Below are 55,150 nucleotides of genomic sequence, written 5' to 3'. Positions count from 1 at the left end.
CCGTCCGTCGGCACCTCACCGGACCGGCGCGGCGCCCTCCGTCGCCGGGCTCGCCGGCGCGGCCACCGGATCGCCCGACGGTGTGGGCTGCCAGCCCGGTGAGCGGAACAGGTGCCCGACGCGGTGCCGCCAGGTCGCCGCGGCCCGCAGGTCACGGGCGATCGAGACGTACTCGTGGAACGCCACCCGCACCGGGTTGTAGGTGCCGATGTTCTTCGTGAGGCCGTAGACGCAGCGCTCGCCCTCCGGAGCGAACGTGCCGAACAGTCGGTCCCAGACGATCAGGATGCCGCCGAAGTTGCGGTCCAGATAGCCGCCCTGTGAGGCGTGGTGGACGCGGTGGTGCGACGGGGTGTTGAACACGGCCTCGTACCAGCGGGGCAGCTTGTCGATCCGCTCGGTGTGGATCCAGAACTGGTAGAGCAGGTTCACCGAGCCGGCGAACGCGACCACGGCCGGGTGCACCCCGACCAGGATCAGCGGGATGTAGAAGACCCAGCTGGTCAGGCCGGTCCACGGCTGGCGCAGCGCGGTCGAGAGGTTGAACCGCTCGGAGGAGTGGTGGACCACGTGCGACGCCCAGAGGATCCGGATGACGTGGTGGCCGCGGTGTGACCAGTAGTAGCAGAAGTCCTGGGCGAGCAGGATCAGCGGCCAGCTCCACCACAGCTCGGCGACCCGCAGCGGGGTGAGGGCGTAGAGCAGCGCGTACGCGGCCGCGACCGGCACCTTCCAGAGCAGGTCGGTGAAGACACTGCCGAGCCCCATCGCCAGGCTGGTCGCCGTGTCCGCGCCGCCGTAGCCCATCTCGTCGTCGTCGCGGTGCAGCAGGTACGAGATCCGTTCCAGCACGATCAGCAGCAGGAAGGCCGGGATCGACCAGGCGATGATGTCCGGGAACTCCTTCATGGGCCGCCTCCCGCGGTCGGTGCCGGGGCACGACTCCGTCCATCGACGGCCATGCCCCTACCGGTCGGTAACCAGCACCATAGGCACCCTTCGACGCCCGAGGCAATGGGGGCGTCGGAGGTGTGGCCTAGCGTGGACGCCGTGAGTGACCTGGTGATCGGCGCCGACGGGCTGCCGCGTTGCGCGTGGGGGGCGAGCACCCCCGACTACGCCGTCTATCACGACACCGAGTGGGGCCGGCCGTTGCACGGCGACGACGCGCTCTACGAGCGGATGACGCTGGAGGCGTTCCAGTCCGGGCTGTCGTGGTTGACGATCCTGCGCAAGCGGCCCGCGTTCCGGCTGGCCTTCGACGAGTTCCGCATCCCGACCGTGGCCGGCTACGGCGACGCTGACGTGACCCGGCTGCTCGCCGACGCCGGCATCGTGCGCAACCGGGCCAAGATCGAGGCGGCGATCGCCAACGCTCGGGCCGCCGCCGAGCTGCCCGAGGGCCTCTCCGCGCTGCTCTGGTCGTTCGCCCCGGCGCCCCGGCCGAGCCGACCGACCTCGTTCGCGCAGGTGCCGGCCATCACCCCGGAGTCCACGGCGATGGCCAAGTCGCTCAAGAAGCGCGGCTTCCGGTTCGTCGGCCCGACCACGGCCTACGCGCTGATGCAGGCCACCGGAATGGTCGACGACCATCTTGACGGCTGCCACGTCGAGCCGACCGGCACGGCGTGATGGGATGGTGGGCATGACGACCGACACCGCACACCGGGCGAACGGGACGAGCCGACCGGCCGGCACCGCCGCCTGGGCCGTCCTGCTGCCCCCCGGCCGCTACGACGCCGAGCGGCTCGTCCACCACGACACCCTGGAGCTGACCGGGCTCGGTGAGACCGGCCGTCCCCGTGCCGGCGACGAGGTGGCGGTGCTGGTCGACGAACCGCTGCGGCTGGTCGCGCTGGGGCGGGTCACCACGTCGAGCGGCGCGCATCCGGACGACCCGGAGGACCCGCAGTCCGACCGGGAGGCGGCGCTGGTCGTGGCGTACACCCGGCGGTCCTTCGACGAGCCGGTGCCGGCCGACCAGCTCGACCTCGACGGGCCGGTCACCGCGCTCGACCCGGCCGCCTACCGGGCGCTGGCCGACCGCCTCGGCCCGCCGCCGCCGCGTCGCACCTGGCTGGTCAGCCTCGACCTGCCGATCGAGGCCGACTCGCCGGCCGAGGCGGTCCGCCTGTTCTGGGCCTACGTGCAGGAGCTCGGCCCCCGCGAGCTGCCCGCGTTCGTCTCGCCCGCCGGCGACGAGTTGGCGATGCAGGCGTTCGTGCTCGGCGCCGAGGCCAACCAGGATCCGGAGGAGGACGACTGACCCCGCCCGGCCGGCCGCCGGGTCAGCGGCCCTCGAAGACGGGCCTCTGCTTGCCGACGAACGCCATCGTCGCGGCCCGGTGGTCGGTCGTGGCACCGCAGATCGCCTGCGCCTGCGCCTCGGCGGCCAGCGCGTCCGCGAGGGTGCCGGCGTCGGCGATGGAGAGCTGCCGCTTGATCGCCCCGTACGCGACGGTGGGACCGGCGGCGAGGCGGGCGGCCAGCTCCTGCGCGGCCGGCAGCACCTGCTCGTCGTCGTCCGTCAGGCGGTTCAGGAGCCCGAGCCGGCACGCCTCCTCCGCGCCCACCGGCTCGGCCAGCATGAGCAGCTCCACCGCCTTGGCGTGACCGACCAGCCGGGGCAGGGTCCACGAGGCGGCCGTGTCGGCGGCCAACCCGACCTTGGCGAACGCCATCAGGAAGCTCGTGCTCGGTCCACCGATGCGGATGTCGGCGAGGAAGGCCAGCGAGGCACCGGCGCCGGCGGCCATCCCGCGTACGGCGGCGACCACCGGCTTCGGCAGGTTGGCCAGCCGGGCGGCGATCGGGTTGTAGTGCGCCCGGACGGTCGCCAGTGGGTCGTCGGAGGCCGACTCCAGGGTCGCCACGTGCTCGCGAAGGTCCTGCCCGGCGCTGAACGACCCGCCCGCGCCGGCGAGCACCACGGCCCGGCACGTCCGGTCGCTCTCCAGCTCGGCCAGGGTGTCCCGGAGCGCCTCCTTGAGGGCCACGTCGAGCGCGTTCATCGCCTTCGGGCGGTTCAGCGTGAGCGTGACGACGGCGTCGGTCCGGTCGACGAGCAGCGGCTCGGTCACTTGTTCAACGACCCTTCTGTCGGGCGAGACGGTTGCCGGCGTCGAGGCACTGCTCGACGTACCGGTCGGCGGCCGGCCGCAGCCGCGCCGCGTGCCGGTCGAAGAAACTGGCGGCGGCGGTGCCGGGCCACCGCTCGGGGAGGAGCGCCGGGGGGAGTTGCGGATCCCGGAACAGGAACGTACGCCACGCGTGCACCAGTCGGAACCGGGCGGCGTACGCCTCCTCGTCCCCGCTGCGCACGGTCACGGCGCTCAGCAACGGGCGCTGCTCGGCGACGAAGCGTTCGTACGCCCGGCCGATCTCGGCCAGGTCCCAGGCCCGCCGCACGACGCCCATCGCCCCCGGCGTGCCGGCGGCGTGCGCGGCGGTGAACCGCTCGTAGCGCACGCCCGCCTCGGCGAGCAGCAGATCCACGTCCTCACCGGGGCGGGTGGCCACCCAGGTGCACTCGTCGAGGGTGCCGTAACCCAGGAAGCTCAGGTTGGCGGAGAGGCGCTGGCGCTCCCGGCGGGAGGTGGGGGCCTCCAGCACCAGGAGGTCGAACCGGCCGTCCCAGCTGACCCGGCCGGTGCGGTAGATCCGGGCGGCGGCCTCGTCCAGACGCCGTGCCGCCTTGGGTGTGATCGAATATCCCGGGCCTGACGCCAGCCGCAGCGGGTCGAGCCAGCCCTGGCGGACCATCCGGGAGACCGCGGTGCGCACGGCCGGCGGGGCGATGCCGAGCGGTGCCAGGAGTTTGACCAGGGCGGCGACCGGTGCGCGGCCACCCCGGGGTCGGAGGTGGTCGCCGTACAGGTCGAAGAGTGCCGACCGTGCCTGCATGACCGCACATTGTGACAGGCCTTCTCAAGATAAGCTAGATGCTGTTACATCAATGGTGCTTCGGTTTGGGTCCGGCGGTGTTCATCAGGGAAAATCGTTGGTCGACACCCCGCGGCGGTTGCGGGTGGTCGTGACGAAGTGGCTGTGGGGCAACCCACCGACCCTGGTGTAGGTCTGAGGGGAGACAACATGGCGGCGATGAAGCCGCGGACGGGCGACGGTCCGCTGGAAGTCACCAAGGAGGGCCGGGGCATCGTCATGCGAGTCCCGCTGGAGGGCGGTGGCCGGCTCGTCGTCGAGATGACTCCGGACGAGGCCAACGCGCTCGGTGACGCGCTGAAGGCGGCCGCCGGCTGATCTGGACCGGTGCGGGCGGCACGGGCCGCCCCGACGGTTCGTCATACCCTGAGCCACCGGCCGCTGCCGGTGGCTCAGGGCTTCACCGGCGCGGAGCACCGGGAGCGTCCCGGCTCCGCGAAACCCTTTCCTGGAGGTACGGTCCCGCGTGCTCGCGATCCGGCTGGTAACCGAGCCCGAGCGGCTCGACACGCTCGTCCTGCCCGTCCGACCGGCCGCGACGGAGGCGGGCGACGACGCCCCGGCCGTGCCGTTGGCCGCCGCGGTGACGCTCCCCGACGGGGTCGCCGACGAGGCCACCGCGCTGGCCCCGGCGGCCCGGCTCACCGGCCGCGCCGGCGAGACCCGCACCCATCTGCGCCCGGGTCGTACGCCGGGTGTCCTGGTCCTGGCCGGGATCGGCGCCGGCGCCGAAGCGGACTGGCGGCGGGCCGGTGCCGCGTTGGCGCGTACCGCCGCCGATGAGACGCACATCACCATCGCGCTCCCGGTGGACGTGTCCACGGCGGCCGTCCGAGGGCTCACCGAAGGGCTGCTGCTCGCCTCCTACCGCTTCCGGCTGACCGAGGCCGGCCCGGCGCCCGCGCTCACCGGTGTCGACCTGCTCGTGGCCGACCCGGGCGCCCACCACGGCGTGGTCGAGACGGCGCGGACCACCGCCCGGTTGACGCGTTGGGCCCGCGACCTGACCAACACGCCCTCCTCGGTCAAGAACCCGGAGTGGTTCGCCGAGCAGGTGGCCGAGCAGGCCGCCGGCGTGCCCGACCTGCACCTGCGCGTACGCGAGCCCGCCGCCCTGGCCGCCGAGGGCTTCGGCGGGATCCTCGCCGTCGGCGGCGGATCGGCCAGCGGCCCCCGCCTGGTCGAGCTCGACTGGCACCCGGCCGGCGCGACCACGCACGTGGTGCTGGTCGGCAAGGGCATCACCTTCGACACCGGCGGCATCTCGATCAAGCCGGTGCCGGCGATGAAGCTCATGCGCAAGGACATGGCGGGCGCCGCGGCAGTGGTCGGCGCCGCCCTCGGCGCGGCGGCTCTGCGGCTGCCGGTCCGCGTCACCACGCTCGCCCCGCTCGCCGAGAACATGGTCAGCGGGTCGGCGTTCCGCCCCGGCGACATCGTCCGGCACTACGGCGGGGTGACCAGCGAGACCACCAACTCCGACGCCGAGGGGCGGCTGGTGCTGGCCGACGCCCTCGCCTACGCCGCGCAGGAACTCCAGCCGGACCTGCTGGTCGACCTGGCGACGCTGACCGGCGCGAACGCGGTGGCCCTCGGCAAGCGCACGGGCGCCCTCTACAGCGAGAACGACCAACTCGCCGCCGACCTGCTGGCGGCCGTCGAGGCAGCCGGCGAGTCGGCCTGGCGGATGCCGCTGCCCGCGGACTACGTCGAGCACCTGGGCAGCGACCTGGCCGACCTCTACAGCGCCCCGGCCCAGGGCGCCGGGTCCGTGGTCGCCGCGCTCTACCTGCGCGAGTTCACCGGCGAGCTGCGGGACCGCTGGGTCCACGTGGACATGTCCGCGCCGTCGTGGGCCGAGGGCGACGACGCCGAGCTCACCAGGGGCGCGACCGGCTGGGGCGTACGGTCCCTGCTGCGCTGGCTGGCCACCCTGGGCTGAACGGCCGACGGTGCCCGACCCCGGCGGACCCGTGGTCCGCCGGGGCGGCTCAGCACTTGACGGCGGCGAGCAGCCCCTGCCCGACCGGGAGCAGCGCCGGGATCCAGTGCTCCGACTCCCGGATAGCCTTGATCGTCTCCCGGACGGTCACCGTCTCCGCGTCCCGGGCCGCCGGGTCGCCGATCCGGCCGCCGGCCAGCGCGCCGTTGAGCACGAGCACCCCGCCGGGGCGCAGCAGCCGCAGCGCGGCTTCCACGCAGGCGTGGAAGCCGGTCGCCTCGGCGTCGACGAAGACCAGGTCGTACGCTCCGTCGGCGAGCCGCGGAAGCACGTCGAGCGCCCGGCCGGTGATGATCCGGGTCCGGCCCGCCGCGAAGCCCGCCTCGGCGAAGATCCGTCGGGCGATCCGCTGGTGCTCCACCTCGACGTCGATGGTGGTGAGTACGCCGTCGGCGCGCATGCCGCGCAGCAGCCACACCCCGCTGACGCCGGTGCCGGTGCCGATCTCCACGACGGCACGGGCGTTGCCGGCGGCGGCGAGCAGCCGCAGCGCGGCACCCGAGCCCGGCGTCACCGCGTCGAGGCCCACCTCGCGGGCCAGACTGCGGGCGGTGCGCAGGACGAGGTCCTCGGCGGCGTACTGCTCGGCGAAGTGCAGGGCCGGGCTCGTCGAACTGCCGGAACCGGCGACCGTGGCGATGGGGCACCTCCGGGCGGCGCGTGGTGCGAGGGGTGGGTTGGCGCTATGAGCCTAGAGGCGGCGTGTCGGCGGCGCAGCCGCGCGTCCGTCCACTGGATCACGCGGGCGGCAACCGCTGACCCGAACCCGGACATCCGTGCAATCCTGGAAGCGGTGTCCCGCCAGTCGCGGCCCGGGCGGAGCTGTCGCCGGGCCGTGCGGCGCGGGATCCGGGGGACGGACTGGGAGGCACCGACGTGACCGACGGCTGGGACTGGCGCCGGCCCGGTGATGCCGCGACTCCGGCGGGCACGCCGGGGCCGGGCACGGCACCGGTAACGGGCGCGCCGGGCAGCGCCGGGGGCGGTGCCGTCTCGCCCTGGTGGTCCGACGCGTTGGCCGACCCGTGGCGGGACCCGGCGGCGCCGGCCGCTGTCGTCGTACCCGCGGCGGTCGACGCCGGCACGCAGCCCGAGCCGGTCAGCGACCCGGACGCACCCGGCCGGCCGGTACTCCGACACCTGGTGCTGATACCGCTGGTCACGGCGTTGCTCGCGGGCGCGCTGGGCGGGGCGCTCGGCTACGCGTTCGCCGTCCGCGGCGGCGTCGGTTCCACCACCGTGCTGGGCGCCGACCCCGGCCAGGCGCCCGGGCTGGCCCAACGCAAGCCGGAGTCGTTGGCCGGTGTCGCCGAACGGGTCCTGCCCAGCGTGGTGACGGTCCGGGTCAGCAGCCTCGGCGGCACGAGCGAGGGCTCCGGTTTCATCGTCAGCTCCGACGGGCATGTGATCACGAACGACCACGTGGTGGCCGGCGGCACCGGCAAGGCGTCGGTGATCTTCAACGACGGCACCTCCGCGCCCGCCACCCTGGTCGGCCAGGACCCGGAGTCCGACATCGCCGTGATCAAGGTCGACCGGACCGGGCTGCGGCCGGTGGAGTTCGGCGACTCCGACGCGCTCGCCGTCGGCGACCCGGTCCTGGCGATCGGCTCGCCGCTGTCGCTGGCCAACACGGTCACCGCCGGCATCGTGAGCGCCCTGGACCGGACGATGCAGGCCGGTGAGCCCGGCGGCCCGGTCCGCTACTACGCGGCGATCCAGACCGACGCGGCGGTCAACCACGGCAACTCCGGCGGGCCACTGGTCGACGGTGCCGGCCGCGTGGTCGGGGTGAACTCGACGATCAAGTCGCTGGTGTCGGAGGGGCAGGAGGCGGGCAACATCGGCTTGGCCTTCGCCATCCCGATCAACCAGGCCAAGCGGGTGACCCAGGACATCATCGGCACCGGCAAGGCCCGGCGTACGGTCATCGGCGCGCAGGTCGGCGGCCCGGGGGCGGGCGTGGCCGGCGGCGGCGTACGCCTCGCGGCGGTCGAGCCGTCCGGGCCGGCCGCCGACGCGGGGCTGCGGGCCGGCGACGTGATCCTGCGGCTGAACGGCCGGCCGATGAGCGAACCGAGCGACCTCATCGCCCTCGTCCGCAAGTTCGCGCCCGGCTCGGTGGTCACCGTCGAGTACCGCAGGGGATCGAGCCGACAGAATGCCTCGGTGACCCTCGCGGCCGATGCGAAGTGACGACCTCGTCACCCCCTCCCCGGCGCGCCCTCCTCGTGCGTAGTCTTGCCACGGATGCCGAGAGGAGGCCCGCCGGATGTTCGAGAACCTGAACTGGTGGGAGATCGGTGCGCTGCTGCTCCTGGCGCTGCTGATCTTCGGTGACCGGCTGCCCGCGGTCATCAACGACGGACTGCGCCTGGTGCGCAACCTGCGCAACATGGCCCGCAACGCCACCGGCGACCTGAGTCGTGAGCTCGGCACCGACATCCAGCTGGAAGACCTGCACCCCAAGGCGTTCATCCGCAAGCACCTGCTCAGCGAGGAGGACGAGCAGGCGATCCGGAAGCCCTTGCAGGGCGTCTACGACAACCTCCGCGCGGACGTCACCGGCGTGCACAACGACCTGAAGGACGTGGCCGCGGCGGCCGACCTGCGGTCGGGAAGCCGCTCCACGACCGCCACCGGGGGCGCTCCCGCGCCCGCGCCCCGCACCAGCTACGACGACGCCACCTGACCGCGCGCCCGGTCCGGCCGCGCCGGGGCGGCGCGGCCGGGGTTGGCGGGGGTCAGCGACCGGCGGGCTTGAGACCGAGGGGCTTGCCGAGCAGCGACTCGCGCCGGACGGCGAGACGGTCCGCGATCCCACCCAGCGCCTGCGCGGCCGGCGACTCGGGCTCGGCCAGCACGATCGGGCTCCCGGCGTCGCCGGCCTCGCGTACCCGGGTGTCGAGCGGGATCTGACCGAGCAGCGGCACCTGGGCGCCGATGGTCCGGCTCAGCGACTCGGCCACCGTCTCGCCACCGCCGGCACCGAAGATCTCCATGCGGGAGCCGTCGGGCAGTTCGAGCCAGGACATGTTCTCGATCACACCGACCACGCGCTGGTGGGTCTGCAGCGCGATGGCGCCGGCCCGCTCGGCCACCTCGGCCGCGGCGGCCTGCGGGGTGGTCACCACCAGGATCTCCGAGTTGGGCAGCAGCTGCGCCAGCGAGATGGCCACGTCACCGGTGCCCGGGGGCAGGTCGAGCAGGAGCACGTCCAGGTCGCCCCAGTAGACGTCGGCGAGGAACTGCTGCAGCGCCCGGTGCAGCATCGGCCCGCGCCACACCACGGCGGCGTTGCCGGCGGTGAACATGCCGATCGAGATGACCTTCACGCCGTGCGACTGCGGCGGCATGATCATGTCCTCGACCCGGGTCGGCCGACCGTCGGCGCCGAGCATCCGGGGCACCGAGTGGCCGTAGATGTCTGCGTCGACCACGCCGACGGAGAGCCCCCGGGCGGCCAGGGCCGCGGCCAGGTTGACCGTCACGCTGGACTTGCCGACGCCGCCCTTGCCGCTGGCCACCGCGTACACGCGGGTGCGGGAGCCGGGCTGGGCGAACGGGATGACCGGCTCGGCGGAGGCGGTGCCGCCGCGCAGCGTCGCCTGCAGCGACTGGCGCTGCTCAGGGCTCATCACCCCGAACTCGATCTCCACACCGGTGACGCCGGGAACCGCGCCGACGGCTGCGGTGATGTCCGCCCGCAGCTTGTCCTTCAGCGGGCAGCCCGCGACGGTGAGCAGCAGCTCGACCCGTACCACGCCGTCCGCGCCGACCACGGCGGACCGGACCATGCCCAGCTCGGTGATGGGCCGGCGGATCTCCGGGTCGTTGACGGTGGCCAGGGCGGCCTGGATCGCGTCCTCGACGGTGCTGACGGGTGCTGACATGACGGCAATGCTACGTCGGCGGTGATCCGCCTCCTCGTTCACCGGGGGTGGTGTGAGCGAATCGATGGCCGCGGGTGGCCCGTTCAGCGAGGGCTGGACGGCCACCCGACGAAGTGGGACGATCGAGACGAACGCCGCTCGCCTGGCCCCTTGAGGCGCGCGGCGTTCACAGCGTTCCGGCTTCCCGGCCGAGGTCGCTGTCCACCTCGTCCCGGGGCTCGTCCAGGCCCTCGCCGCCTGACCGCGTCGGGCGGTCCTGCTTGTCCTGCTGGCGCCGTTCGAGCCGCTGCCGGCGCTGGCCCGCCTCGTCCAACTCCTCGGCCAGCCGGGCCAGCTCGGTGCGGAGGAAGTCCCGGGTGGCGACCTCGCCCATCGCGATCCGCAGCGCGGCGATCTCCCGCGCCAGGTACTCGGTGTCCGCCTTCTGCGCGGTCGCCCGTCGCCGGTCTTCCTCCAGCGCCACCCGGTCTCGGTCGGCCTGCCGGTTCTGTGCCAGCAGGATCAGCGGCGCGGCGTAGCTGGCCTGCAACGACAGCACCAGCGTGAGGAAGGTGAAGGTGTACGGGTCGAAGCGCAGCGACGGCGGCGCGAGCGTGTTCCAGCCGAACCAGATCCCGATCACCAGCGTCATGTAGACGATGAAGTTCGCGGTGCCCATGCTCCGCGCGATCCCCTCCGACCAGCGGCCGAAGGCCTCCGGGTCGAAGCGGGGCAGCTTGACGCCCCGGGCGTCCCGTGGCTGGTCCAGCCGCTGCGCCCGCCGCTGCTCAGCCATCGGTGCCGTCCAACGTCTCCTCGACGACCTCCGGGGCGGCGACCGCGTCCCGGTCCCGCCAGTCCCGGGGCAGCGAGTGGTCCAGCACGTCGTCCACGGTCACCGCGCCGACCAGGCGGTTGTTCCGGTCGATCACGGGCATGGCGACCAGGTCGTACGTGGCCATCCGGCGGGTGATCTCGGGCAGCGGGGTGGTCGGCCGGAGGGGGTCGATGTCGTTGACCACGACACCGCCGAGCAGGTCGGCCGGCGGCTCCCGCAGCAGCCGTTGGAAGTGGACCATCCCCAGGTAGCGGCCGGTGGGTGTGGTCATCGGTGCCCTGGCGACGAAGACCTGCGCGGCCACCGCCGGCGAGAGCTGCGGCTCGCGGATGCGGGCGAGCGCCTCGGCGACGGTCGCGTCCGGCGGCAGGATCACCGGTTCGGAGGTCATGACGCTGCCCGCCGTTCCCGGCGTGTACTTGAGCAGCTGCCGCACCGGGTCGGCCTCGTCCGGCTGCATCAGGTCGAGCAGCACGTCCTGCTCCGGCGGGGGAAGCTCGCTGAGCAGGTCGGCGGCGTCGTCCGGGTCCATCTCCTCCAGGATGTCGGCGGCCCGCTCCCGGTCCAGCGCGGCGAGGATCTCCACCTGGTCGTGCTCGGGCAGCTCGCTGAGCACGTCCGCCAGCCGCTCGTCGTCCAGCGCCGCGGCGAGCTCGTTGCGCCGGGCGTCCGGCAGGTCCTGCAACGCGTTGGCCAGGTCGGCGGGGCGCATGTCCTCCAGCACCGCGAGAAGGTTGGCGGTGCCCCGGTCGGCGGCGATGCCGCTCAGCCCGCGTACCCGATCCCAGTCGACCTCGTGCAGGTGGCCACGGCGGGTGAGTCGGCCGGTCTGCTCGCGGACCGCGACCCGCGTCAGCGACCACTCGCCGCCCCGGCTGCACTCCATCGCCACGTCCACCACCGTGCCGGCCCGGCCGGTCGCGTCGACCTGCACCCGCCGGTCGAGCAGTTCCTGGAGCACTAGCAGCTCGTTGGGGCGCTTCTCGAAGCGGCGCAGGTTGAGCGTGCCGGTGCCGAGCACGACCGCGTCGGCGTCGATCGAGGTGATCCGGTTGATCGAGAGAAAGATGCGCCGGCGCGGCGGCATCTCCGCGACCAGCCCGACCACCTCGGGCGGGCGTTGCGTCGGACGCTGCCGCGCCACGGCGTCGCGGACCCGGCCCACCTGGTCGCCGTTCGGGTCGAAGACAGCGACTCCGGCGAGACGGGCGATGTAGACCCGGGTCGGGGTACTCACGGCCACCAGCCTAAGCGCCTAGTGTTTATCAGCATGTCGACCTTGGCCTACGAGATCGTGGACGTCTTCACCGATCGCCCGTTCGCCGGCAACCCGCTGGCGGTGGTCTTCGGGGCGGAAGCAGTGGCCACCGATCAGATGCAGGCGCTCGCGCTGGAGTTCAACCTCTCCGAGACGGTGTTCGTGCTGTCGCCCACCCAGGTCGGCGCCACCTACCGGGCCCGGATCTTCACCCCGGTGACGGAGTTGCCGTTCGCCGGCCATCCCAGCGTCGGGGCCGCGGTCACCGCGAGCCGCCGGGGCCTGTTCGCGGCGGGACGGGTCCTGCAGGAGTGCGGTGCGGGGGTGCTGCCCGTCGAGGTCACCCCGACCGGGGCCACGCTGACCGGCGGCGGCCCGACGCTCGGCCCCGAGCTGGACCCGGAGCCGCTGCTGGAGATCGCGGGTCTCACCTCGGCCGACCACGTCGGCCCGGCGCCGCGGGTGGCCGGGTGCGGGCTGGAGTTCCCGTACCTACCGGTCCGTCCCGACGCGGTGGCCCGGGCACGGCCGAACGCGGCGGCGGCACAGCGGTACGGGGTGGAGCACGTCAGCGTCTTCTCCTGGAACGCCGAGACGCAAACCGCGCACGCCCGGGTCTTCGTCCCGGGGCTCGGCATACCGGAGGACCCGGCGACCGGCTCCGCGGCGCTGGGTCTCGGCGTCTGGCTGGTGGCGAGCGGCCTGCTGCCCGGTGACGCCCGATCCACGTACACCGTGCGGCAGGGCATCGAGATCAACCGACCGTCCTCGCTGGCCTGCACGGTGACGGCGGCGAGCGGTGCGGCGGTGGGCGCAACCGTGTCCGGGCAGGTCGTCCCGGTGGCCCGGGGCGAGATCATGGTCCCGCCGTTCCTCGGCTGACCGGGACCGGTCGGGACGCACCGCAGACGGGACCGGGCCCGGTGGGAGAGGATGCCGTCGTGACGGACGAGGACGGGCGGGCCAGCACGCCCCTGGTCGACGAGGTGATCAAGAAGGCCGCGGTGGCCTGGGTGAGCGCGTCGGGCGGCCCCGCGGTCGCGCTGTGGTGCGCGACCCTGGACGGGACGGTGCTCGTGGTCAGCGGCCCGGGGGAGCAGGCCGCCCCGGGGCTCGCCGACGCGACCCGGGCCGAGGTCACCATGCGCGGCGACCACGGCGGGGCGATCGTGACCTGGCCGGCGCAGGTCAGCCGGGTGCTACCGGGCACCGAGGAGTGGGACACGTTGGCGCCGCTGGTCGCGGCGAAGCGGCTGAACGCGCCCGGGCCGAGCGCCGACCTGGTGCGGCGGTGGGCCGACGAGGGCTGCGCGCTGAACCGGCTCACCCCGGCTGGCGAGCCGCTCGCCGGCGACGCCCTGCCGTCCGACTCGCGAGCCGAGCCGCCGCGGGAGACACCGGCGGTGCGGGCGGCGCGCAAACCGTTCCGGTTGCACCGGGTGCGCCGTCGCTGACCGGCAGCGCGTCGACGGTCGGGCCGGCGTCGACCAGGTCGAGCACCTCGTGCAGCGAGCCGAGCACCGGGCCGGTCCAGTCCAGGTCGGCGTTGAAGACCATGTGCTCGGCCAGGTCGGGCGCGGCCAGCCGGGCGGCGCCCAACCCGGCCCGCTCCGCCCCGGTCAGCTCCTGGCTGCCGCCGTCGCCGACGTAGAGGCAGTCCTGTGGGGCGAGCCCGAGTCGGCGGCACGCCGCCAGGTAGAGCTCCGGGTCCGGCTTGCAGCGGCCCACCTGCACCGAGAAGACCCGGACGTCCAGCAGCGGCGCGACCGGCAGCCGCGGCAGGAAGGCCGGAAGCTCGTACGTGCAGTCGCTGATCACCCCCGTACGCAGACCGCGGCGATGCAGCGCCGCCAACGTCGACACCGCGTCGGGGCGCAGCCGGGTGTCCGCGCGTACGGCCCGGTGGCGGGACGCCACGGCCGCGCGCACCACGTCGTCCGACGGGTGTACGCCGGCCCGCGCGCACACCCAGCGCATCGTCGCCTCGTCGTTGCCGAGTTGGCCGGTGGCGCGTTCGTAGAACGTCCGGTCGAGCACGTCGGTGAGCGTCTCGGGGGAGCAGCCCAGCAGGTCGGCGACGTCGGCGTGGGCCGCCCCGCGCTGGACGGAGCGGGTCAGCGTGCCGAAGAAGTCGAAGAGCACGGCCTGGTAGCTGGGCATGGGGGAGCGCCTCCGGGCGTGGGGGTGTCGCCGGCGCGGACCGCATGATCGTAACGAAGTGCTGACGGTCAGTGGCGGTCCGGGTCGTGTGAGGATTGCTCTCCGTGTCCGCAGTTCAGCATCGCCCGCCCATCGACCCGGTGACCACCGGTGCGCTGGCCCTGGCCGTCGTCGCCGTCTCGTCGTCCGCGCCGCTGGTCGCGTACGCGGCCGCGCCCGCCCTGGCCGTCGCGTTCTGGCGCAACCTGCTCGCGGTCGGCGTGCTCGGCCCGATCTCGGCGACCCGGCGGCGGGCCGAACTCCGGGCGCTGACCGTGGGCGCCGGGCGGCGGGAGGGCTGGTACTGCGTGCTCGCCGGCGTCGCGCTCGCCGCCCACTTCGCCACCTGGATGCCGAGCGCCCAGCTCACCTCGGTGGCCGCCGCGACCGCGCTCGGCGCCACCCAGCCGGTCTGGCAGGGGCTGATCGCCCGGGGGCAGGGTCGCCGCCTCCCGCCGGTGGTGTGGCTCGGCATCGGGGTGGCGGTCGCCGGGGCGGTGGTCGCCACCGGAGCCGACTTCGCGGTCTCCGGCCGGGCGTTCGCCGGTGACCTGCTCGCGGTGACCGGTGGACTCTTCGCCGCGATCTACACCGCGTTCGGGGAGCGGGCCCGCGTCAGCATCAGCACCACCACGTACACCACGATCTGCTACGGCGTCTGCTCGCTGATCCTGCTGGTCGTCTGCCTGGTGGGCGGGGTGCCGCTGGCCGGCTTCGACGACCGGACGTGGTTGGCCATCCTGGCCCTGGTGGTGGGCGCCCAGCTGCTGGGGCACTCCATGTTCAACTACGCGCTGCGCCGGGTCTCGGCCACCACGGTCAGCGTGCTGATCCTGCTGGAGGCGCCGGGCGCCGCCCTGATCGGCTGGGTCTGGCTCGGCCAGCTGCCCCGCACCCTCGCCCTGCCGGGGCTCGCGCTGCTGCTCGTCGGCGTGGCCGTGGTGGTGCTCGGCGGCGCCCGCGCCGGCCGTCGCACCGAGCCGGTCCCCGCCGACGCCGCCGCGGCCCCGGACTGACCCGCCGGGTCGACCGTCGGTGGCGGAGGCGCCGACCGCTGACCGGTCGCGCAGCCACCGGCCGGGCCACCCCACCTCGGTAGGGGCACTTTCCCGCGCAAGAGTCGCCATTCCGCCACCCATCGGGACGCTTTCGGTGACAGTGCGGAGGAGGCAGCGCGAGAAAGGTCGGAGATGGGGCGGCGCGACGGCGAGGCGGACGGGGATGGTGAGGCGGGGCCCGTCGTCACCCCGTCGGCCGAGTTCCCGCCGCTGGCCGAGCGGGAGCTGGCGGCGCTGCGCCGGATCGGCGAGCAGTGGTACGCGGCCTCGCCGCCCCGGCCCGACGGCGAGTTACCGGTCGACCCCACGCTCGGGCGGTACCCGGGCCGGACCGTTCCCGGCCGGTTCGGTCGGCTCGCCCCGATCGCGATGTTCCAGGTCGGTGACCCCGGCGAACTGGTCGCGGCCGAACCGGCCACCGCGCCCCGCACCCGGCCCGGGCGGGGACTGAACCGGATCCGGCGGGTGGTCCTCGGGCCGCCGCTACGCAGCAGCGCCGTCGTCTACGAGCGGATGCGCAAGCTGGTCGCCCTCCCGGTGCTCTCCTCCGACCTGCTCAGCTCCGTCGCGTACGGGCCGGAGGCGATGCTGGCCGTGCTGGTGCTCGCCGGCAGCGGCGCGCTGGGGCTGTCCCTTCCGCTGGCCGCCGTCCTGGCGGTGCTGATGGTGGCCGTCGGTGTCTCGTACCGGCAGACGGTGGTCGCCTACCCGCACGGCGCCGGCTCGTACGTGGTGGCGACCGACAACCTCGGCGTCCGACCCGGGCTCGCCGCGGCCGCCGGCCTGATGGTGGACTACGTGCTCACGGTGGCGGTGTCGGTGGCGGCCGGGGTCCACGCGGTCACCTCCGCGATACCGAGCCTGTCCGGCTACGCCGTGCCGCTCGGCGTGCTGACGATCGCCCTGCTGCTCGCCGGTAACCTGCGGGGCGTACGCGCGGCGGGCAACCTGTTCGTCTGGCCCACGTACGCCTTCGTGTTCGCGCTGCTCGCCGTGCTCGTCGTCGGATACGTGCGGGCCGGCGCCCGGGGCTTCGCGCCGGTCGGCCCGCCGCCCGTTCCGGTCACCGAGGGTCTGGGCCTGGTGCTGGTGCTGCGGGCCTTCGCCTCGGGCGCGGTGTCGATGACCGGCATCGAGGCCGTGTCGAACGCGGTGCCCGCCTTCCGGCGACCGGAGTGGCGCAACGCCCGCACCACCCTCGGTTGGATGGTCGGCATGCTGGTGGTGCTCTTCGTCGGGCTCACTCTGCTGATCCACCTCAACGGCCTGGTGCCCGCGCGGGAGGTGACGCTGCTGTCCCAACTCGCCCGGGCCACCTTCCCCACCGGCCCGTGGTACGGCCTGGTGCAGGCGGCGACCGCGCTGATCCTGCTGCTGGCGGCCAACACCGCGTTCGCCGGCTTCCCCCGGCTGCTGTTCTTCATGGCCCGGGCCGGCCACGCGCCACGGCGGTTCCTGCACATGGGGGATCGGCTGGCCTTCAGCGACGGGCTGATCGCGCTGGCGCTCGCGGCGGGGCTGGTGTTCGTGACCTTCGGTGGCCATACCCAGGCGCTGATCCCGCTCTACGCGGTCGGGGTGTTCCTCGCGTTCACCCTCTCCCAGGCCGGCATGGTGGTGCACTGGCGTCGACGGCGCGGATCGGGCTGGCGCCGCCGCGCCAGCGTCAACGCCCTCGGCGCGACCCTCTCCGGCCTGGTGCTGGTGACCGCCGCCTTCACCAAGTTCCACGAGGGCGCCTGGGTGGTGGTGGTCGCCGTACCGCTGCTGGTGCTGTTGGCGCTGGGCATCCACCGGCACTACCGGCTGGTGGACGAGTCGCTGTCGCTGCATCCGTCGCCGAACGGCGGCCGACCGCCCATGGCGCTCGCGCCGCTGCCCGGCGCCGCCGAGCCGGGCGCGCCGGCCGAGGCCCAGGAGCTGCCCCAGCAGGTCCGGCACCTGGTGGTGGTGCCGGTCGCCCGGCTGAACCGGGCCGAGCTGCGGGCCCTCGCGTACGCGGTGTCGCTGGGCCAGCCGACCCTCGCCGTGCACATCGCGCCGGAGGACGCCGAGGCGGACCGGTTCCGTGAGCAGTGGACAGCGTGGGGGGACCACGTCCGGCTGGAGGCGATCGTGTCGCCGTACCGGGCGGTGATCGGGCCGCTGGCCCACTACCTGGAGGCGCTGCACGCCTCCCGGCCGGACGTGCTGCTCACCGTGGTCGTGCCGGAGGTGGTGGTACGCGGCCGGCGGTACCGGCCGCTGCACAGCCGGACCGAGCAGCGGCTGCGGCGGGCGCTGCGACCGCTGCCGGGCGTCGTGGTGACCAATCTGCCGGTCCACCTGGACGACTGACCGGGCGGTGCCGGTGCGGGTCTCACTCCGCCAGGCCGACCGCCTTGGCGCTGGCCGACCAGAGTCGGGCGGCGAGCCGGGGATCGCTCGCCTTGCGCAGCGGTCGCCGCAGCCGCCGGTTGTAGTAGTAGCCGCCGTCGACCAGCCGCGCCGGGTCGGTGTTGGCGAGCCAGATCAGCGTCTCGGCCCCCCGCTCGGGGCTGCGGAACGGCATGACCCGCATGCCGAGGGCGACCAGCCGGCTGTCGTTGCCGAACCGGGTCCGGACCACTCCGGGGTGGAAGGAGTGCGCGGGCACCGTCGGCCAGCGCCGGGCCGCCTCGGCGGCGAACAGGATGTTCGCCTGCTTGCTCGTGCCGTACGCGGACAGTGGCCGGTACCGGCGCAGCGCCGCGTTCAGGTCGTCCGGGTCCAACGCGCCACTGCGGTGCGCGCCGGACGCGGTCACCAGCAGGCGGCCGACCCGGTCCCGCAGCAGGTTGCTGAGCAGGAACGGGGCGAGATGGTTGGCCTGGATGGTGAGTTCGAACCCGTCCACGGTGGTCGCCGGCCGCAGCACGATCGCTCCGGCGTTGTTGATGAGCACGTCGACCCGGTCGTACGCGGCCCGCAGCTTCTCGGCCAGCCGGCGCACGTCGTCCAGCACGGCGAAGTCGGCCCGGAACAGCTCGGGCCGCTCACCGGACGCGTCGCGCACCCGATCACCGGCAGCCTGCAACCGGGCCGGGTCCCGCCCGACGAGTACCACCTGGTCACCGCGCCGGGCAAGGTCGACGGCCGTGGCCAGGCCGATGCCCGAACTGGCGCCGGTCACCACCACGAGCCGCCGGCCAGTGAGATCTTCCACAGCTCCATTCACCCCGGTCATGGCGCGAGGTTACCGTGGCGTAACCACCTTGGGGATCGTTGAGTTCCAGGTCTTCGTCGGCTGGCGTCGGCGCGTGCGCCGGACGTCGGAAGGAGCGCATCCATGACCGCAGTCGGTCGCCCCCGCCGGTCCTGCCTCGCGGTACCGGGTTCCAGCGTCAAGATGCTCGGCAAGGCCCAGGGCCTCCCCGCCGATCAGGTCTTCCTCGACTTGGAGGACGCGGTCGCCCCGCTGGCGAAGCCGGACGCGCGCAAGAACATCGTGGCGGCGCTCAACGAGGGTGACTGGGCCGGCAAGACCCGCGTGGTCCGGGTCAACGACCTGACCACCCCGTGGACCTACCGGGACGTCATCGAGGTCGTCGAGGGCGCCGGCGCCAACCTCGACTGTGTGATGCTGCCGAAGGTGCAGAACGCCGCCCAGGTGCAGTGGCTGGACCTCACCCTCACCCAGCTGGAGAAGACGCTCGGCCTGGAGGTCGGCCGGATCGGCATCGAGGCGCAGATCGAGAACGCCGCCGGTCTGGTCAACGTGGACGAGATCGCCGCAGCCTCACCCCGGGTGGAGACCATCATCTTCGGCCCGGCCGACTTCATGGCCTCGATCAACATGAAGTCGCTGGTGGTCGGCGCGCTCATCCCCGACTACCCGGGCGACCCCTACCACTACATCCTGATGCGGATCCTGATGGCCGCCCGGATGCACGACAAGCAGGCCATCGACGGCCCGTTCCTCCAGATCCGCGACGTGGACGCGTTCCGCGAGGTGGCCAGGCGTTCGGCCGCGCTCGGCTTCGACGGCAAGTGGGTGCTGCACCCGGGTCAGATCGACGCGGCGAACGAGGTCTACTCGCCGGCGCAGGCCGACTACGACCACGCCGAGCTGATCCTCGACGCGTACGAGCACTACACCTCCGAGGCCGGCGGCAAGCTGGGCGCCGTGATGCTCGGCGATGAGATGATCGACGAGGCCTCCCGCAAGATGGCCCTGGTGATCGCCGCGAAGGGCCGCGCCGCCGGGATGCGGCGGACCTCCACCTTCACCCCGCCGGCGGAGTGACCCCGCCGGCGGGGGATTCGCCGGTCAGTAGCCGGTGCTGTCGCCCTCCGTGATCGCCCACGCGATCAGCGCGCCGTAGAAGATGATCAGCAGGATCAGCAGTGCGGTGAGGATCCAACCGACGATGATGGCGGCCTTGGCCATCCCCGCGCCGCCCTCACCGGTCTGCCGGATCTGCTTCTGCGCGACGTGGCCGAGGATCGCGCCCACCGGCGCGGTGACGCAGGACGTCAGTCCGATCAGCGACAGGATCAGGGCGGCGACCGCCAGCCCGTTGGTCTTCGGCTGCGCCGGGGGGTAGCCGTAACCCGGGTAACCCGCGACCGGGGCCACCGCCGGATAGCCCGGCAGGGCGTACGGGGCGGTGGTCGGCGGCTGTTGGGCGGTGGCGTACGGGTCGACCGGCTGTTGGGCGGTGGCGTACGGGTCGACCGGCGCGTACGGGTCGACCGGGCCGGGCTGGGTGGGCACCGGCTGTCCGCTGACCGACAGCGTCGGGTCGACCGGCGGGCTCGACTGCTGGCCCGACCACGCCGGGTCGTTCCAGCCGCCGGGCGGCGGGGGATATGTCATGCGCTTCTCTCCGTCGGAAGGGGATGCGCCGTCAGGGTAGCCAGCGGCGGGTAAACCGGATGTCCCTGCTCCCGGGTGCCGCGTTGCCCGGACCCGTTGAAACGGGCAGGATCCTGGCATGGCAATCGACGCGCGAGCCGCCGACCGCTCCGGCAGCCGACCGAGACGGGACGTCAGCCGCCCCGGCCTGGCCCGGCGCAGCCGGACCGGCGCCCCGGCCGGCGCGAACGGGCAGGAGACCGCCGCCCTGCCCGAGCCGGTCACCATGCGACTCGACGGTCGGGTCGCGCTGGTCACCGGCGCGGGCAGCCCCGACGGGATCGGCTACGCGACGGCCCGCCGGCTCGCCGACCTCGGCGCGCGGGTGGCCATCGTCTCGACCACGCGGCGGATCCACGAGCGCGCCAGCGAGCTCGGCGTCACCGGCTTCGTCGCCGACCTGACCGACGAGTCCGAGGTCGGCGCGCTGGCCGACGCGGTCGCCGACCAGCTCGGCGACGTCGAGGTGCTGGTCAACAACGCCGGTCTCGCCAGCCGCGCCAGCCCCGAGGTGCTGCGCCCGGTGTCCCAGCTCAGCTACGACGAGTGGCGCGGCGAGATCGACCGCAATCTGACCACCGCGTTCCTGTGCAGCCGGGCGTTCATCGGTGGGATGGCCGAGCGCGGCTGGGGGCGCATCGTCAACCTGGCCGCCACCGCCGGGCCGGTCAACGCCCTGCCCACCGAGGCCGCGTACGCGGCGGCGAAGGCCGGCGTGGTCGGGCTGACCCGGGCGCTCGCCATGGAGATGATCGCGGACGGAGTGACCGTGAACGCGGTCGCGCCGGGCACCATCCACACTGCCGCCTCCACGGTGGCCGAGATCAAGCAGGGCCTCGGCACCCCGGTCGGCCGCCCCGGCACGCCTGACGAGGTGGCCGCGGCGATCGTCTTTCTCTGCTCACCGGCCGCGTCCTACATCACCGGTCAGATGCTGGTGGTCGACGGCGGCAACAGCGTCCGCGAGGCGCAGTACCGCTGAGCCGGCTCAGTAGCCGCTGCCGGTGCCGTCGTTTCCGGCGAACGCCAACAGGGCGATCCAGCCGCAGCAGATCAGCAGCCCCAGGCCGGTGAAGACGTAGCCGAGGATGAGCCCCCAGGTGGCGAGCTGGTCGCCGGACTCGCCGCTGGTCTTGAGCTGCCGCTTGGCCAGGTGACCCAGCACCGCGCCGGCGGGCGGGAAGACGAACGCGAAGATCAACGACAGGATGGCCAGCACGTTCGTCGGGCTGCCGGGCCCGACGGGCGGCGGCGGGCCGTACTGCCCGTAGGGCCCCTGCGGGGCATACGGCGGCTGCTGCCCCCACTGCGGGCCCGACGGGTAGCCGCCCGGCTGGCCGAACGGCGAACCACCCGGTGGGGGCGCGTTGGGGGACCACTCACCGGGCGGCTCGTACGGCGAGGGAGGTGCCTCCGCACCCGAGGGCCCGTACGGTGACGGCGGCTCGGCACGCGGCGGCTCGTACGGCGACGGCGGCTGGTCGCCGCGCGGCGGTTCGTACGGCGACGGCGGCGGTTCGGCGCCGGACGGGTCGGGTGGTCCGGACGGCGGCGGGTTGGTCACGGTCTCCTCCTCCTGCCGACGCCGGCCATGGCCCTCTTGCCGGACGCTACCCGCAGCGGTGAACCTTTTCACAGCGGTTGTGTGGACTGGTCACCTTGGCCTCGCCGGCCCGGAGGCCGATACTGACCGAGCGTTCAGCTACCCATGAGTAATGTGTCGATCCCCGGAGGCTGAGATGGCCCGACTCGCGCAGACGCCCGGCCTGACCGATGTGCAGCGGTCGATCCTGGAGACCGTCCGGGAGTTCGCCGACAAGGAGATCATCCCGCACGCGCAGCGGCTGGAGCACGCCGACGATTACCCCACCGACATCCTCGACGGGATGCGCGAGATGGGGCTGTTCGGCCTCACCATCGACGAGGAGTACGGCGGCCTCGGCGAGTCCCTGCTCACCTACGCCCTCGTGGTCGAGGAGCTGTCTCGGGGCTGGATGTCGATCTCCGGCATCGTCAACACGCACTTCATCGTGGCGTACCTGATCTCCCAGCACGGCTCCGCCGAGCAGAAGAGCCGGCTGTTGCCGCGGATGGCCACCGGCGAGGTGCGGGGCGCGTTCTCCATGTCCGAGCCCGAGTGCGGGTCCGACGTCTCGGCGATCAAGTCCAAGGCCGTCCGCGACGGCGACACCTACGTGCTCAACGGCCAGAAGATGTGGCTGACCAACGGGGCGTACTCGTCGGTGGTGGCCACGCTGGTCAAGACCGACACGGGCGCCGACTCGGTCTACGGCAACATGAGCACCTTCCTGCTCGAGAAGGAGCCCGGCTTCGGCGAGACCGCGCCCGGCCTCACCATCCCCGGCAAGATCGACAAGATGGGCTACAAGGGCGTCGAGACCACCGAGATGGTGCTCGACGGGGTCACCGTCCCGGACACGGCGGTCCTCGGCGGGCCCGAGAAGGTCGGCCGGGGCTTCTACCAGATGATGGACGGCATCGAGGTCGGCCGCGTCAACGTCGCCGCCCGCGCCTGCGGCATCTCCCTCCGGGCCTTCGAACTCGCCGTCGCGTACGCCCAGCAGCGCCGCACCTTCGGTCAGCCCCTCGCGCGCCACCAGGCCATCGCGTTCAAGCTCGCCGAGATGGGTACGAAGATCGAGGCCGCGCACGCCCTCATGGTGAACGCCGCCCGGCTGAAGGACGCCGGCCAGCGCAACGACGTCGAGGCCGGAATGGCCAAGCTGCTCGCGTCGGAGTACTGCGCCGAGGTGGTGCAGGAGGCGTTCCGCATCCACGGCGGCTACGGCTACTCCAAGGAGTACGAGATCGAGCGCCTGATGCGCGAGGCGCCGTTCCTGCTGATCGGCGAGGGCACCTCGGAGATCCAGAAGACCATCATCTCGCGCGGCCTGCTCAGGGAGTACAAGCTCTGATCCGGCTCCGCCCGCCCGCCGACTCCCCGGAGCGGGCGGCTCCCGCGCCCGAGGAGCGGTGCCCGACCCCGCGGGCGCGACCAGCTCCGGTGAACGTCGCTGGTCGGGGCCCGGCCGCGACCGGGCGCTTCAGATCAGCCGGGTCAGACCGGCGGCGGCCCGCTCCACGCTGAGGCAGCGGTCCTCGACGTAGTCGAGGCCCGCCTCCGTGGCGATCCGCCGGGCCTCCGGCGAGACGATGCCGAGCTGGAGCCACACCGCCGGGGCGCCGATCTCCACCGCCTGCCGGACCGCGTCGACCGCGTCCTCGGCCGGCCGGAACACGTCGACCAGGTCGACCGGGTGCGGGATGTCGGCCAGGGACGGGTAGGCGGGCTCGCCGAAGAGCTCGTCGACCATCGGGTTGACCGGGATGATCCGCCAGCCGTGCCGCTGCATCTGCAACGGCACACGGTGCGCGGCCTTCAGCGGGTCGCGGGACGCGCCCACGACCGCGATCACGGCGGCGTCGGCGAGGATCTGATGAGCGGTACGCACCCGGCGACTGTAACTCCGGTGCGGCCCACCCGCCGCGAGCCGGCGGATCGGGCCGGCCCGGTCACAGCAGGGTCAGCTGCTCGCCGGCCGGCCGTGGCGGCGGCTCCGGCCGGTTCCGGTTGTCGCCGCGCTCGCCACCGAGCAGGCCGTGCCGGCGGGCGGCGATCCGCACCCGGGCGGTGAGCTCCCGCTGGTAGGTCTGCGGCGCGTAGGAGCCGGCCCCGTAGAGCTCGCGGTAACGGGGCACGAGGTGCGGGAACTCGCGGTCGAGCCAGCGCGCGTACCACTCCCGGGCGCCGGGGCGCAGGTGCAGGGCGAGCGGCGTCACGCTGGTCGCGCCCGCTGCGGCGATCGCGGCGACCGTGGCGTCGATCGATTCGTCGTTGTCGGTGAGGCCGGGCAGGATCGGCGCCAGCAACACCCCGACCGGGAAGCCCGCGTCGCTGAGCGCCCGGACGGCGTCGAGCCGTCGGCGCGGGCTCGGGGTGCCGGGCTCGACGGCGCGCCAGAGCCGCTCGTCGACGAAGCCCACCGAGTAGGAGACACCGACCCGGGTGACCTCGGCGGCCTGTCGCAGCAGCGGCAGATCGCGCAGGATCAGCGTGCCCTTGGTGAGGATCGAGAAGGGGTTGGCGAAGTCGCGCAGCGCCGCGATGATCTGCGGCATCAGCTGGTAGCGCCCCTCGGCGCGCTGGTAGCAGTCGACGTTGGTGCCCATCGCCACGTGTGCGCCGCGCCAGCGCGGCGCGGCCAGCTCCCGGCGCACCAGCTCGCCCGCGTTGACCTTGACGATCACCTTCCGGTCGAAGTCCGCCCCGGCGTCGAGATCGAGATAGGTGTGGGTGTTCCGGGCGAAGCAGTTGTGGCTGACCACGCCATTCGCGATGAAGTCGCCGGTGCCGGTGGTGATGTCCCACAGCGGCATCTCCAGACCCAACGGCTCGATCGCTGTCACCTGTAGCCGTGACTGGTGTTTCAGCGCCGCGCCTTCGAGGGAGCGCTTTCGGGTGATGGCCGGGTCGGTCAGGTGGAAGAAGCGCAGGCGCTCGGCGAGGCCGCCGGTGAGCCGAACGTTCTGCACGCCGGACGTGGGTCGCGGACTCTCCAGGACCGACCGGAAACCGAAGTGCGTCAGCGACCGCCGTACGTGATCGAGGATCTCGGCGTCGCTGTTGCTGATCCGGAAAACCCCTCGGCTGCAGCTACCCTCCGCGTCGAAGATGCCCGCCAGGAAACCACGCCGCCAGTCCTCCGTCGGGTCCGCGGGCCAGCAGATCAGCTCGGTGATCGCCTCGACGTGCGCCAGCCGGGAGGTGCGGATCGCCGAGATGGCGCGGCGGTGGGCGCTGGCCGGCGTGAAGTCGAAACGCGTGGTGTGAATGCCGGCCTCGGCCAGATAGCGCTCGCTGCGACTGAGCGCTTCCTCGTCGGCGAGTGCGAGCCGGAATCGGTGCACCGAGCCGGTGGCGTAGTGGTAGCTCGCCAGGTTCGCGTCGCCTCGAACCATGCCGCACAGGTAGCCCTTACGGTAGTCGGGCGAGTCCTTCGGGCCGTCGACGAAGCGGCCGGTGCCGATCAGTCGATTGTTGGTGGTCAGGTAGGGGCGTTGCTCGCGGCCCTGCATGGCGCCGGTGACGTACTTCCAGCCCCGGTCGGAGAGGAAGCGGTGGTCGCCGCTTGCCACCAGTGTGGTGCCGTCGGCGAGCCTGACGCGGTAGGCGGGCTTGACCGTCGACCACTTGGCCAGCACCGTCGTGACGACATAGCGGCGGTAGGCGCCCCGACGCTCCGTGCCGTAGATGCGGTCGCCGATGTCGAGATCCTGGATCTGTCTGGTCCGTCCGTCGGCCATCAGGATCGGAGTGTCACCGCCCAGGCAGTAGACGCAGGCATGAGTGCAGCCTCGGTAGGGATTGATCGTCCACTCGAACGGGACGCGCGAGGCACCGGGCACCCGGTTGATGATCGACTTGGCCCGCACCTCGTAGAACGTCATGCCCGCGAAGTCGGGGGTGTCGAAGGTGCGGACGGTGGCGCCGGGCAGCGCCAGCGGCAGGGGTGGCGTCGCTGGCGCTGCCCGCTCGGGAACTCCCTCGACCGGGGGAGCGGTGAGGTTGTCCCAGCGCATGGCCATTATTCGAACACATGTACGAGCGCTGCGCAAGCGACCCGCGCCACCTCGGCTGACCCTTTCCCGACCGCCGGGTGGAGGATGGGGGCATGGAGAGGTCGACGTTCGTCTACGACGGGGACTGCGCGTTCTGCACCCGCTGCGCCGAGTTCATCGAGCGGCACATCCCCACCTCGGCGCGGGTGGTGCCGTGGCAGTTCGCCGACCTGGCCGCCCTGGGGCTGACCGAGGACGAGTGCGAGCAGGCCGTGCAGTGGGTGGGCGCCGACGGCGTACGGGCGGCCGGCCCCGACGCCATCGCTCGCCTGCTGGGCGCCAGCGGGCCACTCTGGCGGGTCGCCGGGGCGGGGCTGCGGTTCCCGCCGGTGCGCGCGGCCGCCTGGCCGGCGTACCGCTGGGTGGCCCGCAACCGCCACCGGCTCCCCGGTGGCACCGCCGCCTGTGCCGTGCCGTCGGCCCGGCGGGACTGACCGGCGCCGCCGGGTGTGCGGTGCCCCGGCGGGACTGCCCGGGCGGCCGGTGGGACGAGCACCGGCCGTCGCCCCCGGGGTTGGTCAGTCGGCCAGGCCGGCGCAGGTGGCGCCGTCGATGGTGCAGCCGGTGGGAGCGGCGCTGATCGGTGCGCCCGCGACGCGGAACGTCACCCGGACCGACCCCTGGCCGGGCACCCGGCCGGACGCGCCGTCGGGCACGAAGGTCCAGGTCGCGCCGTCGCGGGTGGCCCGCGCGCCGGTCACCGAGGTGACCTCCAGCGATTTCCGGGGCAGGGTGATGACCAGCTTCCAGTCCGCCGCCGGGGCCGGACCGGGATTGCCGATGGTGACCGCGGCGCCGTAGCTGAGCAGCGCGCTGTCGGCGATGGCGAAGTCGGCCCGCAGCGGCACCGTGGCCGGCGCGGACGAGGTGGCCGGTCCGCCGCTGGTGGGCGGTGGCGCGCCGGTCGGCGCGGTCGTGCTGGGGTGCGGGTCCGGGGTGGGCCGGGCGGACCGGGCCGGCTGGGCCTGGGCGCCCGGGGTGCCCAGCTCGGGCGCGGCCGGCACGGCGGGGCCGGGCGGCGGGTCGAGGGCCACCGGGGCGAGCCGCTCCGGCGTCCGCAGGACCACGACGACGGGGATCGCGGTGGCGACCAGCATCGCCAGGGACGCGAGGGCGGCGACCCGGAAGACCGTCGAGCCGTCCCCCCGGCCGGTGAGCGCGCGTCGAGCCGACTCGCCCAGGGCCACGACCCGGTCGAGCAGGATGATCACCGCGGTCCTTCGCGGCCGCGGCGGTGATGCCGGCACTACCTTTCCCCCTTGCAGATCGTCACCGACGCGCCACCGCGGTCGGACGCGCGGTCACAGCGCGCGCAGCCCGGCGAGCAGTTCCTGGAGCAGGTCCTCGGATGGCAGCTCGGAGAGCGTCGGCGGCTCGTGCGTCTCGATCAACCCGGCGTCGAGCAGGTCACCGAGGAGCACCCGGACGGTGCCGACGGGCAGGTCCAGCTCCGCGCCGATCTCCGCCACCGAGAGCGGACGGCGGCACATGTCGACGATCGCCGCCTGCTCCGGGAAGAGGTGCGTCGTCGCGGGCACCGCCCCCCGGGTCACGATGAGGGTGATCAGGTCGAACCGTCCGCGGTCGGGTGCGCTGCGCCCGCCCGTCACCGCGTACGGGCGGACGACCGGCCCGGCCTCGTCGTCGTACCACGCCTCGTCAGCCGCGCCGGTGGGCTGCACCGATGCCCCCGCTCGTCGCCGCGGCCGGTTCCAGGTACACCGGCAGGTGTCGTTCCGCCTGGCCCACGAAGAGCGCCACCTCGTACGCCATGTCGCCGACCTCGGCGTCGCCGCTGATGCGGACGGTGAGGATCGCGCCGTTGCGGGTGGTGGCGACGAAGAGGAAAGCCTTGGCCATCTGCACGACGACCTGGCGCAGCGCGCCGCCGACGCAGACGCGGGTGGCGGCCAGCCCGAGCGATTCGAGACCGGCGACGAGGCTGGCGAGTTGGTCGCCCAGTTCGTCGTCCACGTTGCGGCTGGCGCCGAGCAGCAGCCCGTCGGGGGACAGCACCACCGCGAACTCCGCGCCGTGCACCCGGTCGACCAGGTCGTTCAGGGCGTCGGTCAGGCCGTCGGCGGTGACCGCTGAATGCGTCATCTGTGTCCTCTCGCTGCTCTCGAGATCGGTATCTCGACCGTGTCCGACCCCGTCGTGGCGGGCCCGGGCCGCACCGACCCGGGGTGTCGGGGCCGTACCGGAAGGTCGCCGGCGCCGGTCGTCCGTCGCGCCGACGGGCCGGGTCGGTGGCCGTCCCGCCCGGCCGCCGCACCGTCGGGCCCGGTCGGCACGACCAGGGTCGTCGGGAGCAGCACCACGGCCGCCGTCCCACCCCGGGGCCCGGGGTGCAGCGAGATCCGGGCGCCGCAGCGGGCGGCGAGCAGGGCAGCAGCGTACAGCCCGGCGCGCCCGGCGGGTGGCCCTGCCGGTGGCGGATCGGCCAGGAGGTGGTTCAGCTCGTCGAGCGCGGCGGGGTCGAGCCCGGGGCCGTCGTCGGCGACCACGACGACGCAGCCGTCCGGTCGGGGCTCGCCGGCCAGTCGCACCGTCGTGCTGGCCGGCGAGCAGTCCAGCGCGTTCTCGACGAGTTCGGCCAGCAGGTGGGTGACGTCGGTGACCGCCGGACCGGCGAGTGACCACGGCCAGTGCGGGGCGACGAGCACCCGTTGGTAGTCGGCGACCTCCGCGACGGCGCCGCGCGCCACGTCGAGCAGCGGCACGGGTCGCCGCCAGCGGCGGGCCGGCCGGGCGCCGGCGAGGCTGATCAGCTTCTCGACGTTGCGCCGGAGGCGGGTGGCGAGGTGGTCGAGCTGGAACAGGTCGGCGGTCTCCTCCGCGCTGTGTTCCCGCCGCTCCATGCCGTCGAGCAGGGTGAGCTGCTCGCGGAGCAGGGACTGGTTGCGCTGGGTGAGGCGGAGGAAGAGATCGTGGACGCCCGGGGTGCTGGCCGGGCGTCGGTCCGGCTCGGGCGGTGCCGTCGACGGTGCGGGGTGGACGGCCGGTGGGAGGACCGCGGTGGGCGTCTGGTCCGGGTGCGTCGGGGCGTACGCGTCGACGGTGGTGAGGCGGCGAAGGGTGCCGGCCCCGGCGACCAGCAGGCCGATGACCGCGATCAGGCCGAGCCCGAGCACGGCGCCGGTGCGCGCGACCACCAGGGCGGCGCCGGGGGTGGCCCGTTCCACGCTGCCGCGGGCGGTGGACCGGACGAGGTCGTGCAGCGCCGCCAGGGCCGGGTCCACCGCCGCCCGCCAGTCCTCCACGCCGAAAGCCGGTCGGTCGTCCTCGCCGCGCAGCACCTGGTCCTCCACGGACAGCAGGGCCACGAACCGGGGCCCCTCCAGGAGCGCGCGGTAGCTGTCCCGGTCGGCGGTGGGCAGCGCGGCGACGGCCTCGGCGGCCGCGTACCGCTGGATGCTGACGATCTCGGTGAGCCGGCGCCGGTCGTCGGCGCTGATGCTGCCGTTGGTGAGGGCGGTGGTGAGCAGGGTGTCCTCGCGGGCGAGCAGTTCCCGGGCGCGGGCCAGGGCCACGACGGCCCGGGTCTCGGCGGCGAGGGTGCTCTCCCGGGCACCCCACTCCGGACCGTAGACCGCGAAGGCGGCGTCGATGAGCCGGTCGTACCCGGCGACGGCCTCGACTTTGGCGTCGTCCGCCTCGGTGCGCAGGGCGGGCAGCCCGTTGAGCGCGCGCAGCAGGGCGTCGGCCCGGTCGCGTACCGCCCCGGCGGTGAGCAGCCGCAGGTCGGTGCCCGCGGCGGTCTCCCGCAGCGCGGCGACGGACCGGTCGGTGCCGGCCCGCGCGCCACCCAGGGCGGCTCGCGCGCGGGGTCCGCCGGCGATGGTCCCGGCGGTGAGTTGTCGCTCGGCCTGGAGGTCGAGGATCAGCCGGTCGGTGGGCTGGCCGAGGGTCTCGGCGAGGGCCCGGATCCGCAGCAGGTCGGCGGCGTCGCGTCCGGTCAGGTAGGAGGCGTACGACCAGAGGACGACCAGGATGACGGCGGCGGCGACGAACTGCCGCCGCAGGCGTGGCCCGTTCATCGCGCCGACCGTTCCGGCCAGGGCTGCCCGGCGGCCGTGCCGGACCGGTCGGCCACGATGGTGCGCAGCAGTGCCAGCAGCTCGGCACGGTTGGCGCAGTTGAGCCGGGAGCGCATGCGGGCGACGTGGTGTTCGACGGTCTTCGCCGAGATGAAGAGTCGGTCGCCGATCTCGCGGTAGGTCAGGCCGCCGAGGACCAACTCGGCCACCTCGCGCTCCCGGTCGCTGAGCCGGTGCGCGGGCGGGGCGGTGAGAGCGTCCGCGACCTGACCCTCGGGGCCGGTGGCGGGGTGCTGCCCGCCGCGCGTCCCGCCGGTGCGGCCCTGAAGCGTCCGGGCGCAGTCCAGCAGGGCGGTCATCGCGCGCCGGTCGGCGGTGCGGATCGCGGCCTGTCCGGCGAGTCGGGCGCCGTCCCAGCAGAGCCCGGCGTCGTACAGGCCGCGGGCGGCGGTCTCGACCCGGCCGGCGTCGACCACGCCCCGGAGGACGTCGACCCAGCTGGCGGCGGCGGTGGCGACGACGGCCGCGTACCGGCTGTGCGGTGCCGCGGCGAGCAGCGCGGCCACGTGTTCGTCGGCGACCGCCGGCTCCTCGGTGAGGATCGCCGCGTGCAGGCCGCTCCAGTGCAGTGGTGCGCTCCACAGTGGTGGATCGCCGAGCCGGGCCAGCAGGGACCGGGCCTGCGCCAGGTAGGGCGCGAGCCGGTCCAGGTCGCCGAGCCGGGCGCCGGTGACGGCCAGCTCGCCGAGCGGCAGCAGGGTGAACAGGTCCACCGGGTGGCGGACCACCGCCTCCAGGGCGTGCCCCCAGCCACGCTGGAGGGCGCCCAGGTCGCTGTTGCGTCGGGCGATGCCCAGCTCCAACGCGGTGGCGAAGAGCAGGTCCCGCGATTCGAGCGGTCGGCCGACGCCGACGACGCGGGCGAGCCGTTCGGCCGCGACCGCGGTGTGGCCGCGCACCATGAGGATCCAGGCCTGGAGGAGCCGGTGCCGGCGGGCCATCAGCGGACCGCCGATGCCGCTGGCCACGGCCCGGTCGAGCACCCGGTCGGCGATGTCGAGCTCGCCGCAGTGGACGGCGGTCAGCGCGGCGAGCGCGGCGGGGCTGTCCGGCAGGAGCACGGCCCGCCCGGCCGGTTCGAGGAGGGCGGTGGCCTGCACCAGGGTGGACAGGGCGGCGGTGGGTGACCCGGTGACGGTGTCGTGTACGCCGTCGGCCATCAGCTGGGCGGCGCTGGCGTGCAGCGTGGGCGGGCCGCCGCGGTCGTCGCCGGGGGTGCCCGCCGCGGCCGACGGGTCACCGCCGGCGAGCGCGCCGACGACGGCGAACGCGGCGGCCGGGGCGGCACCCGACCACCGGTACAGCTCGATGCTGCGGCCGAGCTGCCCGCGGTGGGCGAGCGCGGTGGCGGCCACCATGGCCGCCTCCGTGCGCTCGGTCGGCGCGGCGGAGGCGAGCAGCCGGTCGGCGAGGCGCAGGGCGGCGTCGAGGTCACCGGCGAGGGCGGCCGCGAGCGCCTGGCGGGCGGCGACCGGCCGTCCGGTGGCCGCCGCGGCGGCGAAGAGGTCCACCGCGAGGGCGGGGTCGCTGCCGAGCGCCTCCTCGGCGGCGGCTTCCAGCGTCCCGGCCGGGGCGTCGCCGGCCACTCCGGCCGCGCGCAGCGCGCGGACCAGCGGCAGCACCGGGCCGCCGCGGGCCAGCTGCACCTCGCTGAGGCGCCGCCACACCGTGGTGCGTTCGGTGGCCGGGCTGAGCGCGGTCACGGCCCGGCGGACCAGCGGCGCGAGCCGACCGTCCGCGCCGAGCAGGCCGGCCGAGCGGGTCGCCGCGACGAGGGCGTCGACCTCGGCGGGGTCGCGGCCGAGCAGCGTGCCGAGCAGGTCCACCGGCAGCGGTACGCCGGCGGCGACGGCGAGCAGCAGCCGCCGTACGTCGGGGGCGAGGTCCTCCAGGTCGGGTCCGAACTCCAGGACGACCTGCCGGGGCGGTTCGGCCGGGACGCCGGGGCGGGCCGGGACGCCGCGCAGCGCGCGGACCAGACGTTCGACGTCGCGGGGCACGCCAGCGGTCTGTCCGTGTACGAAGTCGACCAGCTCGCCGCGTCGGCCGAGCTCGGGCACGGCGGCGAGGTAGGCGGCGGTCTGCTCCCGGGCGAACGGGGTCAGCAGGACGACGTGACCGTCCCGCCGCACCGCGTCGGCCAGCTCCACCAGCCCGGCGGAGCGCGGCCACGGCCGGTAGGCGACGGCGAGACGCTGCCGTCGTCCGGCGGCCAGGTGGCGCAGGGCGGCGAGGCTGGCGTCGTCGAGCCGGTGGGCGTCGTCGACCAGCAGCACCGCGTCCGGGTCGGCCCGGTCGGGCAGGTCGGCCGGGTTCTCCAGGACCGGGACGCCGGCCCGGCGGTAGACCCGGGCCAGCTCCTGGAGGTACGCGCTGCGTCCGTGCCCGCCCGGACCGGTCACGGCGAGGAGCAGTGGTGCGGACGGGTCGGCGGCGACCGTGTCGAGGAGGGCCTGTGGGGCGCGGTCCAGCACCAGCCGGTCACCGGCGACAGTGCTCATGATCATCGTCGTCATCCTTCGCGTCCCCGGCCCCGGGTCAGCGCGAGGCGGGACGCCTTCGGCAGCTCCAGCGGGGTGATCCGGACCGGGGGACGGGGTGGGGGTTCACTGTGGACCATTCGGTCGTGGTCGGGACGGCGGGGCGCCGGGACGGCTGGACCGGCGCGACGCGGGCCGGCGGCGGGTCGGGGCGCGTGCTCGGGGGCGGCCGGCCGGGGGCGCGGTGACACCACCTCGCAGGCCGCCAGCGCCGCGCCCGTGGCGGCGGTGAGCTGCGGCTCGGGCTCCACCTCCACCGGCACCGGGAAGGCGGCGGCGAGCAGCTCGGCGACCAGCGGGATCCGGGTGGAGCCCCCGGTCAGCAGGACGGCGTCGAGCTCGTCGGGCCGCAGCCCGGCGGAGCGGACGGTGCGAACCAGCAGGTCGACGGTCGCCTGCACCGCGGGGCGGATCATCTCCTCGAACTGCACCCGGCTCACCGGCACCCGGGTCGGCCCGGCGGGCAGGGTGAGCAGCACGTCGGTTCCGGTGTCGACGGTCAGCGCGCGCTTGGCCCGGTCGCACTCCGGACGCAGGGCGCGCAGGGTGATGTACGTCTCGCGGCGGCCGATCGCGGCCAGCTCGCGGGCGAGCACGGTGCGTACGTGTTCGGCGAGCGCCTCGTCGAAGTCGGCGCCGCCGATCCGGTCCAGCCCCTGCGGGAAGCCGAGCGTCTCGTAGCGACCGTGGGCGTTGCGCCGCACCAGCGCCGCCTCGAAGCTGTCGCCGCCCAGGGCGTAGACGGCGGCGGTGCTGCCGGCGAAGCCCCGGGCCGCGTGACTCTCCGCCACCGTGACCGTGCGGGGCAGCAGCGTCACGTGGTTCAGCCCCTGCTCCCAGAGTGCCGCGTGCAGCAGGTCCCGCCGGTGCCGCCCCCACCCGGCGGGATGGCTCAGCACGACCGCCTCGGCCGGCTCGCCCTCCCGGCCGTGCACGCGTTCCACCACCCAGGCCGCCAGCACGGCGGTGAGCAACTGCGGCGGGCACGCCTCGCCGGCGAGGAGCATCGGCACGTCGTCACCGATCCGGCCGACGAAGCCGCGGGCGGTGCGGCTGCCGTCGTCGGTGCCGGACTCGCCGACCACCAGCGTGCCGTCCGCGCCGAGGTGCAGCACCGAGGGCAGGGTGGCCGAGTCGCCGTCGAGCGCGACCACCTCGGGGCGGGCCCAACTCGGCCCACGCCGCCGCGCCATGGTGGCCACGGTGGTGGTGCTCCCGATGTCTATCCCCAGGACGTACGGCATGTGCTTTCTTCCTCGACCGCGAGTCGGGCGGCCGCATGGCACGGGTTTCCCACCGTGCGAGCGGCCCACCCCCGGTGAATCCCCGCGGGCTCCTACGTTCGTACCAGAGATCTCTCCGGCATCGAGACCCTAAATCTGACCGCCCCGGTTCCCCCAGTCCCCCTATCGGACGATGCGGGTGACACCCTAACCGCGCGGCGCTTTCTGCGGGACGTTCCCCGATGACCGGCGCCGGCCCCCGGTCATAGCGTCGTTGTCGACGAGCGGCGGTCGACGACGCCCACATCCGAGGAGATACCGGCACATGGACCAGACCCTGCACGACTTCGTGCTCAACCTGCTCACCGACCCCGACGCCCGGTCGGCCTTCGACCTCGACCCGGAGGGCGCGCTGCAGGCGGCGGGGCTCACCGACATCACCGCCACCGACGTGCAGGACGTCGTGCCGCTGGTGGTCGACTACGCGCCGGTGAACGGGCTGGCGCCGGTCGCTCCGGTGGTCGGTCAGCTGGGCGCCGACCCGCTGGTCACCGACGTGACCGACGTGGTCGGCCAGCTGCAGAGCGTGGCGCAGCAGATCACGGTCAGCAGCGGCTACTCCGGTGTCGACGTCAAGGCCGGCGTGCTGGGCGCGATCGCGGTCGACCCGACGGCCGTCGCCGCCGGCGCGACCGTCCTGCCGGGCATCGGGCTGGGTGTCGGGCCGGGCGGGATCGGCACCGACCTGACCGGGGTGAACGACGTCGCGCACACCCTCGACGCGGACGTGATCGGCGTCGTGGACACCGTGGCCGACCCGGTGGTCGGCGACGTGACCGGTGCGGTCGGCGCCCCGACCGGCGTGCTGGACGCGACCGACAACGGTCTGCTCGGCACGCCGGACGGCCTGCTCGGCGGCACCCTCTCCGGCACCACCGGCCAGGTGGGTGGCCTGGTCGACTCGCTCGGCGTCAACGACACCCTGGGCGGGCTCGGCGTCAACGACACGCTCGGCGGGCTGGGCCTGGGTGGCAGCGGCCACGGGGGTGCCCTCCCCGTCGACGTGCCGTCCACGGTGGGCGGTGTGACGCACCAGGTTGATGGCGTCCTTTCCGGAGTCACCGGCACGGTGGGCAGCGTGACCGGTGGCCTGACCGGCGGTGTGACCGGCGACGCCGGGGTCCACGGGGACGCTTCCGCGTCCCACGGCGGCGGCCTGCTGGGCATCACCGACGGTCTGCTCTGACCGACGTCCGGTCGGAGCGGGGAGGCCGGGTCGCCCTACGTGGCGACCCGGCCCCTCCCCGTAGTCAGAAGATCCCGCCTCTTGATAATTGCGCTGAAATCAGCACACTTGGTGCGGTGATGGCGGGGATCTGGCTGGACGTCCTCGACGAGATCGCCCGGACGTGCCGCGAGCACGGGCGCGGGGATCTGCTCCAGGCGGTCCGGCAGAAGCGAGCCCAGCTGCTCGATCCGACCCTGCGCGTCCTCGTGGTCGGCGAACCGCACCAGGGCAAGAGTCAGCTCGTCAACGCGATCGTCAACGCGCCGGTCTGCCCGGTCGGGGACGCTCGGGTCACCGTGCTGCCGACCGTGGTGCGGCACGCCGAGACCGCCACCGCGGTGGTGGTCCAGGCCCCGCCGCCGACCCCTGACCGGTCCGCGGGCGCGGCCCTGCCGGCCACGGCCGAGCGCACCGCGGTTCCGCTGGACCGGATCGCGGCCGGCGTCGCCGGCGCGCTCGGCCGCCGCGCGGGCGGCGGACCGGCGTACGTCGAGATCGGACTTCCGCGCGCGCTGCTCGCCGGCGGACTGGTGTTCGTGGACACCCCGGGCGCCGACGAGGTGGGAGCGCTCGGCGGCGGCGCCTCCGTCGCCGCGTTGAGCCGGGCGGACCTGGTGCTGCTGGTCTCCGACTCGACCCGTGAACTCTCGGTGGCCGAGCTGAACGTGCTGCTGCACGTCAGCCGCGCGCACCCGAACGTCGTGGTGGTGCAGACCAAGATCGATCTTGTGCCGGACTGGCGGGTGGTCGCCGAGCGCAACCGCCGGCACCTCGCCGAAGCGGGCGTACCGGCGACGTTGATCCCCGTCTCGGCGGCGTTGCGGCTGCGTGCCGCCGCGGGCGACGACCGCGCGCTCAACGCCGAGTCGGGCTTCCCCGCGCTCATCGCCCGTCTACAGGGCGACCTCACCGGCAAGGGTGACGTGCTGGCCCGGGCCACCGTCGGGTTGACTGCCCGGACCGTGGTGGAGCAGCTGGCCGCGCCGCTGCGCGCCGAGCTGGAGAGTCAGCGGGTCGAGGAGCAGTCCGGACCGATGAGCCGGCTGCACGCCGCCCAGCGCGAGGTGGACGAGCTACGCCGGTGCTCCACCCGATGGCAGAACACCCTGAACGACGAGATGGCCGACCTGCTCTCCGACATCGAGTACGACCTGCGGGACCGGACACGCCAGATCCTGCGGATGGTGGACGACGCGTTCGACTCCGCCGACCCGCTCACCGCCTGGGACGCCTTCCAGGAGTGGCTGGACCGCAGCCTCGTCGAGGCGGCGGAGGCCAACCACGAGTGGCTGGCCCAGCGGTGCGACCACGCCGCCCGCCGCGTCGCCGCCAACTTCGCCCGGTACGGCTACGACGTGTTGCCGCCCTGGTCGATGCACGTGCCGGACGACCTGGCGGACCGGCTGCCGGAGCTGGAGCGGCCGACCGTCGACCGGTTCACCGCCACCCAGAAGGTGATCACCGGCATGAAGGGCTCGTACGGCGGCCTGCTGATGTTCGGCCTCGCCATGACACTCGCCGGCATGCCGATGATCAACCCGATCTCGATCGGCGCCGGCGCGCTCTTCGGCGGCAAGAGCATCCGCGACGAGAGCAAGCAGTTGCTGCGCCGCCGGCAGGCCACGGTCAAGACGGCGATCCAGCGGCACGTCGACGACTTCTTCGTCCGGACGACGAAGGACTGCCGGGACACCGCCCGCCAGGTGCAGCGGCTGCTGCGGGACCACTTCAGCGTGCTGACCGACGAGTTGCAGGAGGGGATCGTCCAGTCGCTGCGCACCGCCAAGCAGGCCGCCGACACCGACGCGGCCGCCCGGGAGAAGCGCCAGCGGGAGATCACGGTGAAGATGACCCGGCTGGCCGGCCTGTACGAGCAGGCCCAGCAGTTGACCGCGGCGCGGCCGGTGGCGGTGCCGCTGGAGCCTCGGGCATGACCGTCGGCCTGCGCCTGGACGAGGCGGTGTGGAGTCTGCTGCACCAGGCGCTCCAGCTCTACCGCGACGATCCCCGGGCCACCGGTCACCTGCGGCGCCACCTGGCCCGGCTGGAGCAGCCGCTGCGGATCGCCGTCACCGGGCCGTGGCGGGCCGGCAAGTCGACGCTGCTCAACGCCCTGATGGGTGAGGAGGTCGCCCCGGTCGCCGGGTCCGACGGCAGCGCCGTCTTCACCTGGTACGAGGACGGCCCGCAGCCCCGGGCGACCGCGTACGGGGCCAGCCACCCGCCGCAGGAGTTGGCGATGGTGCGCTCGGCGACCGGGATGCGGGTGGACCTCGTCGGCTGGCGGGCCGGGGAGCTGTCCGACATCGTCGTACGCTGGCCGACCCGGGCGCTGCGTCAGGTGACGCTGATCGACACACCCGCCGTCGGCGTGCCCGACGAGCAGGGCCGCTCACCGGTCATGGACCGGGTGCTGCGCGAGGCGGACGCGGTGCTCTACCTGACCCGCGACGGCCGCGACACCGACCTGCGGGTGCTGGAGTCCGCCCGGGAGAGCGCGGTCGGTCAGGCGGCGCCGGTCAACGTGATCATGGTCCGTTCTCGGGTCGACGAGACCGGCGGCGGGAAGATCGACGCGCTGCTCACCGCCCGCCAGCTCGCCCGGCGACAGCACCGCGACCCCCGCGCCAACGCCCTCTGCGTCGGCGTGGTGTCGTGCAGCGGCCTCGTCGGTCTGGCCGGCCGGGTGCTCAGCGAGTCCGACTTCGCCGCGCTCGCCCAGCTCGCCGCGGTGCCCCGCTCCGAGTTGGAGGCGTACCTCCTCTCGGCCGACCGGTTCCTCCGCGGTGAGCTGCCGGTGCCGGTGGACGCCGAGGTGCGCGCCGGCCTGCTGGACCGGCTCGGCCTGTTCGGGGTGCGGCTGGCGACCACGCTCGTCCGGACGGGCAACGACAGCCGAGCCGCCCTCTCCGCCGAGCTGATCCGCCGCAGCGGCCTCGCCGAGCTGCGCGAGACCGTCAACCGGTTCTTCGTCGACCGGCGGGACACCCTCAAGTCCCGCTCGGCGCTGGCCGCCGTCGAGGACCTGTTGCGGGCCGAGCCCGGCCCCGGCACCGCCGAACTGCTCGCGGCGGTCGAGCAGATCCTCGCCGGCGCGCACGAGTTCCAGGAGCTGCGCCTGCTGGCGGCGTTACGCGACACCCGGCTCGGGTTCGACACCGAGCTCGCCGCGGAGGCGCGGCGGCTGGTCGGTGGGGACGGCGTCGGGCTGGCCACCCGGCTCGGCGTCGAGCACGACGCCGGCGTGCAGCGGCTCTGGCAGGTCGCCGCCGAGGCGCAGTGGCGCTGGCGGGACCGCGCCGAGGACCCCCTGCTCCGGCTCGCCCAGCGCCGGGGCGCGCAGGTGGTCGTCCGTAGCTGCGAGGGGATGCTCGCTGAGCTCGCCGAGGGCGGGCGGTGACCCGCGCCGGCGGAGCCGGCGCAGCCACACCACCGGGCGTACCCGCTCCAGCGGCAGAAAGCTGGTCATCGCCGCCAGGTGCGGGGCGAACGAGATGGTGATGGTCGCGATGGTGACCAGGTGGAACGAGTAGAAGAAGCCCACCATCGCCAGCCGCCACCGCTCGGGCAGCAGGAAGACCAGCGGGCTGGCCAGCTCGAAGGCAACGATGCCGAACTGGGCGACGATCAGCAGGTACGGCACCTGCGCGATCAGGTCGGCCAGCTCGGTGCCGCGCCGGATGATCGCCCGGGCCAGCACCGAGCCGGTCAACCAGTCCAGGCCGCCGAAGCGCAGCTTGGCCCAGGCCGCCAGGAAGTACGTGCAGATCACCGCGATCTGGGTGACCCGCAGCGCCCAGCCGCCCGCCTCCGTCCGGGTCGCGTCACCGTGTCGCGCGCGACCGGCGGTGGGGAGCACGGCCAGGGCGACGAGCAGGCCGAACCGGTCGTGGTCGACCTTGCCGTAGCTCATCGCGATGATCATCCACTCGAGGTAGAGCGCGCAGACCGCCCAGCCGAGCAGTCGTGGCGCCCGCCCGGTGGCGGCGAGCAGGGCGAGCGCCAGCAGCGCCCAGAAGATCACCGCGACCAGCGCCGGGGTCGGCGTGGGCAGCGGCAGCAGTCGGCCGATCAGCAGCGGCTGGTAGAGCTCGCCGGGCACGCTCACCCGGGTACGTACCCACGGGGTGAAGACGACCAGGTCGGCCGCGACGAAGAGATAGATCAGCGTACGGAACGCGGCCACCCGCCCGCGCGGCACCGGTTCGGTCAACCAGCGGATCATCGGGTCGCCTCCCACCGGACCACGGTCTCGTCGGTGTACCGCCCGGTGGGTCGCCCGCCCTGGATCCCGTGCCACCGGATCACGATGCGGACCTCGACCAGGTCGGGGGCGTCCGGGTGTCGCTCGGTGTACGCGTCGGCGACCTCGGCGAGCCGCGGGGGATCGGCGACGTACCGGCTCTGCTGGCCCTCGATCTCGGCCCGTCGGATGCCGGTCGCGTCCTGGTCGAGGCTCACGACCGCCCCGGTGGCGTCCACGCCCTCCACCCGGGTGTCGGGCGCGGGCGCGTTCGGCGGGTTGGAGGTGGAGTACATCCGGAACGGCCCGAACGGGAAGTCGTCGTCGGTGCCCACGACGGTGCCGGCGAGCAGCAGCGCGAGGCCGAGCGCGGTGGCACCGAGCCGGGCCGCCCGTCCGTGGCTGGTCAAGGTCTCCATCGGGTGGTGACGATACGGGAAAGGCGGGGAGGTCAGGGTGCGAGCGCCGGTAGGACCTGCTCGCGTGTGCGGCGGTGCGTGGGGACGACGAAGGCCGGGCCCCACGGTGGGGGCCCGGCCTCCGGTTGCCGGGGTGGCGGCGACTCAGTGCTTGTGCTCGGCCAGCTGCCGGCGTACGTCGTCCATGTCGAGGGCCTCGACCTGCTCGATCAGGTTCTCCAGGGCGGACTCGGGGAGCGCGCCCGGCTGCGCGAAGACGATCACGCCGTCACGGATCGCCATGATCGTGGGGATGGACCGGATGTCGAACTTGGCACCCAGCTCCTGCTGCGCCTCGGTGTCCACCTTGCCGAAGACGATGTTCTGGTGCTTCTCCGAGGAGCGCTCGTAGACCGGGGCGAACCGCTTGCACGGGCCACACCAGTCGGCCCAGAAGTCCACCAGCACGATCCCGTCGTTGCCGGTCACCTCGTCGAAGTTCGCCGTGGTCAGCTCAACGGTTGCCATTGCACTCTCTCCGATCACCGCGGTTTACCTACGACCCGTAGAACCAGGGCTGACCTCTTCGCATTCCCACCCGGTTCGCCGTGAAACGTCTCACCCGTCGGCCCGGGACGGCGCGGAGACCATCGACCCGTCTCGTTGCGATCCGGTCCTGCGGCACGCACATGCACGTCGCACTTGCGTGACGAAAAGTGATGGGAGCGTTTCCAAGCGGATTGACCGGATCTTGCGCGGTGTATCGATGAATCCGCGCGTGACAAGGGGGTATCGGGCCTGCGGAGATCGCTCCCGCAATCACCCTCAGTCACGCAGGGTAGTGTTACGAAACGGTAAATGTGAGCTGGATCTCTGTTCGAGCCGGACGCGCGTACGGCAGAATCTTCCGCATCAGAGCGTGGGCGGCGGGTGCCGGGGAGGGCCCCGCCGCTCATTGCGTCTCCCCCCAGGTGTGGCCGGTGTGACATTTCCGCGCGGCCCGCGCCCCGGCGGTCACCTTAACCCTCGATAAGGCATGCTGTGCCGAACTTCATCGCCGTCCGTCGAAGGGGGCAAGGATGCAGTTCGGCCGCTACTACGAGGAGTTCGAGGTCGGCGCGGTCTACCGGCACTGGCCGGGCAAGACGGTCACCGAGTACGACGACCACCTCTTCTGCCTGCTCACCATGAACCACCACCCGCTCCACATGGACGCCCACTACGCGGAGTCGGCGAGCCAGTTCAAGCGCAACGTCGTGGTCGGCAACTACATCTACTCCCTGCTGCTCGGCATGTCCGTCCCCGACGTGAGCGGCAAGGCGATCGCCAACCTGGAGGTCGAGTCGCTCCGGCACGTCGCCCCCACCTTTCACGGCGACACCATCTACGGCGAGACGACCGTGCTGGACAAGCGGGAGTCGGCCTCCAAGCCCGACCGCGGCGTGGTGGCTGTCGAGACCCGCGGCTACAACCAGGACGGGACGATGGTCTGCGTGTTCCGCCGTCGGGTCATGGTCCCCAAGCGCGAGTACGCCGCCGCCGCCGTTCCCGCGGGCGTGGACCCGGAACGGCCCAGCTTCCCCGAGCCGCGCCGACCCGACCCGCGCTGACCGGTCCGGGCCGACCCGACCCGGGCTGACCCGATCCGCCGGCCCTCGGGACGAACCCGGGGCCGGCGGCCGGCGACGAGATGCCGCGGCTCGGCCCGCCGTGTTCCGGTCGGATGGGGCTCTCTTCGCGATCCGGGGCATATGCTGGCGCCGGAGGTTCCCATGAGCCACTCCGTCGCCGGAGAGCCGTCCTCTGCCGGCCGCCGCGCCGCACCGTTGACCACCGCCGTCTACTCGGCCGCCGAGTGGGATCTGCTCACCAGCCTGCCCGGCCAGGTCATCGTGGTCGCCGCCGCGCCGGGCCCGGGCCGGCCCCGGCGGGGCGTACCCGAGGGACTCGCCGGCCTGGAGGCGGTCGCCGCCGGCCGCTCCTTCGACAGCGACCTGGTCCGCGCCGTGGTCTCCGCGATCTACGCCCGCCACGACGCCGGGCCGCCGACCGCCGGTGACGGGGGCGCGGACCTGGTGGACCTGCTCGCGTCCTGCCGGGCCGCGGTCCGGGTGCTCGGCCGCCGGGCCGATCCGGCCGACTCCGCCGCGTACCGCCAGTGGGTGCAGTCGGTCGCCGCCCGCGTCTGCCGCCCCGTGCCGGTCGGCGGGGTGCTGCTCACCGAGATGGGACCGGCGCCGGCCGACCGCCGGTTCCTCGACCGGCTCGGCGACGCTCTGGGCCTGCGCTGAACCGGCCCACCGGAGGGCGTGTGGTGGCGGCGGTTCCGAGAGGTCGTACGCTCTCCGGACTGTGACCGGTGACCAGCTCGATGTCGGTGTGGGCCCCTGGACGGGGGACCCACCGGACGACCCGCGATACGACCCGGAGCTGCTCTCCGAGGGCGACCGGCGCAACGTGGTCGACCGCTACCGCTACTGGCGGCGCGAAGCGGTCGTGGCCGACCTGGACCGGCGCCGGCACGACTTCCACGTGGCGATCGAGAACTGGCAGCACGACTTCAACATCGGCACGGTGGTCCGCAACGCCAACGCCTTCCTCGCCGCCGAGGTGCACATCGTGGGACGGCGGCGGTGGAACCGGCGCGGTGCGATGGTGACCGACCGCTACCAGCACGTCCGGCACCACGAGACGATCGAGGAGTTCGTGGCGTGGGCGGCGGGAGGTGACCTGCCGGTCGTCGGCATCGACAACCTGCCGGGTTCACGTCCGTTGGAGACCACGACCCTGCCGCGGCGCTGCGTCCTGCTCTTCGGTCAGGAGGGCCCCGGCCTGTCGGACCCGGCCCGCGCGGCCTGCGACCAGCTCTTCTCGATCGCCCAGTACGGCTCCACCCGCTCCATCAACGCCGGCGTGGCCAGCGGCATCGCCATGCACGCCTGGATCCGGGCCCACGCGGGCCCACCGCCGGCCTGACCCGCCCACCTCGACGCGACGCGCCGTCCGGCGCGCCCCGCCGCCCCGCCCGACCTGCGCCGCTCGGCGGGGCCCGTGACCGGCCGGTGCGGCCCGGGCGGGTCGGAAACCGCCGCTCCGCTTGACGGTCCCGGCTCGCGGGGTGACGGTGGGGATGTGAGTGTCGCGGTGAGTTGCCCCAGATGCGGCGGCCCGGTCCGGCCACCGGACCTCATGCACAGCGAGACGCGGTGCGTGCGCTGTGGGCCGGTGTCGCCGCTGCACGTGCCGGAGCACATCGGAGCCGAGATCGTCGCCAGCGTGGTGGAACGGATTCTGGGCACCGCCGATCCGCCCCGGCGGCGGCCCGCGCCGTTGTGGTGTCCGTGGCCGCTCCCGCCGGGGTGGACGATGACGGGCGTGGCCTACGCCGGCGACGACCGCACCGGCGTACGCGCCACCGCGGTCGCCTGCGCGGGTCCGGCGCCGCTCGGCGGCGGCCCGGCCGACCTGGTCTTCGTGGCCGAGGAGCCGGGCGTCGGTCTGGGCACCCGGCTCGCCGGCCTGGTCGGGCCCGATCCCGGGCCGGAGATCGCGGACGCGCTGACCGATCCCGGGCCGGGCCACCCCGAGCACGTCGGCCAGGCCCGCATCAGGGCGGCCGGACACCCTACTCCACTGTGGCTCGTGCACTCGCCGACGGATCGAAGCGCGTACGCCGGCGAGGCTCGGGGAATGTGGCTGCATGCGATAGCCTGGCCGGCGAGCGCGGGGCATCTGCTCGCGGAGGACGTGGAGTTGCACGACCTTGCCGAGTGGACGCCACCCGAGCTCGTGTACGGCGCACCGTCTCCGTATCTGCACGGGAGGGCTTGACATGGCTCCCGGAATGACGGAGAACGGACGCAGATATTCACTGTACGACACCACACTGATACTCTGGGTGCCGCTGCGGTAATGGGACCCGGCGCCGCGCGAGAGGATGGCCCGCCATGGTCAAGAAGGTCCTCACCTGGGCCGGTATCGCATTCTTGATCTTCTTCGTCGCCTACCGGCCAAACTCTGCGGCGGACGTGTTCAAGTCGCTGGGCGGCGGGATCATGGACATCGCCCAGGGGTTCGGCGACTTCTTCACCAGCCTCGTCGCCTGATCGTCGATGGGTAGCCCCTCCGGCCCACCGTTCGACCCCGACGACCCCGACCGGGAGCGTCGGGAGCGCGACACCGAGCCCATTCCCCGGGTGCCTCCGGACGAAGGCCCCGGCTACGGCTCCGGTCCCGGCCTCTCCGACGGTCCCTCCCTTTCGGACGACGTCGGTTACGGCGACGGCCCGGCGTACGCCGGCGAGGGCCGTTCGGGGCGGGCCTGGATCAACGATCCGGAGGCCGGCCACCAGTCGCCGATCATCTCCGAGGACGAGCTGGCCGGCCTGCGCGCCGACGCGGCGGGCAACGCCCCCCGGCGGGTGTTGCCGCTGGAGGACGAGCCCAGCTCCCTGGTCGCCCGCTACCTCTTCCCCACCGAGCGCTTCCGGGGTGAGTGGAAGCGGCACTGGATCCACCTCGCCACCCCGATCCTGATCGGCATCGCGGCGACCTTCGTCCTCGGTTACCTCTCCGGCTTCCTCGCCGGTCAGGATGTCGGGGCGCTCACGACCGTCGCGGTGCTGCTCTGGTTCGCCGTGATGGGGTGGGTGGCCTGGAAGGTCGCCGACTGGTGGTACGACCGCTTCATCCTGACCAACAAGCGGGTGATGGTGGTCAACGGGATCATCACCCGCCGCGTCGCCATGATGCCGCTGGTCCGGGTCACCGACATGAAGTACGAGCAGACCCCCAGCGGCCGGGCGCTCAACTACGGCACGTTCGTGCTGGAGTCCGCCGGCCAGGAGCAGGCGCTTCGGGAGATCAAGAATCTTCCCAACCCGAACGAGCTCTACCTGCGTGTCGTCGAAGAGATGTACGAGCCGCAGGCCGTCGAGGCCCGGTTGGGCAAGGAGCAGGACGAGGCCAAGGCAGATGACGGCGCCTGACCGAATCGGTCCGAAGATAGGATGAACTGAGCACCTTTTACCGTGGTCAGGTGCGTCCCGGCCATGGCAGCCTGCCAGGACGGCCACGTCGTGGGGGGTGAGTAGGTGGTGGGCAGGGATCCACTGGAGGAGGAGTTCCGCGAGTTCGTCGCGGCTCGCTCCAGTGCGCTGCTGCGCACCGCCTACCTGCTGGCCGGCGACTGGGCCACCGCCGAAGACCTGCTCCAGACCGCGCTGACGAAGACCTACCTGGCCTGGAAGCGGCTCGGCGGGATCGAGGCGATCGAGCCGTACGCCCGACGTGTGATGGTCAACACATCCACCAGTTGGTGGCGGCGGCGCTGGCACGGCGAGCGGCCCACCGAGGTGCTCCCGGAGCGGCCCGCGGCTGACGAGCTCGAGCGGCAGCTCGACCGGGACCTGCTCTGGCGGCACCTGCGGGCACTGCCCGCCCGGCAGCGCGCGATCCTGGTGTTCCGCTTCTACGAGGACATGTCCGAGGCGCAGACCGCCGCCCTGCTCGACATCTCGACGGGCACGGTGAAGAGCCAGACCTCCCGTGCCCTCGCCACCCTGCGTCGACGGATGGGCGCCGAGAGCGCACTCGACCTGCCGGCCGCACCGGAGCGGCCGTCCCGGATGGTCCGGCCGGCCGTACCCCCGAGGTCGCCGTCGAGGGCCGCGGACACGACTCCGTTCGAACCGACCGTGACCTCGACCCTCCCCGGCGCCGCGCCGGCGCCGGCCGCCGCACCCACCCGCCGCACGCCGGTCCCGCGCACCCGGGTCGGGGACGCCGCCGTCCCCACGACCGCCTCCCTGGGCGCGGCCGAGGAGGGCGCCCCCGTGCCCGCGGCCGCCCTCCCGGCCGGGACCGAGGCCGGACCCCGGGAAGTCAGCGCCACCGGGAAGCAGCGGTGAGCGGCAACCCGCGTCGGAGTGACAACCTGACCGACACCCCGACGCGTCCATTCCACGTGACGCAGGACGAGCTGGAACGGGCGGTGCGGGAGTCCTTCTCCCGACAGGTCGCCGTGCCCCGGCCGCCGGCCGTCGACCCGGCCGGTGTCGCCATCAGGCGGGCCCGCCGGGTCCAGCGCCGACGCACCGTCACCGGGCTGGCGATGGCCGCGGTCGCCACGGTCGCGGTCAGCACCGGGATCGCCCAGCTCACCATCGACCAGAACCGCCCCACCCGGACGACGGTGGTGCTCGGCGACCCGAACGCCAGCGGTCGACCGGACGGGCTCCCGTCCGAGTCGGCGGAGCTTCCCGGGCCGCCGGTCGGGATCGACATGATCGTTGGCGGCGTCCTGACCGCCGCCAACGGGCAGCGGTTGCCCCTCGAAGGGGTCGGGCCGGCCGAGCGAGCCCAGCGGCTGCCCGACAACGCCGGTTGGCTGGTCGTCGGTGCCCCGACCACCGCCGGCCGTACGCTCTGGTCCGTCAGCCCGGAGGGCCTCGTCCAGGTGCTGCTGGCCGGCACGGAAGCGATCATGATCTCCGCCGACGGCCACTCCGTGGCGTGGCGTGACGGCAACGAGCTGTTCGCGGCGGGTGTCGTCGGTGCCCAGCTCATCGCGCCGGTCGGAACGCCGGCACCGGCCACGGCCCGGCCGGTCGGGTTCGTCGGTGACGCCGTGCTGGTGCGACTGAACCCGGACCGGCCCGGGCATGTCCTGTGGTCCCCAGGGTCGGAGCTGTACGCCGATCGGGCCGACGGGAAGAGCCTGCACGTCTACGGTGTGCTCCCGGACGGTCGTGTGATCGCGCAGATCGCCGGCAGCAGCCCCGACCGTCCCTGCCTGGCCCTGCTCGACCCGAGCCGGGGCCTGGACCCGGTGACCACCGGGTGCGGGCCGAAGCTGAGCGGCGACGGGCTCGGCGCGGTCTCGACGAACGGACGGTGGCTGCTGGTGAACGGCGACCAGGGCCGCACGGCCAGCGCCCTGCTGTTCGACCTCGACCGGCTGGGCAGTGAGGCGGTCGAGACGGCATTCCCCGCCGGTCCGCCGCTCACCGGCGCGGTGATCTGGCCGTCCGAGGAGAGCGCGGCGTACGTGGACGCCGCAGGCAAGCTGCTCCGGCTGCGGGTCGACGACGTGGTGCGCGGCGGGCGGGCCGAGGCCCACCCGGTGCCCGAGGCGGCCCCGACCAACCCACCGGTGATCGTGACCCGCTCCTGACCCCGGTAGCGTCGCGGTGGTGAGCCCGTCCACCAACCCGCCGGCCCGCATCGACCTGCACGCCCACTCCACCGCCAGCGACGGCACGCTCAGCCCGCCCGAGCTGGTCCGCGCCGCCGCCGAGGCGGGCCTCGACGTGGTGGCGATCACCGACCACGACACGACCGCCGGCTGGGCGCCGGCGCTCGCCGCGCTGCCCCCGGGGTTGCGCCTGGTGCGGGGCGCCGAGATCTCCTGCCGCTGGTTCGGCGCCGAGCCGGCCGTCCCGCTGCACCTGCTGGCGTACCTCTTCGACCCCGAGCACCCCGACCTGGTCGCCGAGCTGGCCCGGGTGCGGGTCGCGCGGGAGCAGCGGGGTGAGCGGATCGTGGACCTGCTCCGCGCCGACGGCGTCGACGTCAGCTGGCCGGAGATCCTGGCCGGCGCGCGCGGCGGGACCGTGGGGCGTCCGCACATCGCGCAGGCGCTGATCCGGGCCGGCCTGGTCGGCAGCACCAGCGAGGCGTTCGGGCCGGACTGGCTGGGGGAGCGCTACCGGCTGCCCAAGGAGGACATCGAGGTCTTCCACGCCGTCCGGCTGGTCCGTGCGGCCGGGGGCGTTCCGGTGTTCGCCCATCCCCGGGCCACCCGCCGGGGCCGGGTGGTGCCGGACGAGCTGATCGCCGACCTGGCCGCGGCCGGGCTCGCCGGCCTGGAGGCCGACCACGAGGACCACTCGCCGGCGGAGCGGGCGCACGTCCGCGCCCTCGCCGCCGAGCTGGGGCTGCTGGTCACCGGGTCGTCCGACTTCCACGGCACGCACAAGACGGTCCAGCTGGGGGCGTTCACCACCGGGGTCGAGGCGTACGAGCGGATCGTCGCCGAGTCCGGCGGGGTGACCGAGGTCGCTTCCGGCTGATCCCCTGATCGCGCCGGAACGGCGCCGATAAGTTGATCAGGTGGATCTGAAGCTCTTCGGCGAGGTCTTCGTGACCCTGCTGGTCATCACCGACCCGCCGGGCATGCTGCCGATCTTTGTCGCGTTGACCGGCCCGCTGCCGGCGCGGGACCGGCACCGGGCGGCGTGGCAGGCGGTCGCCCTGGCGCTCGGCGTGATCGTGATCTTTGCGGTGGCCGGGCAGACCCTCCTCGAGTACCTGCACGTCGACCTGCCGGCGCTCCAGGCAGCCGGTGGGTTGCTGCTGGTGCTGGTCGCGCTGGAACTGCTGACCGGCAAGGGCGACGAGCCGAGCGGGACGTCCACATCCAACGTCGCGCTGGTGCCGCTGGGCACGCCCCTGCTCGCCGGACCCGGTGCGATCGTCGCCACCATGCTCTTCGTTCAACAGGCCGAGGGCGCCACCGACTACGCCGCGATCGCCGCCGGGATCATCGCCGTGATGATCGCCGTCTGGGTCGCGCTGCGCTTCTCCGGAGGCATCGTCAAGATCCTTCGGCCCGGTGGCATCGAGGTGCTCACCCGCATCGCCGGCCTGCTGCTGGCCGCAATCGCCGTGCAACTCATCGCGGACGCGGTGGCCGCGTTCGTCACGCAGTACATCAACATGGCTTGAGCGCCCCGCGTCGGCTGTCGTACGTGGGTGGCAGGATCTCAGGGGTGCGACGACCGACTCCCGCCGACCGGCCATCCTCCGGGCGCGCCCCCCGTCCCCGGCAGGCGCAGCCCGAGCAGCTCGGCTTCGAGGGCATGCCGGAGCGGCTCTTCGTCTGCACCCCGAGCAAACTCGGCACCTACGTCGACTGCCCGCGCCGCTACCGCTACGCCTACGTCGACCGGCCCGCCCCGCCCAAGGGGCCGCCGTGGGCGCACAACTCGCTCGGCGCGAGCGTGCACACGGCCCTGCGCAACTGGTATGCGCTGCCGCTCGACCGGCGCCGGCCGGAGGCGCTGGCCGGGCTGCTCCGCGGCACGTGGATGCGCGAGGGCTACCGCGACGACGAGCAGGAGCGGGCGGCCTACCGGCGGGCGCTCGGCTGGCTGGAGGCCTACGTCGAGACCCTGGAGCCCGACGTCGACCCGCTCGGCGTGGAGCGGGTGGTGGCGGTCAAGACCGCCGTGCTGGCCTTCAACGGGCGCGCCGACCGGATCGACGCCCGCCCCGGGCCGGCCGGCCCCGAGCTGGTGATCGTCGACTACAAGACCGGCCGCACCGGGCTCGACGCCGACGACGCGCGGGGCTCGCAGGCGCTGGCGCTCTACGCCTACGCGGCGGAGCGGGTGTTCCGCCGGCCGTGCCGCCGGGTCGAGCTGCACCACCTGCCGACCGGCACGGTGGCCGGGCACGACCACACCGTCGAGTCCCTGGCGCGGCAGCTCGGTCGCGCCGAGGAGACCGCCCGCGACATCATGGCCGCCGAGCGGGCGGTCGCCGACGGGGCCGACCCCGACGAGGCGTTCCCGACCGAGCCGAGCCCCCGGTGCGGCTGGTGCGACTATCGACGCACCTGCTCGACGGGCGCCCAACTGCCCGGCAAGGAGCCGTGGGCGGCGGTCGAGCGCACCGTCGAGCCGGAGTCCGGCGGGGCCTGACCCGGGCCGGCGGCCTGCGGCCGTCGACGGTCGGCGGCGTTGACGACCGGTCCGGCTCAGCCGGCGGTGGCCGGGGTCTGTGTCGCGCTGGTGGCGGATGAGGGCGTGGCCGCGTCCGACAGGGCCCCCGCCCGGCGGGCGGCCCGCTCCTTGGCGGCCTGCTGCAACGGCCCCTCGCGCCAGCGACGGGGCAGCGCCGTGAGCGCCAGGCGCAGCGCACGCACGGTCAGGTCGGCCGACAGGTCGGTGGTGGGCAGCCCGAGGCCCCCGTACATCCGGCGGGCCCAGGGCGGCAGCAGCGCCAGGGCCGTGCCGGCGACGCCGAAGTACGCCCACCGCGGCGGCCCGAGCGTCAACCCGAGCCGGGCCGGCAGGCCCAGCTTCCACGGGAGCGGCGGCGCGGTGAGGAAGAGCGCGGTCTCGGCGGCCTCGCGGGTCATCCGCAGCTGCGGGCGTACGGCCCGGTAGTAGTCCGCCACCTCCGCCGCCGTGCCCGGCACGGTGGCCGGGTCGAGGCCGACCAGGGCGGCGGCCCGGCGCTGCTCGGTGTAGTAGCCGTCCACCTCGGCCGCGGACAGCGGCAGCCCGGCCCGCCGGGCCGTGTCGAGGAACGACTCGACCTCGGCGACGTGCACCCAGCGGAGCAGGTCGGGGTCGTCGATGCGGAACCGCTCGCCGGTCACCGGGTCGGTGGCCCGCAGCCGGGCGTGCAGGCGGCGCAGCCGCTCCCCGGCCGCCTCTGCCTCCGCGGTGGTGCCGTAGACGGTCGTGCCGACGTAGGTGGCGGTGCGGACCAGCCGACCCCAGGCGTCGGTGCGGTAGTCGCTGTTCTGCGCCACCCCTGCCATCGCGCGAGGGTGCAGCGCCTGCAGGTAGAGCGAGCGGAGGCCGGCGACGATCAGGATCGGCTCCTCGTGCACCTTCCACGTGACCGAACCCGGACCGAAGAGGCCGAGGTCATCGGAGTCCACCGATCAAGAGTGCCACGCCGGGGTCGCTCGTCGGGTCATTCGTCGGCCGCGCGGCGGGCCTGGCAGGCGGGACAAAGACCCCAAAAGGTGACCTCCGCCTCGTCGACCGCGAAGCCGTGCGTCGTCTGCGGATCGAGGCAGGGCGCCTCGCCCACCGCGCAGTCGACGTCGGCGATCTCGCCGCAGCCCCGGCACACCACGTGGTGGTGGTTGTCGCCGACCCGGGCCTCATACCGGGCGGGGCTGCCGGCCGGTTCGATCCGACGGGACAGGCCGGCCCGGGACAGGGCGCCGAGGACGTCGTACACCGCCTGGGTGGAGACCGAGTCGAGCCGTTCCCGTACCCGGCGGGTGATCTCGTCGACCTCCAGGTGGCCGCCGCCGGCGAGCACCTCCAGCACGGCGAGGCGCGGCCGGGTGACCCGCAGGCCACGCGACCGGAGCAGCTCCTCCCCACCGGACATGCGCCAATGACAGCACGGGAGACGGGCGTCGACAACCGGTCGAGGGCCAGGGCTGGGCGGAGATCGGTGCTTCGGCCGCGGGCCGCGGCTGAACCGGATCCGGACGGCCTGCGTGTAGCCGGACGAGAGCCGGGCGCGCCGGCCGATGAGCCGTAGGCTGGCAAGCCGCGACCGTGATCCTTACCGGAGGTACCGATGTTCGAGCAGATCCAGGGCCTGCCGATCCACGTCCTGGTGGTGCACGCGGTTGTGGTGCTCGTGCCGCTGCTGGCGCTGCTCGCCGTGGCGTTCGTCGCCGTGCCGCGCTGGCGGCGGCGGTTGGACTGGGCGGTCGGGATCCTGGCCGTGATCGCTCCGGTGACCGCGTGGGTCGCCGTGGAGTCCGGCGAGGCGCTCACCGACGCCCTGGTGGCGCGCGGCTTCCAGGGGCCGGTCCTCGACCAGATCTTCGAGCACTCCCGGTACGGGGACATCCTGTTCCGGCTCGTGCTGCCGCTCGGCATCGTGGCTCTCCTGCTGCTGGCGGTGACGAGCGGCCACCCGCGGGTGCCGAAGCTGCCCGCATTGGTCACCCCGATTCTGTCGGTCGCGGTGGTCGCGCTGGCGATCGCTTCGCTGGTGTACGTCGTGCTGACCGGTCACTCGGGCGCCGAGACCGTCTGGGGGACGACGCTCTAGATCCAGGCCGTCGCGGCGCCTATGGCTTGTGAGCTTGCTCTCCGACAGGTGCCACCTGGAGTACCGGTTTCACGGCTTCCCCGCTGGCAGCTGCGGCGAACGCTGCCTCGATGTCGTCGAAGTCGTAGAAACGCACCAACCGATCAATGGGGAAGCGACCCGCCCTGAACAGCTCGACCAGCCGAGGGATGAACAGCTGTGGTATCGCGTCGCCCTGAACGATCCCCGACACGGTTTTGCCGAAGGCAAGCTTCCCCGCGGGGACGGCGGTGTCCGGTGCTCCGCCTGCTACCAGCCCGACCCGGCCCAGGGGTCGCAGGGCGTCGACGGCGTGGTCGAGCATGTCGGCGCGTCCCGTGGTGTCGACCACGTACGCGACACCTGAGCCGGTGATCTCCTGGATTGTTCGGGCGACATCCGATTCGCGAGCGTTGATGGTGTTTGTTGCGCCCAGGTCCGTTGCCAGCGCTAAGCGTTGGGCGTTGACGTCCACGGCGATGATCGTGGTTGCTCCCGCCAGACGTGCCGCCATGAGCGCGCCGAACCCGACTGCGCCGACACCGAAGATGGCGATCGAATCTCCGGCGGACACGGCGAACGAGTTGAGCACCGCACCGGCCCCGGTCTGGAAGCCGCAGCCGAGCGGGCCGAGAAGCTCAAGGGGAAGATCCTTGTCGACCTTGACGGTGTTGCGCCGTGTGGCCAGTGCATGAGTGGCGAAGGAAGACTGGCCGAAGAAGTGCCCGGACACCTCCTCAGCCTCCGAATCGATACGGTGCAGCCCGCGAGTTCCGTCGATTCGAGCGCCGGAGAAGTTGGCCGGCATGGCCTGTTCGCAGTACGCGGGGTGGCCGGCCAGGCACTGCGGGCACACCCCGCAGGACTGGAACGACAACACGACATGGTCGCCCGGTCGCAGGTCGGTGACGTCGGGGCCGACCTGCTCGACGACACCCGCGCCCTCGTGTCCCAGGACGATCGGCTGACGTACGGGCATGTGCCCGTTGCGGGCGTGTGCGTCGGTCTGGCAGATGCCGGTTGCGACGATTCGCACGAGTACCTCGTCCCCGCGCGGTTCGTCGAGTTGCAGGTTCTCGAATGCGAAGGGCTCGCCTGGTCCAGGCGACACTGCGGCTCGTATCTGCATGGTGTTCCCTTTCTTCGGGTGGTGTCGCCGTTCCACGAACGCGGCTCAGCGTGCTTGTGCGCTTTCGCGATCCGGAGGGATGGGGAAGTTGCGGTTGAAGACGTTGTCGGGGTCGTACTCGGCCTTCAGCTTCCGTAGCCGGCTGAGAGTCGGCTCGGGGAACGCCTCCCGCAGCAGTTCCGGGTCGGTGCGCGTCTCGAAGCTCAGGTACATGCCGTCCAGGTGGGCGTGCAGGTCGGCCCAGTGCTTGTCGAGCTGGGCCACCTGCTGAGGGCTGGTCGCGGCGAGCACCGAGAAGTTCTGGCTGCGGTGGGCGTACGCGGTGGCCTCGGGTGGCACGTCGTTGACGGCACCGCCGACGCTGCGGATCTGCAGCACCGACACGTCGCCGGAGTGCATCATCGTGTGCATGCTGGTCGCGGCCTCGGCGGTCACGTGGTGCAGCAAGCCGCTGCGGGTGTCGTCCAGGCCCTGGCCGTGGTGGCGGTTGTGCGGCGGGGCGACCAGCGCCGCGTACGGCATGAGCTGGGCCTGCTGCCCGAGGATCGGCCCGATGTCGACGAACGGGGTGAGCGCGTCCTGCGCCGCCTCGACGTCGTCTCCGGCATAAACCAGCGTGACCTGGGCGATCGGACCCGTCGGGCCGGCGAACACCGACAGGAAGCTGCTCAGCTCGCGTGGCGCCTGCTCGACGAGGGCGCCCCAACGGGTGAGCAGGCTCGCGGTGTCGCCGGCGTCGACGGTGAGTTGGGCGACGGCGACGTCAGCGACCTCGTAGGCCTCGAGTTCGAGGGCCGTGACGACGCCGAAGTTGCCGCCCGCGCCGCGTACGGCCCAGAACAGGTCGGCGTGATGGTCGGCGTCCACGCGTAGGACGCGGCTGTCAGCGGTGACGATTTCGGCCGCCACGACGTGGTCGATGGTGAGCCCATACTTGCGGGCGAGGTAACCGACGCCGGCGGTGGTGGCCAGGCCGCCGACGCCGACGTCGCCGTAGTCGCCGGAGCTCATGGCCAGCCCGTGCGGCGCGAGAGCCTGGGCGACCTCGCCCCAACGGGCACCGGGCTCGAGGCGGATGAGGCGCCTGGTTCGGTCGAGCACGGTGACCTGATTGAGCCGGGACAGGTCGATAAGGACGCCGCCGTCGTTGGTCGAGCGGCCGCTGATGCCGTGCCCGCCGCTGCGCACCGACAGCGGCACGCCCTGGCCACGGGCGTACCGGATCGCCTCGGCGACCTCGCCGGCGTCGCCGGGCCGCAGCACCAGCGCGGGTGATCCGCGGCGGATGTAGCTGTGCCGGACCCGCTCGTAGTCGCGGTCGCCGGGTTCGACGGCGTGGGCGGCCAGGGGAGCGGGCAGGGCGTCGTAGTCGAGGCCGGGCAGGCGCTGGGCTATCACTGCCGCCGGACGGACCGGTCCGCTCGGGGTGCCCGAACTCGCTCGTTCTCGGGCGACGGCTTCGCGCAGGGCGGGTGCGACTTCCTGGGCGAACGTCTGGATGAGCCGTGGGTCGTCGCGGCCGATGATGAACGCGCTGAAGCCCTCGTCGAGCACCATGGGCAACAGTTGTTCGACCCACTGTTCCGGCGGGCCCTGCAGGAATCCGCGGCTGTTGTCGGTGAAGTCGACCTGGAACAGGTTGAGCAGCCGCCGGATCTCGCGCGGATCGCGGCCTGCCCTCTCCGCCCCCTCGTCGATAAGTCGGTTGGCCGCGAACCGGTCCGGTGACCGCAGGTATTCGAGCGTCGGAAGCCAGCCGTCAGCTACGGCGCCGGTCAGCTCGAGCATCTTGGGCTTGTAGGCACCAAGCCAGATTCCGATGTCGTGCGTGGGTGCGGGGCCGCGCTGCATCCCGGGGACGGTGTAGTACCTGCCGTCCTGTCGGAACACGGTCTGGGTGGAGGTGTCCCAGACGCCGCGCAGGATGTCGACGGCTTCGCGCAGTGCCTGGACGCCCTGGCCAGGTGTCAGGCGGCGGCCGCCCATGCCCTCGATGCCGTCCCACATCGCGCCCGCACCGAGGCCCAGCTCGAAGCGGCCCTTGGACAGCACATCCAGGCTGGCCGCGGCGCGAGCCAGCACCGCGGGCGGGCGCATCGGCAGGTTGAGCACGTTCGCCGAAACCCGCAGCCGTTGCGTACGCGAGGCCACCCAGCTCAGCAAGGTCCAGGTGTCAAGGAAGCCCGGGTTGTACGGGTGGTCCTGGAACGTGGCCAGGTCGAGGCCGACGGCTTCAGTCAGCTCGGCCAGCGCCACCGCCCGGTCAGGGTTGTCGGCGCCGGGCGTGATGAAGGTTCCGAACAGCAGGTCGTGACCGTAGTCGGGCATCGCCCGTGCTCCCCGCTCTTGAAGTAGCTGGACAGCCAATAGTGTATGCGGCAAAACTTATGATCGACAACCTATCGCCCGTCCGCAGCGCACCCGAGACGTGGGTCACGAAGGGTGGACGCGTTGTCCAGCAGATGTATTGTCGAACCAACGGTTTGCTGCGAAGACATTCTTTGGCACTGCTCACCTGCGAGACCGAGCGCCCATTGTGATGCTTTCAGGCAGTTCGCCGTATAAGTCGATCTCACCAATGTTCGGCCAGAGTGTCCGAACCTGACGTCGGTCGGCGGACTCGTGCGGCCCATCAGGCTGCACGCACCAGAAGGAGGCAAGAGAATGGCCAGCAAGTACGGCGACTTCTACCCGAGTAAGTGGGGCTTT

General features: G+C 73.4%; 53 protein-coding genes and 2 pseudogenes. 29 read left to right on the top strand and 26 right to left on the bottom strand.

The features are described from left to right. Window positions 1-15: 15 nt before the first annotated feature. On the bottom strand, window positions 16-909 hold the full coding sequence (locus ACIBTV_RS26335; RefSeq protein ID WP_396709111.1) for a sterol desaturase family protein: 894 nt from the start codon (window positions 907-909) through the stop codon (window positions 16-18). A 141-nt stretch (window positions 910-1,050) separates the two neighbouring features. Between ACIBTV_RS26335 and ACIBTV_RS26330 the strand changes: the two genes are divergently transcribed. Together ACIBTV_RS26330 and ACIBTV_RS26325 are read left to right on the top strand one after the other, a co-directional pair. Next, on the top strand, window positions 1,051-1,632 hold the full coding sequence (locus ACIBTV_RS26330) for a DNA-3-methyladenine glycosylase I (RefSeq protein ID WP_396709109.1): 582 nt from the start codon (window positions 1,051-1,053) through the stop codon (window positions 1,630-1,632). Between the two features lie 13 nt (window positions 1,633-1,645). Continuing rightward, window positions 1,646-2,266: a hypothetical protein gene (locus ACIBTV_RS26325; RefSeq protein WP_396709108.1), complete on the top strand. Its 621-nt coding sequence runs from the start codon at window positions 1,646-1,648 to the stop codon at window positions 2,264-2,266. A 22-nt stretch (window positions 2,267-2,288) separates the two neighbouring features. On the opposite strand, the gene ACIBTV_RS26320 is transcribed toward ACIBTV_RS26325, so the two are convergent. After that, a complete protein-coding gene (locus tag ACIBTV_RS26320) occupies window positions 2,289-3,080 on the bottom strand; it encodes an enoyl-CoA hydratase-related protein (protein ID WP_396709107.1) in 792 nt (263 codons plus the stop codon). 4 nt (window positions 3,081-3,084) lie between these two features. After that, window positions 3,085-3,903, bottom strand: coding sequence for a PaaX family transcriptional regulator C-terminal domain-containing protein (locus ACIBTV_RS26315; RefSeq protein WP_091592633.1), 819 nt, complete (start codon window positions 3,901-3,903; stop codon window positions 3,085-3,087). A 189-nt stretch (window positions 3,904-4,092) separates the two neighbouring features. Between ACIBTV_RS26315 and ACIBTV_RS26310 the strand changes: the two genes are divergently transcribed. Both ACIBTV_RS26310 and ACIBTV_RS26305 read left to right on the top strand, forming a co-directional pair. Beyond that, window positions 4,093-4,260, top strand: a complete 168-nt coding sequence (locus ACIBTV_RS26310; protein ID WP_007455245.1) for a DUF3117 domain-containing protein — start codon at window positions 4,093-4,095, stop codon at window positions 4,258-4,260. Between the two features lie 148 nt (window positions 4,261-4,408). Beyond that, window positions 4,409-5,884, top strand: coding sequence for a leucyl aminopeptidase family protein (locus ACIBTV_RS26305; protein ID WP_396709105.1), 1,476 nt, complete (start codon window positions 4,409-4,411; stop codon window positions 5,882-5,884). 49 nt (window positions 5,885-5,933) lie between these two features. Here the strand turns inward: ACIBTV_RS26305 and ACIBTV_RS26300 are convergent, their stop codons facing one another. After that, complete coding sequence (locus ACIBTV_RS26300; protein ID WP_396709191.1) at window positions 5,934-6,542, bottom strand: O-methyltransferase; 609 nt, start codon at window positions 6,540-6,542, stop codon at window positions 5,934-5,936. A gap of 263 nt (window positions 6,543-6,805) precedes the next feature. Here ACIBTV_RS26300 and ACIBTV_RS26295 point away from each other — a divergent pair, with 263 nt between their 5' ends. Together ACIBTV_RS26295 and ACIBTV_RS26290 are read left to right on the top strand one after the other, a co-directional pair. Continuing rightward, window positions 6,806-8,140 (top strand): S1C family serine protease, encoded by a 1,335-nt coding sequence (locus tag ACIBTV_RS26295; RefSeq protein ID WP_396709189.1) that lies wholly within the window; start codon window positions 6,806-6,808, stop codon window positions 8,138-8,140. A gap of 76 nt (window positions 8,141-8,216) precedes the next feature. Beyond that, entirely contained in the window at window positions 8,217-8,636 is a 420-nt protein-coding gene (locus ACIBTV_RS26290; RefSeq protein ID WP_396709103.1) for a preprotein translocase subunit TatB, read from the top strand. Between the two features lie 52 nt (window positions 8,637-8,688). Here the strand turns inward: ACIBTV_RS26290 and ACIBTV_RS26285 are convergent, their stop codons facing one another. From ACIBTV_RS26285 to ACIBTV_RS26275, 3 genes are all read right to left on the bottom strand, one after another. Further along, window positions 8,689-9,837, bottom strand: coding sequence for an Mrp/NBP35 family ATP-binding protein (locus ACIBTV_RS26285; protein ID WP_396709102.1), 1,149 nt, complete (start codon window positions 9,835-9,837; stop codon window positions 8,689-8,691). Window positions 9,838-10,003: 166 nt separating this feature from the next. Further along, window positions 10,004-10,612: a DUF1003 domain-containing protein gene (locus tag ACIBTV_RS26280; RefSeq protein WP_396709100.1), complete on the bottom strand. Its 609-nt coding sequence runs from the start codon at window positions 10,610-10,612 to the stop codon at window positions 10,004-10,006. Beyond that, window positions 10,605-11,891 carry a magnesium transporter MgtE N-terminal domain-containing protein gene (locus ACIBTV_RS26275; RefSeq protein ID WP_396709098.1) on the bottom strand — a complete coding sequence of 429 codons (1,287 nt, stop codon included), beginning with the start codon at window positions 11,889-11,891 and terminating at the stop codon, window positions 10,605-10,607. Before ACIBTV_RS26275 ends, ACIBTV_RS26280 begins: the two co-directional genes overlap by 8 nt. Window positions 11,892-11,924: 33 nt before the next feature. Here ACIBTV_RS26275 and ACIBTV_RS26270 point away from each other — a divergent pair, with 33 nt between their 5' ends. Both ACIBTV_RS26270 and ACIBTV_RS26265 read left to right on the top strand, forming a co-directional pair. Then, a complete protein-coding gene (locus tag ACIBTV_RS26270) occupies window positions 11,925-12,794 on the top strand; it encodes a PhzF family phenazine biosynthesis protein (RefSeq protein ID WP_396709096.1) in 870 nt (289 codons plus the stop codon). A 59-nt stretch (window positions 12,795-12,853) separates the two neighbouring features. Continuing rightward, window positions 12,854-13,366, top strand: a complete 513-nt coding sequence (locus ACIBTV_RS26265) for a hypothetical protein (protein WP_396709094.1) — start codon at window positions 12,854-12,856, stop codon at window positions 13,364-13,366. A gap of 202 nt (window positions 13,367-13,568) precedes the next feature. On the opposite strand, the pseudogene ACIBTV_RS26260 reads toward ACIBTV_RS26265, so the two are convergent. Next, window positions 13,569-14,072: pseudogene (locus tag ACIBTV_RS26260) on the bottom strand (HAD family hydrolase); the annotation flags it as partial. A 104-nt stretch (window positions 14,073-14,176) separates the two neighbouring features. Here ACIBTV_RS26260 and ACIBTV_RS26255 point away from each other — a divergent pair. After that, entirely contained in the window at window positions 14,177-15,127 is a 951-nt protein-coding gene (locus ACIBTV_RS26255; protein ID WP_396709092.1) for a DMT family transporter, read from the top strand. A 174-nt stretch (window positions 15,128-15,301) separates the two neighbouring features. Next, on the top strand, window positions 15,302-17,506 hold the full coding sequence (locus ACIBTV_RS26250; protein WP_396709090.1) for an APC family permease: 2,205 nt from the start codon (window positions 15,302-15,304) through the stop codon (window positions 17,504-17,506). A 22-nt stretch (window positions 17,507-17,528) separates the two neighbouring features. Here ACIBTV_RS26250 and ACIBTV_RS26245 read toward each other — a convergent pair whose 3' ends face one another. Continuing rightward, a complete protein-coding gene (locus tag ACIBTV_RS26245) occupies window positions 17,529-18,353 on the bottom strand; it encodes an SDR family NAD(P)-dependent oxidoreductase (RefSeq protein WP_396709187.1) in 825 nt (274 codons plus the stop codon). 123 nt (window positions 18,354-18,476) lie between these two features. Here ACIBTV_RS26245 and ACIBTV_RS26240 point away from each other — a divergent pair, with 123 nt between their 5' ends. After that, entirely contained in the window at window positions 18,477-19,433 is a 957-nt protein-coding gene (locus ACIBTV_RS26240) for an HpcH/HpaI aldolase/citrate lyase family protein (protein ID WP_396709088.1), read from the top strand. A gap of 24 nt (window positions 19,434-19,457) precedes the next feature. On the opposite strand, the gene ACIBTV_RS26235 is transcribed toward ACIBTV_RS26240, so the two are convergent. After that, window positions 19,458-20,006 carry a DUF4190 domain-containing protein gene (locus ACIBTV_RS26235; protein ID WP_396709086.1) on the bottom strand — a complete coding sequence of 183 codons (549 nt, stop codon included), beginning with the start codon at window positions 20,004-20,006 and terminating at the stop codon, window positions 19,458-19,460. A gap of 187 nt (window positions 20,007-20,193) precedes the next feature. Between ACIBTV_RS26235 and ACIBTV_RS26230 the strand changes: the two genes are divergently transcribed. Further along, window positions 20,194-21,027, top strand: a complete 834-nt coding sequence (locus ACIBTV_RS26230; protein ID WP_396709185.1) for an SDR family NAD(P)-dependent oxidoreductase — start codon at window positions 20,194-20,196, stop codon at window positions 21,025-21,027. Between the two features lie 6 nt (window positions 21,028-21,033). On the opposite strand, the gene ACIBTV_RS26225 is transcribed toward ACIBTV_RS26230, so the two are convergent. Continuing rightward, on the bottom strand, window positions 21,034-21,609 hold the full coding sequence (locus tag ACIBTV_RS26225; protein ID WP_396709084.1) for a DUF4190 domain-containing protein: 576 nt from the start codon (window positions 21,607-21,609) through the stop codon (window positions 21,034-21,036). Window positions 21,610-21,784: 175 nt separating this feature from the next. On the opposite strand from ACIBTV_RS26225, the gene ACIBTV_RS26220 reads away from it, so the two are divergent. Continuing rightward, on the top strand, window positions 21,785-22,981 hold the full coding sequence (locus tag ACIBTV_RS26220; protein WP_396709082.1) for an acyl-CoA dehydrogenase family protein: 1,197 nt from the start codon (window positions 21,785-21,787) through the stop codon (window positions 22,979-22,981). 129 nt (window positions 22,982-23,110) lie between these two features. Here ACIBTV_RS26220 and ACIBTV_RS26215 read toward each other — a convergent pair whose 3' ends face one another. Together ACIBTV_RS26215 and ACIBTV_RS26210 are read right to left on the bottom strand one after the other, a co-directional pair. Beyond that, the gene (locus tag ACIBTV_RS26215) at window positions 23,111-23,518 is read right to left on the bottom strand and encodes a CoA-binding protein (RefSeq protein ID WP_396709080.1); all 408 of its coding nucleotides are present in this window, start codon (window positions 23,516-23,518) and stop codon (window positions 23,111-23,113) included. A gap of 61 nt (window positions 23,519-23,579) precedes the next feature. Next, entirely contained in the window at window positions 23,580-25,646 is a 2,067-nt protein-coding gene (locus tag ACIBTV_RS26210; protein ID WP_396709078.1) for an intein-containing Rv2578c family radical SAM protein, read from the bottom strand. 92 nt (window positions 25,647-25,738) lie between these two features. Here ACIBTV_RS26210 and ACIBTV_RS26205 point away from each other — a divergent pair, with 92 nt between their 5' ends. Continuing rightward, entirely contained in the window at window positions 25,739-26,119 is a 381-nt protein-coding gene (locus tag ACIBTV_RS26205; RefSeq protein WP_396709076.1) for a thiol-disulfide oxidoreductase DCC family protein, read from the top strand. Window positions 26,120-26,203: 84 nt separating this feature from the next. Here the strand turns inward: ACIBTV_RS26205 and ACIBTV_RS26200 are convergent, their stop codons facing one another. The 6 genes from ACIBTV_RS26200 to ACIBTV_RS26175 all read right to left on the bottom strand — a co-directional run bounded on the left by ACIBTV_RS26200 (window position 26,204) and on the right by ACIBTV_RS26175 (window position 33,569). Further along, window positions 26,204-26,896, bottom strand: a complete 693-nt coding sequence (locus tag ACIBTV_RS26200) for a cellulose binding domain-containing protein (protein WP_396709074.1) — start codon at window positions 26,894-26,896, stop codon at window positions 26,204-26,206. Between the two features lie 90 nt (window positions 26,897-26,986). After that, window positions 26,987-27,367, bottom strand: coding sequence for a DUF742 domain-containing protein (locus tag ACIBTV_RS26195; RefSeq protein ID WP_396709072.1), 381 nt, complete (start codon window positions 27,365-27,367; stop codon window positions 26,987-26,989). Then, window positions 27,345-27,788 (bottom strand): roadblock/LC7 domain-containing protein, encoded by a 444-nt coding sequence (locus ACIBTV_RS26190; protein ID WP_396709070.1) that lies wholly within the window; start codon window positions 27,786-27,788, stop codon window positions 27,345-27,347. The genes ACIBTV_RS26195 and ACIBTV_RS26190 overlap by 23 nt, the downstream gene beginning before the upstream one ends. Continuing rightward, on the bottom strand, window positions 27,785-29,725 hold the full coding sequence (locus ACIBTV_RS26185) for a nitrate- and nitrite sensing domain-containing protein (protein ID WP_396709068.1): 1,941 nt from the start codon (window positions 29,723-29,725) through the stop codon (window positions 27,785-27,787). Before ACIBTV_RS26185 ends, ACIBTV_RS26190 begins: the two co-directional genes overlap by 4 nt. After that, entirely contained in the window at window positions 29,722-32,292 is a 2,571-nt protein-coding gene (locus tag ACIBTV_RS26180; RefSeq protein WP_396709066.1) for a LuxR C-terminal-related transcriptional regulator, read from the bottom strand. Before ACIBTV_RS26180 ends, ACIBTV_RS26185 begins: the two co-directional genes overlap by 4 nt. Before the next feature lie 5 nt (window positions 32,293-32,297). Then, on the bottom strand, window positions 32,298-33,569 hold the full coding sequence (locus ACIBTV_RS26175) for an Hsp70 family protein (RefSeq protein WP_396709064.1): 1,272 nt from the start codon (window positions 33,567-33,569) through the stop codon (window positions 32,298-32,300). 304 nt (window positions 33,570-33,873) lie between these two features. On the opposite strand from ACIBTV_RS26175, the gene ACIBTV_RS26170 reads away from it, so the two are divergent. The 3 genes and pseudogenes from ACIBTV_RS26170 to ACIBTV_RS26160 form a co-directional block, all read left to right on the top strand. Then, window positions 33,874-34,794 carry an IniB N-terminal domain-containing protein gene (locus ACIBTV_RS26170; RefSeq protein ID WP_396709062.1) on the top strand — a complete coding sequence of 307 codons (921 nt, stop codon included), beginning with the start codon at window positions 33,874-33,876 and terminating at the stop codon, window positions 34,792-34,794. A 119-nt stretch (window positions 34,795-34,913) separates the two neighbouring features. After that, complete coding sequence (locus ACIBTV_RS26165) at window positions 34,914-36,770, top strand: dynamin family protein (RefSeq protein ID WP_396709183.1); 1,857 nt, start codon at window positions 34,914-34,916, stop codon at window positions 36,768-36,770. Continuing rightward, a pseudogene (locus ACIBTV_RS26160) lies at window positions 36,767-37,276 on the top strand (dynamin family protein); the annotation flags it as partial. The gene ACIBTV_RS26165 and the pseudogene ACIBTV_RS26160, both read left to right, overlap by 4 nt. A 690-nt stretch (window positions 37,277-37,966) precedes the next feature. On the opposite strand, the gene ACIBTV_RS26155 reads toward ACIBTV_RS26160, so the two are convergent. The 3 genes from ACIBTV_RS26155 to trxA all read right to left on the bottom strand — a co-directional run bounded on the left by ACIBTV_RS26155 (window position 37,967) and on the right by trxA (window position 40,005). Continuing rightward, window positions 37,967-39,061: an MFS transporter permease gene (locus ACIBTV_RS26155; RefSeq protein WP_396709060.1), complete on the bottom strand. Its 1,095-nt coding sequence runs from the start codon at window positions 39,059-39,061 to the stop codon at window positions 37,967-37,969. Beyond that, the gene (locus ACIBTV_RS26150) at window positions 39,058-39,498 is read right to left on the bottom strand and encodes a hypothetical protein (RefSeq protein ID WP_396709058.1); all 441 of its coding nucleotides are present in this window, start codon (window positions 39,496-39,498) and stop codon (window positions 39,058-39,060) included. The genes ACIBTV_RS26155 and ACIBTV_RS26150 overlap by 4 nt, the downstream gene beginning before the upstream one ends. Before the next feature lie 144 nt (window positions 39,499-39,642). Next, a complete protein-coding gene (gene trxA / locus ACIBTV_RS26145; RefSeq protein WP_396709056.1) occupies window positions 39,643-40,005 on the bottom strand; it encodes a thioredoxin in 363 nt (120 codons plus the stop codon). 551 nt (window positions 40,006-40,556) lie between these two features. Here trxA and ACIBTV_RS26140 point away from each other — a divergent pair. From ACIBTV_RS26140 to ACIBTV_RS26090, 11 genes are all read left to right on the top strand, one after another. Then, window positions 40,557-41,087, top strand: a complete 531-nt coding sequence (locus ACIBTV_RS26140; RefSeq protein ID WP_396709054.1) for a MaoC family dehydratase — start codon at window positions 40,557-40,559, stop codon at window positions 41,085-41,087. A 141-nt stretch (window positions 41,088-41,228) separates the two neighbouring features. Continuing rightward, window positions 41,229-41,768, top strand: a complete 540-nt coding sequence (locus tag ACIBTV_RS26135; protein ID WP_396709052.1) for a hypothetical protein — start codon at window positions 41,229-41,231, stop codon at window positions 41,766-41,768. A 61-nt stretch (window positions 41,769-41,829) separates the two neighbouring features. Further along, window positions 41,830-42,453: a TrmH family RNA methyltransferase gene (locus ACIBTV_RS26130; RefSeq protein ID WP_396709050.1), complete on the top strand. Its 624-nt coding sequence runs from the start codon at window positions 41,830-41,832 to the stop codon at window positions 42,451-42,453. A 75-nt stretch (window positions 42,454-42,528) separates the two neighbouring features. Next, entirely contained in the window at window positions 42,529-43,308 is a 780-nt protein-coding gene (locus ACIBTV_RS26125) for a DUF6758 family protein (RefSeq protein ID WP_396709048.1), read from the top strand. Window positions 43,309-43,424: 116 nt separating this feature from the next. Beyond that, entirely contained in the window at window positions 43,425-43,583 is a 159-nt protein-coding gene (locus ACIBTV_RS26120) for a hypothetical protein (RefSeq protein ID WP_007455302.1), read from the top strand. Between the two features lie 6 nt (window positions 43,584-43,589). Next, entirely contained in the window at window positions 43,590-44,465 is an 876-nt protein-coding gene (locus ACIBTV_RS26115; protein ID WP_396709046.1) for a PH domain-containing protein, read from the top strand. A 108-nt stretch (window positions 44,466-44,573) separates the two neighbouring features. Further along, complete coding sequence (locus ACIBTV_RS26110) at window positions 44,574-45,386, top strand: SigE family RNA polymerase sigma factor (RefSeq protein WP_396709044.1); 813 nt, start codon at window positions 44,574-44,576, stop codon at window positions 45,384-45,386. Then, on the top strand, window positions 45,383-46,651 hold the full coding sequence (locus ACIBTV_RS26105) for a hypothetical protein (RefSeq protein ID WP_396709042.1): 1,269 nt from the start codon (window positions 45,383-45,385) through the stop codon (window positions 46,649-46,651). The genes ACIBTV_RS26110 and ACIBTV_RS26105 overlap by 4 nt, the downstream gene beginning before the upstream one ends. Window positions 46,652-46,670: 19 nt before the next feature. Continuing rightward, window positions 46,671-47,549 carry a PHP domain-containing protein gene (locus ACIBTV_RS26100; RefSeq protein WP_396709040.1) on the top strand — a complete coding sequence of 293 codons (879 nt, stop codon included), beginning with the start codon at window positions 46,671-46,673 and terminating at the stop codon, window positions 47,547-47,549. Between the two features lie 40 nt (window positions 47,550-47,589). Continuing rightward, window positions 47,590-48,204, top strand: a complete 615-nt coding sequence (locus tag ACIBTV_RS26095) for a MarC family protein (protein ID WP_396709038.1) — start codon at window positions 47,590-47,592, stop codon at window positions 48,202-48,204. A gap of 134 nt (window positions 48,205-48,338) precedes the next feature. After that, window positions 48,339-49,181, top strand: a complete 843-nt coding sequence (locus tag ACIBTV_RS26090) for a RecB family exonuclease (protein ID WP_396709181.1) — start codon at window positions 48,339-48,341, stop codon at window positions 49,179-49,181. 56 nt (window positions 49,182-49,237) lie between these two features. Here the strand turns inward: ACIBTV_RS26090 and ACIBTV_RS26085 are convergent, their stop codons facing one another. Beyond that, window positions 49,238-50,152, bottom strand: coding sequence for an oxygenase MpaB family protein (locus ACIBTV_RS26085; RefSeq protein WP_396709036.1), 915 nt, complete (start codon window positions 50,150-50,152; stop codon window positions 49,238-49,240). A gap of 35 nt (window positions 50,153-50,187) precedes the next feature. Then, window positions 50,188-50,616 (bottom strand): Fur family transcriptional regulator, encoded by a 429-nt coding sequence (locus ACIBTV_RS26080; RefSeq protein WP_396709034.1) that lies wholly within the window; start codon window positions 50,614-50,616, stop codon window positions 50,188-50,190. A gap of 195 nt (window positions 50,617-50,811) precedes the next feature. On the opposite strand from ACIBTV_RS26080, the gene ACIBTV_RS26075 reads away from it, so the two are divergent. After that, window positions 50,812-51,294 carry a DUF2231 domain-containing protein gene (locus ACIBTV_RS26075; RefSeq protein ID WP_396709032.1) on the top strand — a complete coding sequence of 161 codons (483 nt, stop codon included), beginning with the start codon at window positions 50,812-50,814 and terminating at the stop codon, window positions 51,292-51,294. A gap of 19 nt (window positions 51,295-51,313) precedes the next feature. On the opposite strand, the gene ACIBTV_RS26070 is transcribed toward ACIBTV_RS26075, so the two are convergent. After that, window positions 51,314-52,348 (bottom strand): NAD(P)-dependent alcohol dehydrogenase, encoded by a 1,035-nt coding sequence (locus tag ACIBTV_RS26070; RefSeq protein WP_396709030.1) that lies wholly within the window; start codon window positions 52,346-52,348, stop codon window positions 51,314-51,316. 138 nt (window positions 52,349-52,486) lie between these two features. After that, the gene (locus tag ACIBTV_RS26065; RefSeq protein WP_396709028.1) at window positions 52,487-54,769 is read right to left on the bottom strand and encodes an LLM class flavin-dependent oxidoreductase; all 2,283 of its coding nucleotides are present in this window, start codon (window positions 54,767-54,769) and stop codon (window positions 52,487-52,489) included. Window positions 54,770-55,150 lie beyond the last annotated feature (381 nt).

This window comes from Micromonospora sp. NPDC049366, from assembly GCF_044466625.1.
In the GTDB taxonomy this organism is placed as follows: Bacteria; Actinomycetota; Actinomycetes; order Mycobacteriales; family Micromonosporaceae; genus Micromonospora.
This window is presented reverse-complemented; position numbering and strand designations above follow the sequence as displayed.

Bases quoted from the DNA above. Each gene is read 5' to 3' on its own strand.
- ACIBTV_RS26310 (WP_007455245.1), top strand. From the start codon at position 4,093: ATGGCGGCGATGAAGCCGCGGACGGGCGACGGTCCGCTGGAAGTCACC.
- ACIBTV_RS26115 (WP_396709046.1), top strand. From the start codon at position 43,590: ATGGGTAGCCCCTCCGGCCCACCGTTCGACCCCGACGACCCCGACCGG.
- ACIBTV_RS26140 (WP_396709054.1), top strand. From the start codon at position 40,557: ATGCAGTTCGGCCGCTACTACGAGGAGTTCGAGGTCGGCGCGGTCTAC.
- ACIBTV_RS26280 (WP_396709100.1), bottom strand. From the start codon at position 10,612: ATGGCTGAGCAGCGGCGGGCGCAGCGGCTGGACCAGCCACGGGACGCC.
- ACIBTV_RS26285 (WP_396709102.1), bottom strand. From the start codon at position 9,837: ATGTCAGCACCCGTCAGCACCGTCGAGGACGCGATCCAGGCCGCCCTG.
- ACIBTV_RS26270 (WP_396709096.1), top strand. From the start codon at position 11,925: ATGTCGACCTTGGCCTACGAGATCGTGGACGTCTTCACCGATCGCCCG.
- ACIBTV_RS26190 (WP_396709070.1), bottom strand. From the start codon at position 27,788: ATGACGCATTCAGCGGTCACCGCCGACGGCCTGACCGACGCCCTGAAC.
- ACIBTV_RS26170 (WP_396709062.1), top strand. From the start codon at position 33,874: ATGGACCAGACCCTGCACGACTTCGTGCTCAACCTGCTCACCGACCCC.
- ACIBTV_RS26335 (WP_396709111.1), bottom strand. From the start codon at position 909: ATGAAGGAGTTCCCGGACATCATCGCCTGGTCGATCCCGGCCTTCCTG.
- ACIBTV_RS26235 (WP_396709086.1), bottom strand. From the start codon at position 20,006: ATGACATATCCCCCGCCGCCCGGCGGCTGGAACGACCCGGCGTGGTCG.
- ACIBTV_RS26080 (WP_396709034.1), bottom strand. From the start codon at position 50,616: ATGTCCGGTGGGGAGGAGCTGCTCCGGTCGCGTGGCCTGCGGGTCACC.
- ACIBTV_RS26150 (WP_396709058.1), bottom strand. From the start codon at position 39,498: ATGGAGACCTTGACCAGCCACGGACGGGCGGCCCGGCTCGGTGCCACC.
- ACIBTV_RS26120 (WP_007455302.1), top strand. From the start codon at position 43,425: ATGGTCAAGAAGGTCCTCACCTGGGCCGGTATCGCATTCTTGATCTTC.
- ACIBTV_RS26175 (WP_396709064.1), bottom strand. From the start codon at position 33,569: ATGCCGTACGTCCTGGGGATAGACATCGGGAGCACCACCACCGTGGCC.
- ACIBTV_RS26155 (WP_396709060.1), bottom strand. From the start codon at position 39,061: ATGATCCGCTGGTTGACCGAACCGGTGCCGCGCGGGCGGGTGGCCGCG.
- ACIBTV_RS26185 (WP_396709068.1), bottom strand. From the start codon at position 29,725: ATGAACGGGCCACGCCTGCGGCGGCAGTTCGTCGCCGCCGCCGTCATC.
- ACIBTV_RS26165 (WP_396709183.1), top strand. From the start codon at position 34,914: ATGGCGGGGATCTGGCTGGACGTCCTCGACGAGATCGCCCGGACGTGC.
- ACIBTV_RS26315 (WP_091592633.1), bottom strand. From the start codon at position 3,903: ATGCAGGCACGGTCGGCACTCTTCGACCTGTACGGCGACCACCTCCGA.
- ACIBTV_RS26220 (WP_396709082.1), top strand. From the start codon at position 21,785: ATGGCCCGACTCGCGCAGACGCCCGGCCTGACCGATGTGCAGCGGTCG.
- ACIBTV_RS26205 (WP_396709076.1), top strand. From the start codon at position 25,739: ATGGAGAGGTCGACGTTCGTCTACGACGGGGACTGCGCGTTCTGCACC.
- ACIBTV_RS26090 (WP_396709181.1), top strand. From the start codon at position 48,339: ATGCCGGAGCGGCTCTTCGTCTGCACCCCGAGCAAACTCGGCACCTAC.
- ACIBTV_RS26135 (WP_396709052.1), top strand. From the start codon at position 41,229: ATGCTGGCGCCGGAGGTTCCCATGAGCCACTCCGTCGCCGGAGAGCCG.
- ACIBTV_RS26325 (WP_396709108.1), top strand. From the start codon at position 1,646: ATGACGACCGACACCGCACACCGGGCGAACGGGACGAGCCGACCGGCC.
- ACIBTV_RS26075 (WP_396709032.1), top strand. From the start codon at position 50,812: ATGTTCGAGCAGATCCAGGGCCTGCCGATCCACGTCCTGGTGGTGCAC.
- ACIBTV_RS26180 (WP_396709066.1), bottom strand. From the start codon at position 32,292: ATGATCATGAGCACTGTCGCCGGTGACCGGCTGGTGCTGGACCGCGCC.
- ACIBTV_RS26210 (WP_396709078.1), bottom strand. From the start codon at position 25,646: ATGCGCTGGGACAACCTCACCGCTCCCCCGGTCGAGGGAGTTCCCGAG.
- ACIBTV_RS26065 (WP_396709028.1), bottom strand. From the start codon at position 54,769: ATGCCCGACTACGGTCACGACCTGCTGTTCGGAACCTTCATCACGCCC.
- ACIBTV_RS26290 (WP_396709103.1), top strand. From the start codon at position 8,217: ATGTTCGAGAACCTGAACTGGTGGGAGATCGGTGCGCTGCTGCTCCTG.
- ACIBTV_RS26240 (WP_396709088.1), top strand. From the start codon at position 18,477: ATGACCGCAGTCGGTCGCCCCCGCCGGTCCTGCCTCGCGGTACCGGGT.
- trxA (WP_396709056.1), bottom strand. From the start codon at position 40,005: ATGGCAACCGTTGAGCTGACCACGGCGAACTTCGACGAGGTGACCGGC.
- ACIBTV_RS26250 (WP_396709090.1), top strand. From the start codon at position 15,302: ATGGGGCGGCGCGACGGCGAGGCGGACGGGGATGGTGAGGCGGGGCCC.